62 protein-coding genes, 3 tRNA genes and 1 pseudogene (2 of these 66 running past the window's edge) are annotated in these 54,300 nt (G+C 64.0%); 27 read left to right on the top strand and 39 right to left on the bottom strand.

All coding sequences use genetic code 11. The features are described 5' to 3' along the window. Nucleotides 1-967, bottom strand: partial view of a single-stranded DNA binding protein gene (locus DU484_RS01460; protein ID WP_114584438.1) — the 5' portion only. 473 nt of this gene lie to the left of the window's left edge; 967 of the gene's 1,440 nt are visible here — the first part of the coding sequence; the start codon lies at nt 965-967; its stop codon lies beyond the left edge, outside the window. A gap of 129 nt (nt 968-1,096) precedes the next feature. Next, the gene (locus DU484_RS01455) at nt 1,097-1,543 is read right to left on the bottom strand and encodes a hypothetical protein (RefSeq protein ID WP_157969478.1); all 447 of its coding nucleotides are present in this window, start codon (nt 1,541-1,543) and stop codon (nt 1,097-1,099) included. Nucleotides 1,544-1,666: 123 nt separating this feature from the next. On the opposite strand from DU484_RS01455, the gene DU484_RS01450 reads away from it, so the two are divergent. Beyond that, a tRNA-Arg gene (locus tag DU484_RS01450) sits at nt 1,667-1,739 on the top strand. A gap of 462 nt (nt 1,740-2,201) precedes the next feature. Here the strand turns inward: DU484_RS01450 and DU484_RS20790 are convergent. Together DU484_RS20790 and DU484_RS01445 are read right to left on the bottom strand one after the other, a co-directional pair. After that, nucleotides 2,202-2,324 (bottom strand): DUF7563 family protein, encoded by a 123-nt coding sequence (locus DU484_RS20790; protein ID WP_449405117.1) that lies wholly within the window; start codon nt 2,322-2,324, stop codon nt 2,202-2,204. Between the two features lie 103 nt (nt 2,325-2,427). Further along, on the bottom strand, nt 2,428-2,853 hold the full coding sequence (locus tag DU484_RS01445; RefSeq protein ID WP_114584436.1) for a hypothetical protein: 426 nt from the start codon (nt 2,851-2,853) through the stop codon (nt 2,428-2,430). A gap of 75 nt (nt 2,854-2,928) precedes the next feature. On the opposite strand from DU484_RS01445, the gene DU484_RS01440 reads away from it, so the two are divergent. Then, complete coding sequence (locus DU484_RS01440; protein ID WP_114584435.1) at nt 2,929-3,546, top strand: DUF309 domain-containing protein; 618 nt, start codon at nt 2,929-2,931, stop codon at nt 3,544-3,546. A 415-nt stretch (nt 3,547-3,961) separates the two neighbouring features. On the opposite strand, the pseudogene DU484_RS20670 reads toward DU484_RS01440, so the two are convergent. Next, nucleotides 3,962-4,212, bottom strand: a pseudogene (locus DU484_RS20670) (NAD(P)-dependent oxidoreductase); the annotation flags it as partial. 43 nt (nt 4,213-4,255) lie between these two features. On the opposite strand from DU484_RS20670, the gene DU484_RS01435 reads away from it, so the two are divergent. Both DU484_RS01435 and DU484_RS19345 read left to right on the top strand, forming a co-directional pair. After that, nucleotides 4,256-5,299, top strand: coding sequence for a tyrosine-type recombinase/integrase (locus tag DU484_RS01435; protein ID WP_187347738.1), 1,044 nt, complete (start codon nt 4,256-4,258; stop codon nt 5,297-5,299). A gap of 127 nt (nt 5,300-5,426) precedes the next feature. Continuing rightward, nucleotides 5,427-5,822 carry a hypothetical protein gene (locus tag DU484_RS19345; protein ID WP_157969476.1) on the top strand — a complete coding sequence of 132 codons (396 nt, stop codon included), beginning with the start codon at nt 5,427-5,429 and terminating at the stop codon, nt 5,820-5,822. 330 nt (nt 5,823-6,152) lie between these two features. On the opposite strand, the gene DU484_RS19340 is transcribed toward DU484_RS19345, so the two are convergent. Beyond that, nucleotides 6,153-6,518 (bottom strand): hypothetical protein, encoded by a 366-nt coding sequence (locus DU484_RS19340; RefSeq protein WP_187347737.1) that lies wholly within the window; start codon nt 6,516-6,518, stop codon nt 6,153-6,155. A 577-nt stretch (nt 6,519-7,095) separates the two neighbouring features. Here DU484_RS19340 and DU484_RS19335 point away from each other — a divergent pair. Next, a complete protein-coding gene (locus DU484_RS19335; protein WP_157969474.1) occupies nt 7,096-7,797 on the top strand; it encodes a hypothetical protein in 702 nt (233 codons plus the stop codon). A 234-nt stretch (nt 7,798-8,031) separates the two neighbouring features. On the opposite strand, the gene DU484_RS01425 is transcribed toward DU484_RS19335, so the two are convergent. Further along, nucleotides 8,032-8,736 carry a 2'-5' RNA ligase family protein gene (locus tag DU484_RS01425; RefSeq protein ID WP_114604902.1) on the bottom strand — a complete coding sequence of 235 codons (705 nt, stop codon included), beginning with the start codon at nt 8,734-8,736 and terminating at the stop codon, nt 8,032-8,034. A 36-nt stretch (nt 8,737-8,772) separates the two neighbouring features. Continuing rightward, a complete protein-coding gene (locus DU484_RS01420; protein WP_114604901.1) occupies nt 8,773-9,441 on the bottom strand; it encodes a hypothetical protein in 669 nt (222 codons plus the stop codon). 457 nt (nt 9,442-9,898) lie between these two features. Here DU484_RS01420 and DU484_RS01415 point away from each other — a divergent pair, with 457 nt between their 5' ends. Continuing rightward, nucleotides 9,899-11,095, top strand: coding sequence for a pentapeptide repeat-containing protein (locus tag DU484_RS01415; protein ID WP_157969473.1), 1,197 nt, complete (start codon nt 9,899-9,901; stop codon nt 11,093-11,095). 50 nt (nt 11,096-11,145) lie between these two features. Here DU484_RS01415 and DU484_RS20665 read toward each other — a convergent pair whose 3' ends face one another. Beyond that, nucleotides 11,146-11,337 (bottom strand): C2H2-type zinc finger protein, encoded by a 192-nt coding sequence (locus DU484_RS20665; protein WP_394338766.1) that lies wholly within the window; start codon nt 11,335-11,337, stop codon nt 11,146-11,148. An 80-nt stretch (nt 11,338-11,417) separates the two neighbouring features. Beyond that, on the bottom strand, nt 11,418-11,816 hold the full coding sequence (locus tag DU484_RS20660) for an HNH endonuclease (RefSeq protein WP_114604898.1): 399 nt from the start codon (nt 11,814-11,816) through the stop codon (nt 11,418-11,420). Between the two features lie 22 nt (nt 11,817-11,838). Here DU484_RS20660 and DU484_RS19330 point away from each other — a divergent pair, with 22 nt between their 5' ends. After that, complete coding sequence (locus DU484_RS19330) at nt 11,839-12,813, top strand: hypothetical protein (protein WP_157969472.1); 975 nt, start codon at nt 11,839-11,841, stop codon at nt 12,811-12,813. A 158-nt stretch (nt 12,814-12,971) separates the two neighbouring features. Here DU484_RS19330 and DU484_RS01400 read toward each other — a convergent pair whose 3' ends face one another. Both DU484_RS01400 and DU484_RS01395 read right to left on the bottom strand, forming a co-directional pair. Next, the gene (locus tag DU484_RS01400) at nt 12,972-14,066 is read right to left on the bottom strand and encodes a hypothetical protein (RefSeq protein ID WP_157969471.1); all 1,095 of its coding nucleotides are present in this window, start codon (nt 14,064-14,066) and stop codon (nt 12,972-12,974) included. Beyond that, nucleotides 14,063-14,659, bottom strand: coding sequence for a hypothetical protein (locus tag DU484_RS01395; RefSeq protein WP_114604896.1), 597 nt, complete (start codon nt 14,657-14,659; stop codon nt 14,063-14,065). The genes DU484_RS01400 and DU484_RS01395 overlap by 4 nt, the downstream gene beginning before the upstream one ends. 1,190 nt (nt 14,660-15,849) lie before the next feature. Here DU484_RS01395 and DU484_RS19325 point away from each other — a divergent pair. Both DU484_RS19325 and DU484_RS20655 read left to right on the top strand, forming a co-directional pair. After that, entirely contained in the window at nt 15,850-16,431 is a 582-nt protein-coding gene (locus DU484_RS19325) for a hypothetical protein (protein ID WP_157969470.1), read from the top strand. Beyond that, nucleotides 16,432-16,800, top strand: coding sequence for a DUF2085 domain-containing protein (locus tag DU484_RS20655; RefSeq protein ID WP_114604895.1), 369 nt, complete (start codon nt 16,432-16,434; stop codon nt 16,798-16,800). It begins immediately after the preceding gene. Nucleotides 16,801-16,983: 183 nt separating this feature from the next. Here DU484_RS20655 and azf read toward each other — a convergent pair whose 3' ends face one another. Then, complete coding sequence (azf, locus tag DU484_RS01385) at nt 16,984-17,772, bottom strand: NAD-dependent glucose-6-phosphate dehydrogenase Azf (RefSeq protein WP_114604894.1); 789 nt, start codon at nt 17,770-17,772, stop codon at nt 16,984-16,986. 88 nt (nt 17,773-17,860) lie between these two features. On the opposite strand from azf, the gene DU484_RS01380 reads away from it, so the two are divergent. After that, nucleotides 17,861-18,196, top strand: coding sequence for a dihydroneopterin aldolase family protein (locus tag DU484_RS01380; RefSeq protein WP_114604893.1), 336 nt, complete (start codon nt 17,861-17,863; stop codon nt 18,194-18,196). Between the two features lie 81 nt (nt 18,197-18,277). Then, nucleotides 18,278-18,685, top strand: coding sequence for a DUF5790 family protein (locus tag DU484_RS01375; protein ID WP_114584432.1), 408 nt, complete (start codon nt 18,278-18,280; stop codon nt 18,683-18,685). Nucleotide 18,686: 1 nt separating this feature from the next. Here the strand turns inward: DU484_RS01375 and DU484_RS01370 are convergent, their stop codons facing one another. Next, complete coding sequence (locus DU484_RS01370; protein WP_114584431.1) at nt 18,687-19,412, bottom strand: creatininase family protein; 726 nt, start codon at nt 19,410-19,412, stop codon at nt 18,687-18,689. A gap of 100 nt (nt 19,413-19,512) precedes the next feature. Between DU484_RS01370 and DU484_RS01365 the strand changes: the two genes are divergently transcribed. Next, nucleotides 19,513-21,420, top strand: coding sequence for a hybrid sensor histidine kinase/response regulator (locus DU484_RS01365; RefSeq protein WP_114584430.1), 1,908 nt, complete (start codon nt 19,513-19,515; stop codon nt 21,418-21,420). On the opposite strand, the gene DU484_RS01360 is transcribed toward DU484_RS01365, so the two are convergent. Then, nucleotides 21,417-23,354, bottom strand: a complete 1,938-nt coding sequence (locus tag DU484_RS01360; protein ID WP_114584429.1) for an ABC transporter ATP-binding protein — start codon at nt 23,352-23,354, stop codon at nt 21,417-21,419. The genes DU484_RS01365 and DU484_RS01360 overlap by 4 nt on opposite strands. A 105-nt stretch (nt 23,355-23,459) precedes the next feature. Here DU484_RS01360 and DU484_RS01355 point away from each other — a divergent pair, with 105 nt between their 5' ends. Next, the gene (locus DU484_RS01355; RefSeq protein WP_114584428.1) at nt 23,460-24,407 is read left to right on the top strand and encodes a methyl-accepting chemotaxis protein; all 948 of its coding nucleotides are present in this window, start codon (nt 23,460-23,462) and stop codon (nt 24,405-24,407) included. Here DU484_RS01355 and DU484_RS01350 read toward each other — a convergent pair. Beyond that, nucleotides 24,402-24,665 (bottom strand): DUF7538 family protein, encoded by a 264-nt coding sequence (locus DU484_RS01350; protein ID WP_114584427.1) that lies wholly within the window; start codon nt 24,663-24,665, stop codon nt 24,402-24,404. The genes DU484_RS01355 and DU484_RS01350 overlap by 6 nt on opposite strands. Further along, nucleotides 24,662-25,216: a DUF192 domain-containing protein gene (locus DU484_RS01345; protein WP_262342818.1), complete on the bottom strand. Its 555-nt coding sequence runs from the start codon at nt 25,214-25,216 to the stop codon at nt 24,662-24,664. Before DU484_RS01345 ends, DU484_RS01350 begins: the two co-directional genes overlap by 4 nt. A 91-nt stretch (nt 25,217-25,307) precedes the next feature. Here DU484_RS01345 and DU484_RS01340 point away from each other — a divergent pair. After that, nucleotides 25,308-25,381, top strand: a tRNA-Val gene (locus DU484_RS01340). Between the two features lie 159 nt (nt 25,382-25,540). Here DU484_RS01340 and DU484_RS01335 read toward each other — a convergent pair. Both DU484_RS01335 and DU484_RS01330 read right to left on the bottom strand, forming a co-directional pair. Continuing rightward, nucleotides 25,541-25,885 (bottom strand): hypothetical protein, encoded by a 345-nt coding sequence (locus DU484_RS01335; protein ID WP_157969225.1) that lies wholly within the window; start codon nt 25,883-25,885, stop codon nt 25,541-25,543. 40 nt (nt 25,886-25,925) lie between these two features. Beyond that, a complete protein-coding gene (locus DU484_RS01330; protein WP_114604892.1) occupies nt 25,926-26,900 on the bottom strand; it encodes a hypothetical protein in 975 nt (324 codons plus the stop codon). Nucleotides 26,901-26,984: 84 nt separating this feature from the next. Here DU484_RS01330 and DU484_RS01325 point away from each other — a divergent pair, with 84 nt between their 5' ends. The 4 genes from DU484_RS01325 (at nt 26,985) to DU484_RS01310 (ending at nt 30,835) form a co-directional block, all read left to right on the top strand. Continuing rightward, nucleotides 26,985-28,385 (top strand): signal recognition particle protein Srp54, encoded by a 1,401-nt coding sequence (locus tag DU484_RS01325; RefSeq protein WP_114584424.1) that lies wholly within the window; start codon nt 26,985-26,987, stop codon nt 28,383-28,385. Between the two features lie 37 nt (nt 28,386-28,422). Continuing rightward, entirely contained in the window at nt 28,423-29,625 is a 1,203-nt protein-coding gene (locus DU484_RS01320; RefSeq protein WP_114584423.1) for an MFS transporter, read from the top strand. A gap of 70 nt (nt 29,626-29,695) precedes the next feature. After that, entirely contained in the window at nt 29,696-30,277 is a 582-nt protein-coding gene (locus DU484_RS01315) for a magnesium transporter (RefSeq protein ID WP_114584422.1), read from the top strand. After that, nucleotides 30,278-30,835, top strand: a complete 558-nt coding sequence (locus tag DU484_RS01310) for a magnesium transporter (protein WP_114584421.1) — start codon at nt 30,278-30,280, stop codon at nt 30,833-30,835. It abuts the gene before it with no gap. Here the strand turns inward: DU484_RS01310 and DU484_RS01305 are convergent. Next, nucleotides 30,832-31,206, bottom strand: a complete 375-nt coding sequence (locus DU484_RS01305; protein ID WP_114604891.1) for a secondary thiamine-phosphate synthase enzyme YjbQ — start codon at nt 31,204-31,206, stop codon at nt 30,832-30,834. The two genes, DU484_RS01310 and DU484_RS01305, sit on opposite strands and share 4 nt — an antisense overlap. Nucleotides 31,207-31,277: 71 nt before the next feature. Between DU484_RS01305 and DU484_RS01300 the strand changes: the two genes are divergently transcribed. Then, nucleotides 31,278-31,793, top strand: a complete 516-nt coding sequence (locus DU484_RS01300; protein WP_114604890.1) for a gamma carbonic anhydrase family protein — start codon at nt 31,278-31,280, stop codon at nt 31,791-31,793. Nucleotides 31,794-32,053: 260 nt separating this feature from the next. Here DU484_RS01300 and DU484_RS01295 read toward each other — a convergent pair whose 3' ends face one another. Both DU484_RS01295 and DU484_RS01290 read right to left on the bottom strand, forming a co-directional pair. Then, the gene (locus DU484_RS01295; RefSeq protein WP_114584418.1) at nt 32,054-32,473 is read right to left on the bottom strand and encodes an RNA-binding domain-containing protein; all 420 of its coding nucleotides are present in this window, start codon (nt 32,471-32,473) and stop codon (nt 32,054-32,056) included. After that, complete coding sequence (locus DU484_RS01290) at nt 32,470-33,015, bottom strand: AAA family ATPase (RefSeq protein ID WP_114604889.1); 546 nt, start codon at nt 33,013-33,015, stop codon at nt 32,470-32,472. Before DU484_RS01290 ends, DU484_RS01295 begins: the two co-directional genes overlap by 4 nt. A gap of 83 nt (nt 33,016-33,098) precedes the next feature. Between DU484_RS01290 and DU484_RS01285 the strand changes: the two genes are divergently transcribed. From DU484_RS01285 to DU484_RS01275, 3 genes are all read left to right on the top strand, one after another. After that, a complete protein-coding gene (locus DU484_RS01285) occupies nt 33,099-33,476 on the top strand; it encodes a YccF domain-containing protein (RefSeq protein WP_114604888.1) in 378 nt (125 codons plus the stop codon). 114 nt (nt 33,477-33,590) lie between these two features. After that, a tRNA-Arg gene (locus tag DU484_RS01280) sits at nt 33,591-33,694 on the top strand. Nucleotides 33,695-34,050: 356 nt separating this feature from the next. Beyond that, nucleotides 34,051-34,596 carry a hypothetical protein gene (locus DU484_RS01275; RefSeq protein ID WP_157969469.1) on the top strand — a complete coding sequence of 182 codons (546 nt, stop codon included), beginning with the start codon at nt 34,051-34,053 and terminating at the stop codon, nt 34,594-34,596. 20 nt (nt 34,597-34,616) lie between these two features. Here the strand turns inward: DU484_RS01275 and DU484_RS01270 are convergent, their stop codons facing one another. From DU484_RS01270 to rnz, 17 genes are all read right to left on the bottom strand, one after another. Beyond that, nucleotides 34,617-34,913: a type II toxin-antitoxin system RelE family toxin gene (locus tag DU484_RS01270; RefSeq protein WP_114604886.1), complete on the bottom strand. Its 297-nt coding sequence runs from the start codon at nt 34,911-34,913 to the stop codon at nt 34,617-34,619. Next, complete coding sequence (locus DU484_RS01265) at nt 34,903-35,100, bottom strand: hypothetical protein (protein WP_114604885.1); 198 nt, start codon at nt 35,098-35,100, stop codon at nt 34,903-34,905. The genes DU484_RS01270 and DU484_RS01265 overlap by 11 nt, the downstream gene beginning before the upstream one ends. A 166-nt stretch (nt 35,101-35,266) precedes the next feature. Next, on the bottom strand, nt 35,267-36,991 hold the full coding sequence (locus DU484_RS01260; RefSeq protein WP_114604884.1) for a BCCT family transporter: 1,725 nt from the start codon (nt 36,989-36,991) through the stop codon (nt 35,267-35,269). Between the two features lie 206 nt (nt 36,992-37,197). After that, on the bottom strand, nt 37,198-37,566 hold the full coding sequence (locus tag DU484_RS01255) for a DUF5518 domain-containing protein (protein WP_114604883.1): 369 nt from the start codon (nt 37,564-37,566) through the stop codon (nt 37,198-37,200). A gap of 74 nt (nt 37,567-37,640) precedes the next feature. Next, nucleotides 37,641-38,354, bottom strand: a complete 714-nt coding sequence (locus tag DU484_RS01250; RefSeq protein WP_114604882.1) for a hypothetical protein — start codon at nt 38,352-38,354, stop codon at nt 37,641-37,643. 56 nt (nt 38,355-38,410) lie between these two features. Next, nucleotides 38,411-39,418, bottom strand: a complete 1,008-nt coding sequence (locus tag DU484_RS01245; RefSeq protein WP_114604881.1) for a protoheme IX farnesyltransferase — start codon at nt 39,416-39,418, stop codon at nt 38,411-38,413. A gap of 6 nt (nt 39,419-39,424) precedes the next feature. Further along, nucleotides 39,425-41,140 (bottom strand): cytochrome c oxidase subunit I, encoded by a 1,716-nt coding sequence (locus DU484_RS01240; RefSeq protein ID WP_114604880.1) that lies wholly within the window; start codon nt 41,138-41,140, stop codon nt 39,425-39,427. Nucleotide 41,141: 1 nt separating this feature from the next. After that, entirely contained in the window at nt 41,142-42,104 is a 963-nt protein-coding gene (locus DU484_RS20220; RefSeq protein ID WP_262342817.1) for a halocyanin domain-containing protein, read from the bottom strand. Beyond that, nucleotides 42,104-42,262 carry a hypothetical protein gene (locus DU484_RS19840; protein ID WP_187347736.1) on the bottom strand — a complete coding sequence of 53 codons (159 nt, stop codon included), beginning with the start codon at nt 42,260-42,262 and terminating at the stop codon, nt 42,104-42,106. The genes DU484_RS20220 and DU484_RS19840 overlap by 1 nt, the downstream gene beginning before the upstream one ends. A gap of 73 nt (nt 42,263-42,335) precedes the next feature. Then, entirely contained in the window at nt 42,336-42,920 is a 585-nt protein-coding gene (locus DU484_RS01230; RefSeq protein WP_114584408.1) for a DUF7474 family protein, read from the bottom strand. 51 nt (nt 42,921-42,971) lie between these two features. Continuing rightward, nucleotides 42,972-43,262: a translation initiation factor eIF-1A gene (gene eif1A, locus DU484_RS01225; protein WP_114584407.1), complete on the bottom strand. Its 291-nt coding sequence runs from the start codon at nt 43,260-43,262 to the stop codon at nt 42,972-42,974. A gap of 68 nt (nt 43,263-43,330) precedes the next feature. Further along, nucleotides 43,331-44,332, bottom strand: coding sequence for a tyrosine--tRNA ligase (locus DU484_RS01220; RefSeq protein WP_114604879.1), 1,002 nt, complete (start codon nt 44,330-44,332; stop codon nt 43,331-43,333). 38 nt (nt 44,333-44,370) lie between these two features. Further along, complete coding sequence (locus tag DU484_RS01215; protein WP_114584405.1) at nt 44,371-44,964, bottom strand: DUF2391 family protein; 594 nt, start codon at nt 44,962-44,964, stop codon at nt 44,371-44,373. Nucleotides 44,965-45,026: 62 nt separating this feature from the next. Further along, on the bottom strand, nt 45,027-46,994 hold the full coding sequence (locus DU484_RS01210) for a DUF460 domain-containing protein (RefSeq protein WP_114584404.1): 1,968 nt from the start codon (nt 46,992-46,994) through the stop codon (nt 45,027-45,029). Nucleotides 46,995-47,039: 45 nt separating this feature from the next. Then, the gene (locus DU484_RS01205) at nt 47,040-47,414 is read right to left on the bottom strand and encodes a hypothetical protein (protein ID WP_114584403.1); all 375 of its coding nucleotides are present in this window, start codon (nt 47,412-47,414) and stop codon (nt 47,040-47,042) included. 16 nt (nt 47,415-47,430) lie between these two features. Further along, on the bottom strand, nt 47,431-47,985 hold the full coding sequence (locus DU484_RS01200) for a universal stress protein (protein WP_114584402.1): 555 nt from the start codon (nt 47,983-47,985) through the stop codon (nt 47,431-47,433). Nucleotides 47,986-48,174: 189 nt separating this feature from the next. Then, the gene (gene rnz, locus DU484_RS01195; protein ID WP_187347798.1) at nt 48,175-49,092 is read right to left on the bottom strand and encodes a ribonuclease Z; all 918 of its coding nucleotides are present in this window, start codon (nt 49,090-49,092) and stop codon (nt 48,175-48,177) included. Nucleotides 49,093-49,200: 108 nt separating this feature from the next. On the opposite strand from rnz, the gene DU484_RS01190 reads away from it, so the two are divergent. The 5 genes from DU484_RS01190 to DU484_RS01170 all read left to right on the top strand — a co-directional run. Next, complete coding sequence (locus DU484_RS01190; RefSeq protein ID WP_114584400.1) at nt 49,201-50,208, top strand: AAA family ATPase; 1,008 nt, start codon at nt 49,201-49,203, stop codon at nt 50,206-50,208. After that, nucleotides 50,205-50,804: a protein sorting system archaetidylserine decarboxylase gene (locus DU484_RS01185; RefSeq protein ID WP_262342816.1), complete on the top strand. Its 600-nt coding sequence runs from the start codon at nt 50,205-50,207 to the stop codon at nt 50,802-50,804. Before DU484_RS01190 ends, DU484_RS01185 begins: the two co-directional genes overlap by 4 nt. Nucleotides 50,805-50,875: 71 nt before the next feature. Beyond that, nucleotides 50,876-51,838, top strand: a complete 963-nt coding sequence (locus DU484_RS01180; RefSeq protein ID WP_114604878.1) for a TAXI family TRAP transporter solute-binding subunit — start codon at nt 50,876-50,878, stop codon at nt 51,836-51,838. 30 nt (nt 51,839-51,868) lie between these two features. Then, complete coding sequence (locus tag DU484_RS01175) at nt 51,869-52,360, top strand: DUF1850 domain-containing protein (protein WP_114604877.1); 492 nt, start codon at nt 51,869-51,871, stop codon at nt 52,358-52,360. Further along, a protein-coding gene (locus DU484_RS01170; RefSeq protein ID WP_114604876.1) for a TRAP transporter permease crosses the window boundary here: on the top strand, nt 52,357-54,300 show its 5' portion. 792 nt of this gene lie beyond the right edge of the window; 1,944 of the gene's 2,736 nt are visible here — the first part of the coding sequence; its start codon is at nt 52,357-52,359; its stop codon lies beyond the right edge, outside the window. Before DU484_RS01175 ends, DU484_RS01170 begins: the two co-directional genes overlap by 4 nt.

Below are 54,300 nucleotides of genomic sequence, written 5' to 3'. Positions count from 1 at the left end.
CCCGGATGTCGCCCGTCCCGTCTTTGATCCGGACGTTCCGCACCTGTCCCTCCGAGCCGTCGTCGCGGTCGAACGTTCGTTTGGGGTCCGTCTCGATGACGCCGCCCGCGATGTCGGCCGTCGCCCCGAGTTCTAGATCGTCGATGTCGGTCGTCTCGGGGTCGTACGCCACGTCGGCGTCGATTTCCTCGACCGCGCCCCGGGAGCCGACGTGGAGTTCGAGGTCGCCGTCGCGCTCCCGGACGTAGCCGTCGACGACTTCGACCGACGCGCCGGCGTCCAGTTCCTCGGCGCGGTCGGCCTTCTCGTCCCACAGCGTCACCCGGACGCGCCCCGTCTCGTCGCCGAGGGTCAGGTTCGACACCCGACCCTCCGAGCCGTCGTCGCGGTCGAAGGTGCGGACAGAATCCGTCGTCAGCACCAGCCCCTGCAGGTTCACGTCCGAGAGCCCGAGCGAGAGGTCGTCGACGCGGTAGGTGTCCTGTACCTGTACGTCCACCTCGGCGTCCTCGTCGACTTCGGCCTGATCGACGCTCACCTCGACGCCGCTGTACCCTTCCTGTGGCCGGCCCTTGATCCGGAGTACGTCGCCCACGTCGAGTTCGCCGTCGTCGACGGACTGAGCCATGCGGTCCCAGAAGGAGATACGGACCTGCCCCGTCTCGTCGGCCACCTCGACGTTGATGACGCGCCCCTCGTCGTCCTCGTCGTCGCCGTCGCGTTCGAACGTCCGCAGGTCGCCGACCCCGACCACCTTCGCGAGGAACTTCACCTCGTCCATCCCCGGGGCGATGTCGGCGACGCCGCTCACCTCCTCGTCTTCCAGCTCGTGGGCGATGAGCATGGCCGCCGTCTCCTCGTCGGCCAGCCCCCCCATCTGCTCCACCTTGTCGTGGACGGCGGCCTCGAACTCCTCGAACTCCACGTCCGTGTCGAGGTCCTCGTACACGTCCTCGATTACGCCCATAGTACCGTGCATCAGGTGAACGCTCCGGTTAAGCGTTGTCCTTGGCGAAACGATGCACCGCTGTCGGTCGATTTCTCTCGCCGTTGCTGGTTGCTCACACCCGTCGGTGTGGCGGCTTCGTATATGAACTCACGCCGCCGTATCGACGACCGTCTCCCGACCGCCCGGCGCGTCGTGGACCACTCGAACCGACGACACCGCGCCATCGAGCGTGATCGTCGCGGCGTACGCCCGGTAGACCAGCGCCTCCGTACACGCCACGTCCGGCGGCGCGTCGCGTTCGGTCGTGACGACCACCTCCAGCGCGCCGTCGACGACTGTCGCCGAATCGAGCGCCGCGACCGCACAGCCGTTCGGCCCGGTGACACAGCCGTCGATCCGCACCTCGCCGTCCGACTCGTCCACCGTCGCCGTCTCCGCGTTCGAGCACTCACCGGTGTCCTCGAACGACCGATCGGTCACGCGGGTTGGCTCGTCGTCGTCGTCGCCACCCCCGTTGTCGCCGCCACCGCCGGTGCCGACGCACCCGCTCAGCGCGAGCAGCGGCGCCGCCCGAAGCAACGTTCGCCGATTCATAATCGTCACGACGGCTGGTGGGATCATACGCCTTCGGTACTGTCAAACGCCCCTTTGACGTTTCGGCCGTCGTCGACGGCGTATCGTAACCGTCTTAAGCGACTCCGCGGTATGGATGAATGAGTCCTGATAGGGTAGTGGACTATCCTCTTGGCTTGCGGAGCCAGGGACCGGAGTTCAAATCTCCGTCAGGACGCTCACTTCGTTCGCGACCTGACGTGCCCCCACGCTCGCGTGGGGACTCCGTCAGGACGTTTCTGCCGACACCACGACGACGAGCGGTGCGAGATGCGAACGTAGTGAGCATCTCGAAATAGCGAACGGCGTAGCCGTGAGCAAGCGAGGCGTCCGTGTCGGCAGAAACGGAGACACGGAGATTTGAGCAGCGAACGAGCGAAGCGAAGTGAGTGAGTTCAAATCTCCGTCAGGACGCTCACTTCGTTCGCGACCTGACGTGCCCCCACGCTCGCGTCCGCTCGCGTGGGGACTCCGTCAGGACGTTTCTGCCGACACCACGACGACGAGCGGTGCGAGATGTGAACGTAGTGAACATCTCGGACTAGCGAACGGCATCGCCGCTCGCAACGATCACCGCTGGGTCGCGACGATTCGTTCGCCTCTTCCTCCCGCGCGAGCCGTTCGCTGCGGTCTCACACGCTCAACTCACCAACTCCGAACGTGGCGTGCAGTCGGGGCACCCGTGCACGCGGCCGCTGTCGTCGCCGAAGACGCGCACGAAGTCCTTGCTCACCGCACCGTCGCAGTTGTAACAGGTGTACATGATCCACTCGCTCCGACGACCGCACGCGTAGTGAGTATAGGTAGCATACACCACGGCTAGTGATCCTAACGGCGGCTTAGCGTACCGAAGGCTCGGCCATCCGTCACTCGGTTCGCGCCCGTTCCTTCCACGCCGCCTCCTGTCGTCGTTCGGCGACGTGACGCCGCCCGTCGGCCATCTCGTCGTGGACTCGGTCCCCGAACGCCACCACGTCCTCGAGGAACGTCTCTTGAAACTTCTCTAAGATGTCGTAGGACCACCGGCCAGCCCTCGTCCCCTCGCCGTCGCAGGGCGGCACCACGCCGCGGGGCAGGTGGTCGTCGCGGAGTCGGTCCGCGAGTTCCTCGCGGCCGGCCTCCCGGAGCAACTCCTCCGCGACGGCGAGGTGGTCCATCGCCCGCCCCGTGCTGTGATGGAAGGAGACGAGGTGGCCGTGCGCCCGGTGGAGGTTCTCGACGCCCAGTTCCACCTCGTGAAGCGCCTCCCGTTCCCGGTCGGTCAGGCCGTCGCTCTCGGTGCGTTCGTCCATGGTGTACGGTACCGTCCGACGCGATTTGTAGGTTGCGACGGCGCGGTTTTTGGGGCTCGGGGGCCAACGGATCGTATGGACGCGTCGCTCCGCGCCGGCGTCGCCATCTACAACGCCGGCCGGTACCACGCCGCCCACGACGCGTGGGAGGACCCGTGGCTCGCCCTCGACGACGACACCGACGACGAGCGGTTCCTCCACGGACTGATCCAGTTCACCGCCGCCGTCCACCACGCCCGCACCCGCAACTGGAGCGGGGCGACGGGTCTCGCCGGGAGCGCCGGCGACTACCTATCCGACCTCTCCTCCCCGTACCGGGGCGTCGCTCTCGACCCGATCCGGCGCGCGCTGTCGACGCTCGCCGCCGATCCCGAGGTGATCGAGCGCCGCCGGCCGCCGCCGCTTCGCTACGACGGCCGGGCGCTCGCGCTCGCCGACCTGCGGTTCGAGGCCGCCGCCGTGGCGGCGCGGGTCCTCGCCGGTGCGGACGGCTACGATCCGGCACCCATCGACCGCGCCGCCGACTTTGCCCGCGAGGAAATCGAGGGCGACGAGCGGACGCTCTTTACCACCCTCGTGATGGAGTTCGTGACCGCCGACGCCGAGCGCTCGCTCGTCTACCGACGGCTCGCCGACCACGTCGAGCGCCGCGAACGGGAGTACGCGGACGTCGACGGCCTGTTCGGGCCCTAGGACACCCGCGGGTCGTCCCGCGGCGCCTCCTGGCAGTCTTCGAGGTGTTCGGGCAGAATTTCGACTCGCTCCCCACAGAACGGACACGTTCGTCGCATGATAGCTTCCGTCCCGTTCTGATCGAGTGGTCGACTTAATCGCTCGCCCCCGATTTTCGATTCTGGTAACTTGCGGCCGGGAACTCGGCCGCCGAGCGCCACGACTCATACGGTTCAGTGTAAGTCATTACCGGTGGTTCGCCGGCCCGTCTCGGTGAACTACCGGTAAACAGTTACAACGATCCGTATCAGAACAGCGAGACGGCGTACGCGAGCGACGAGAACAGCATGAGGCCCGCGAGGACGAGCGCCATCAGTTGTTGTCGGTCCATACGGGGTTCTGGTCCGTCCGACGGGAGTAGTTTTCGTCTCCGCCGCTACGACTCCTCGATGGGATCACCGCCGAGCGTATACGCCGCCGAGTCGTCCTGCGGGTCGTACCCCAGCACTTCCTTCGCGCGGTCGATGGCGTAGTACTTGCGCTCGTTGTCGGAATCTCACGCCGACGAGACGGCGTTTCGGTAGTCGACTTCGCTTTCACGAAGCCGACGACGCCGTAGACGATTCGGCAGTTGCGGGGCGGGTGCCCCTCGGTGAGGTTGCCGATGCGGACACAGACCACGGCGAGGCCCTCGGCGTGGGTGTCGACATCCGTCGGTTCGGATCAATTCATGAGCCGAACCAACGAGACGCGACAGGCGAATACACAGACGCACCGACTGGAACCACTCGAACCGAGCGAAGCAAAGCGTCTCTACCTGAAATCACGGAGCGACGAACTTGCCGAGCGGTCCCTCGAACTACACGACAAACACGTCGGATCGTTCGTGGACTTCTGCGCTGAGGAAGAGATAACGAACATGAACGACGTGACAGCCCGCACCGTCCACGAGTACCAACTTTCGATCAAGGAGAACCTCGCACAGTCAACGCTCAGCATCTACCTGAGTACTGTGCGTCAGTTCGTGGTGTTTTGTGAGGGGATCGACGCCGTTGCCCCGAACACCGCCGAGCGCATCGTGCTTCCCGACCGTAATAGAAACGCACGGACGGAAACACTCGATTCCGACGACGCGACGGCGATCCTCTCGTACTTGCGGAAGTACCACTATGGAAGTCGTACCCACGCTCTCATGTCTCTCCTATGGCACACTGGGATTCGGACGGGGACGGCTCACGGACTCGACGTGAGTGACTTTGACGGCGAACGTGATCGACTTCGTGTCCGTCACCGCCCCGAGACAGACACCCCACTCAAGAACGGAGAGGCAGGGAAGCGGTTCATCGCTTTGTCACCAGAGGTGAGTGAAGTCGTTGACGACTACATCGGAGAGCACCGCCACAACGTCACCGACGACCACGAACGGGAGCCACTGTTCACGACGAGTCAGGGGCGGGCGACAAAGAACACGATCCGACGGAACATCTACGCCGTGACACGTCCCTGTGCGACGGGTCGGGACTGTCCACATGGCAAAGTCCCCGACGACTGTGAGGCGGCACAGCGGACGAATGAGGCGTGTAAGTGCCCGTCGACGGTGTCAGGGCATCCCATCCGTCGTGGGGCAATCACACACCACCTTCGTCAAGATGTCCCCGAGAAAATCGTCTCGGATCGGATGAACGTCTCGCAGGACGTGTTAGACCAACATTACGACCGTCGTACAGAGGATGAAAAGGCAGAGCAACGGCGGCAATTCATCCAGAATATCTAATCACCCCTGCGGACACCGATTCTTTCGACGCAACTTGCGGCTCACGCTACGAAAGAAGGTCCCTCGGAGACAGATCGTGTCTGTCATCGGCAGAATAGTTTAGCGGCTGTTGATCATTAATTCAGCTATGCCTAACGGTCACGGGCAACGTCAGAAGGACGAGGAAGAATTGATTAGCGCGGTTGAGCAGGAAGGTTGGAATCACTACAAAAACCCTGATGACTGGATCGTTGAGGCGGCACACTCCGACGGAATACACCAAGGAGTAGGTTTTGAAGCGCGGCAAAACACCTATCATGGAGACAATTACGTCTATTTGGTTGTCTCATCTGTTCATGGCAACCACGTTCACGTCTTCTCTCGGAAGAAGTCCGAATACTTTGAGACAACCCCTGAGGAGGGGACGTGTCCGAATTGCCAAGAATACGTCCGTCGACACGAGGACGACGATTACCTGACGTGCCACCGTTGCGGATGGCAATACAAGCCGCTCAAAGAACGGTTGTCGAATCTCTTGGGATGATAGAGTTCCCCGAAACGAAAGGAGAACATGAGCGGTCGGTGCGGGGTGCGGGTGCTCGGCTGTGCGTGCCTGCGGCTCGCACAGCCTGCGCGTCCCAACCACGCACGCCGACACGCTCACCACCGCAAACTCGGGGAGAGATAGAAGTTGGAAAAAGTACCACCGCTGGTGGGCTCTCTCGGACAGAGGGCTCCAAAAGTTAGTAGAAGTTAGAATCCCGCCCCAGTATCCGATGCACGAAGGAGAGATAGGAACACACTATCTCAACTCTCAAACGGCTGTGAGCTGAGTTTCAAGCGCCCGTACTGTTTGATTCAATTCAAACAGGAGCTACTCGGCGTATTGCTCCTCTATTTCTTTCAACTCGCTCGCTGGCTCTACGCTTAATTCAACAGATGTATTAGTATATTCAGCGAGCTCCTCTGCTGCTTTGAATCTCGCCTCGTTATAGTATTTAGATGGGCTTGCACCCTCTGTCATACTGATAGGCCCGCTTCCGTAACTGGGGAAGTCGGCATTTTCAGGTGGTCGAAAAAATTGGAATCGGTATCGTTCAGTGACGACACCCATCATGGTGACAGCTACATCAACCTCGTGGTTACCACGCTCGTTAGACGCCTCTTCTGGCTCGCTGATGCTCACGACCTCAATTTCCGTGACTTTTTCTCTAATATCGTCGGGTGAATGCGCAGCCATGCTGTGTCTGATTATTTGGTCGGAGAGAATATATAATTTCTCAGACAAGATATTAATATCCCCAACTCGAACAAAGAGGTGAGTACATCTTGCACTAATTGTTCGCCAAGAGAACCGCTTCAATGTCTCTGGATAGTATTGAATCGGCAATCGTCTGACCCCCACCGTCACGAATAGAGAACGAGGGGGAAGGTCCCCACAACGGGGGGAGGGGGTCCATCACGACAAACTGACACCGATTATCACACGGGGTGAATTACTTAAAATGGGTGACCACGGGCCACGTCTTTCCATAGGGACTAATGACCGACGGGGATTCGCATGTAGGGCTGTAATGAGGCGTTGAAGAAAGTGAGAGTCCAAACACAGTGGTGTTGAGGAAAGCACAACACGTCACGTAGTCTGTCCAGACACGTAATGGAAAATTTCGACAGACACCAATCAAGGTTCGACGTATAAGTAATTATAATTACATACTACCATCGCCATTGAAGGTGCGGATTATTTCTATATTCAGTTGCCAAACAAACCAATTTACTAACATTTAACGGGGGATAGCACATAGAATTACATGTGTATGACTAGCAATGCCACAGCTGAGACGCCGAATCCTGTCCGCGATCCAGATACTGGTGAAATTGATATTCTTGAAGATGCGTGGGAAGAAATGCAGGGTACTCCTCCAGAATATACGATTATCCCAGTACCTAAGAAATCAAATGTCGATCCTGGAGGCACAATTGAAATTGATCTGTATGTTAACGGATATGGGGGAGTTTCTCAGTCTAAGTTGCAAATAAATTATCCTTATCCAGATTTGATTACAAAAGAAGAAAGGAAGGGGGAACTAAATTACAGTATTTGGTTAGCAGAAGACTCTGAACCTCCTGCTATTTATAGTACACAAACTCCGCAAGAGGAACATCGTGTTGGAGAATGGGGAGCGACAGCTATTATTGAACCTGAATTATTCTCACCATTTCGTGACAAGGATTGTGCCTACCCTCTATTAACAAGCGAAGTCACCTTTGCTGAATGTCCATTTCTTCAAATAAAACTGTTCACCTCAGAAGATGTTGATTCTGGGAATTATCCGATACATTACACATTCACGTATGGAGACCAAGATGACGTTTCACAAGATCACAAAGAGACAGTCGTCCACATAAACAATGCCCGCGAACGTCGGGAACCATGGGTGACTAGGGGAGCGATAGTTATTGTCTTGATTGCTTTGGCCAGTCTTCTTATTCAAGCGTGGAACACACTTTGGGTGTAAATAGATTCAACTCTGTTCATCAGCGGCGGTATCAACAAAGACGATGGATCAAAGAAGAAGGGTAGAGTGCCTCTCTTATGCTATTTTATAGAAGGCAGTATTGGCTTCCGCAGCGGACGTTGTTTTGCTTTGAACCGACAGAGAATGAATAGAGGCTATGGAAACAGCTCCCATCTAAGGGATGCCACAACAAACCAATAGGCGGAACTTCTCGTCGTTGCCGACGGTCAGCGTTTACCACTCGCGCTTGAGACGGGCGGTCCATTTGGAGAACGCCCGCCCGACGACATTTGGAGTAGGTTCGAGGTCGTCGTGATCGTCGGAGGAACGGTGTTGATCAAGTGCTTGCTCAGTTTGCTGCCACGCCTCGGCAGTCGTCGCCGTGTCGGGATCGAGGACTGTCCCTCGGGGTATGTCGTACTCCCAGAGCATCGACCGTCGGTCAAGATTCGAGACTCGCGTTGCGTAGGCATCGAACTGTGGATTGTATTGCTCTCGAACGTACCGACGGATGTCGTTGAACTGCTCGCCTACATCGCGGAAAGCAACGGTAATGTGAAACTTGTAGAACCAGTCCTCGTCGTAACTCGGATATCCCTCGCAGATTGGACGGAGTTGGCGAGAGATTGACCGACGGAGGGACCGTAATTCAGGTGAGGGGATGATGTTCGCGTAAATGACCTTCGTGTCGGGGAAGGTTCCGAAGCCATCGATGCGGTACGGGACGGCGTCAAAGTCCTCGAACGTATCCAAGAGGCGGCGTTTGACTTCGGGACCGTCATCGGTGTCGTATGGACCAAACAGCGTGATATGTGGTACTGGACGGGGATCAACGGCTCCGCGGACACCAAACTCGTCGGCTACGTCGTAGATGATGTCCCGAAGCCGTTGCTTCAGGTGTCCGCCCGTACGGACTTCGATCAGGTACTGTTCACCCATGCGCGGTTGTCTATCAGTCGTGAATACGCAGGATTGCTACTCCCCGTATAATCCAATCTGCTGAAATTTGTTGTAGAGAGAGATTGTTGTCTCGGGGTTTGGATAGAATAGTACCCCGAGGATTAGTCCCACTACTGATCGTTCACCAATAGTGCTGATCTCCTCATGTGCGGCTCGGAAATCACCTTCACCCAGCGCGTGGAGTGCGTCCAATTCTGCCTTCGTTTCCTCCAAACGGTTCACAATAATGCCAGTAACCACGAGTATCGCAGAATAGGCGAACAATTTGGTTAACGCGCCCACAGAAACGCCCAACAGTACCAGCAAGCCACCATAGAGTCCATACGCGATACCCACAGCCATCGAGAAAATAATTCCCCACCAGAGACCCCTGATTACGGAATTTCGATCTCTGTGACTCAGTTCGTGCTGGACAACATGAGTCTCGGTTTGTCCCGAGACATCGGATAGCAGATGCTTGTTTAAAAGAATCGTCCCAAACGGTGTATGCTGACCGAATAGCATCGACTCATTAGAGAACATATATGCATCAACTTCGTCCCCTCCAACGGTTTCGTACGTTTCACGACTCTCAACAGGGCGTCGATATAACCATGCAAACAACCTTGTGGCCCGATCTTGAAACCACGATTCCAGTCTATAGAGTCGCTTGTAGATGCGGTTCCGAAGATTGTCTATCGACATATGTTAGATTCGTAGGATCAAATTAAAAACATTATGGCATGTCTGGTTCAAATTCTCGGCTTCGCGTATGCTAATGACGTAGATATGAGTGCCAGCCCGAGAAAGGGTTTACAGATTCACCCGTCGCGGTCGACGGTCAGCATCACTCCTTCTCTCTGAAGTCGCTCCCACATCTCGGCATAAATCCTCAAGGGTGGTTGCTGAACCTTCGCTCTGTACTCATCTTTTGACTGCACTTAGAGTATCGGCTCGAAAGCTCACGTGTAGTCTCCAGAACAAGTTTGTAGGGTCATGTGAATATACAATCAGCATGGGAACCCCACCGTCTGACCGATGTGGCTACACGTGGCCTGAAGATTACGAGGTCAGTGATTCCCCAGATCAACAAAGTTGCTGTTGGAGAGAGACTGCCTCAAATAAAGTTGATCGATGTATCTGGCACGCCGATCCAGACAAGGTGGAGAAGTCTGCTGAAGCACTCAAAAGTGCTTGTACTCCATCGGAAACGCGTGAGAAAACCTCCCCGTATGTCGAGTTACTTGACGGGGCAAATTTACAAGGAGTTGATATTAGCGATGATCTTTCTCTGGAGAATGTCGCAATGCGCCAGAGCCACGCATCGAATGTGAGTATTTCTGGTGGTGAGTTCCACGAAGCAGACTTTGGTGGAACAGATTTTGAGGGGGCAGAATTCACCAATGCTGATTTCAGTAGCGCGAATTTCAAGGAGACGATATTCATCAATGCCGATCTGAACAATGTGGATCTCGCTGCTGCGGATCTCACCAATTCAGACCTCAGTAATATACATTTCGACACTGTGAACCTCGGAACTGCAACTCTAACTAATGCGAATCTCACCAACGCAAAACTCACCAAGGTAAACCTCGGTACTGCGACGCTTGCCAACGCAGACCTCACTGATGCTGAATTTGACGCGTACCTTGGGACTGCGACTCTAACCGATGCAAACTTCGCCAATACAGATCTCAGTAATGTGAATCTCAATGGTGCGAACCTTTCTGAAACAGACCTCTCTAATCAAGATTTCTCTGGCACGAACCTCTCTGGTTCAAACCTTCGTAAGGCAAATCTTTCTAACGCAAATCTCGCTGGTTCGAACTTATCTAAGTCAGATCTACGGGAGGCCAATATTGAGGATATTTCGGTTGATGGTAGAACAACATGCAAGAGGTTGGACAAAGATAGTCGTGACCTGGATTCGACAGCACGCGCGTGCCACAACCTGAAGACTGTCTTTAGTGACCACGGATTAGTCGGGAAAGCTCGGAACATGTACGTTCAAGAGCGCCGTATCCGAAGTCTCGAAGCAAAAATGTCAGATGGGTGGTTTAATCGCAGATACCTCGGATCGCTTCCCTCGCGAATTTTTACTGGCTACGGTGTTCAAATTGGTAATTTGGTCGGATGGATGATACTCTTGTTTGTGATTTCAACGGGAGTGTATGTGAATGCAGGTGTTGAGAGCAGTTTCTCAGAGAACGTCTCTTATAGTGTATTGGCGTTCACGGTTGCCCCCCCGAGAGTCCCTTCAGGGACGACGACGCAAGTAGTGATGATGATTGAGACGTTCTTCGGAACGCTTTCAATCGTACTCATGGGCTACATTCTTGGGAATCGTGAGCGGTTTTGAACGGTGCCGATACCCCTCTCACAGCATCGTCGTGGGGAAGTGGTAAACGACTACTCGCCGTGGTGGACGATCAGAACCATTCCCTCACTCTGTAGTTGCTCCCACGTCTTGGGATGGACCTTCGATAGATGGTTACTGAGTCCGCGTTTCGTTTCTACTTCCCGACCACATTCGGGGCATCGATATCTGTCCTCCCGCTCGGCTAACGATTCGTCGTGAGCAAGCTTGTGGTGAATCCGCATCCCGCGTTCGTCCTCAAAGTCGTCACGCCCACACGTCGGACACCGAGTCTCATTGTGGAACTGCCCGAGAGTCTGCTGGCTCATGCGTCACCTCCGTCAGCGACAGCGTTCGACTTGTGGGGCGCATCTATGGACTGCAAGACTCGTTCGAAGTCCGCTTTCGGGATGCGCCAAACCTTCTCCTCGGCGTCGAACTGCGCTGTCGGCAGCTCCGAGAAGAATCGGAGATACGCTTTGAACGAGTCGCTACGCATTTGACCTGTGCTACTGAACTGGACTGTGGGAGCCGTCGCCTCGTCGTGAGCCGCATCGTGGCACTGGCGACAGAGGAGGGCAAGATTGGACAGCCTATCGGACCCACCTCGGCCACGCGGCACGATGTGATGCACGTCGAGGGTCGTGTCGGGACCCGAGGCACCACAGTTGACACACTGGCCTCGATCCCGCTCGATGACGGCTTCCCGCTTGTCTCGATTCATCGTTGTTTCTACCACGGACGGTATGGAAACCCTCGTTTACCCACAATCTGGCTGTTGTGAGGTCAACAGAGGCCATTCAGCCGTGGTATCGAGTCAACTATTCGTTACCTTTTTCCAAAAGTCTATCGAAGGTAGAGACGACGAAAATAGAAAAACATTGTATCTAAAAACTATGGTAACCAATAACAATGATTCGGCCGATGACTTTGATGCTGAGACTCCAATTTGGAAACTTGCCCCGTCAGAGCAGTTGATTGCTGCTAAGGTGATGCAAGCTAACGCAAGCCGAATGCAAATCAACGGTATTTCAGATGATGTAGTAGAGCCTGAGGATGTCGAGTGGGTTACTGCTGACAGGCAAAGGGGAATACTGACGACCCGTGATCGAAAGTACATCAGGGGTGGATTAGAACTTGACAAACAAGCAGAGAGAGACTTGAGATACAGGATCAGACAAAGAATAAAACAATCAATTTACGATATCGAGGGAATATCTCAACTTTATGACCAAGATGAGATAGATACCATATTCAAAAACTTGGGGCCGTCAAATGTACATTTAGCGAAGGAGATATGCTCTTTCGGTCTTCGCTGTTGTCAGGCGATATCGAATAATTCAGAGGGCTTGTCGGAATCTGATCTATTTGAAAAGATAATATCTTCTGCAATTAAATCAAGTTTCAGGTGGTCAAGTAGCGAGACAGTGGGTTCCGCATTAGTAAACATAGATTTTGAAATCATAGAGTTTAGCCAACCAGAACTCAAAGAAAGAATACTAAACGGCAAGGCAAGTCGTGCCGAATTTGACAAGTATAGAAATCACGGGTCTATTCGTACACTGATAGCTGAAGCTGAAGAACGTGGTTTAGAGGAGATCCGCGTGGATGACATGGGAATAAATGCTGTATATGAGCTGGACGAACTCAAAGAGCAACAGAGCGAACTGAGAGATTCGTCAATTTCACTCCAAAGTTTAATAGATGATTTTGAACAATAATGCCGAATGAGTATAAGATACGGTTAGAAAATCGTATAAATTGGAGGGTGATTGGTCACGTAAAATGTGTCCTCACGGTCCGATCCGCTTGATCACAGACTATCAGTAGTAGGTGATATGAGCGGATCATTATATTTTCTCCACAGAGGCTCTGTGATCTACATCTTGAACCCCCTGCTACTCGTCAACCAATTGTGCGGAGTCGCCCACGCTATTGCTCCACCTTCCAGTTTGATTGACTGGGGGTCGCCCGTCTTGCCGTCCTCGCAGAAGGGTGCAAGCGACCAGTGCGGGCGTTGATTCGCCACATACTGCATGGTCGCCGCCGTCATGGGAAACGCCTCACGACCTCGCTGGTCCAACACATAGAGCCACGTATCTTCGGATACCTCATCAGCTCTCGGCGGGTCATGAAGTACCATCCCCGCGTCTCGCTCTCCTGGTTCGACGGGATGATCCTCTGCAAACGCACCGTCTGTGTTCCGCACGTGAGAGTCGACAGCAGCTTGTGCTACCTCCACAGCTACCTCGTCGTCAGGGTCGTCGACGTAGACAAGGACGTGACGATGGGGTGTTGCCGCCGAGACAGTCGTTGCTGTGATCGCCACGTACTCCGAGTCGTAGTCTCGAAGGTGGTAGTCGAGAACATCGCGGACGTTGCCCCACGAGTCGTGGAGTCGATTGTCGAGTTTCACAGGTTCCAACCATCGTCCGCTCCGTCCGATGGGCGACAGGCGAAGCGAGAGAAAGATTTGAGTTACGTCCTCAAATTGCTGGAAGGTATCTCGCTCCGCACCGAGGAGCTTGCCATGCTTGACGCGAGTCCGTTCTAAGGCAGAGGTTCGGTCATCGGAGTTGTAGGAAGATACCTGATAGACCAAGTACGCTTCCCGTGCCCGCTTCAGCGTCATCGGTTGAGGAAGAGGGCACTCCTCTTGGGCGTAGAAATTTCTGAAAGAAGTTCTGTCGTCGTAGAGTGGATCGCAGGCGTCAGGACAGCTGCCGCACCCGCACTCTACCAACGGTTTGGGAAGATTCTGCACGTCGTAGCTCGGATGTGCGAGTCGGGTCTGACGGCGGGACTTATGATCGACTCGACCAGGATCAGCGGGTTCCGTCTCCTCTGTTGTGGAGTCGGAGAGAGACGGTTCGGATGTTTCCGATGATGGACCATAGTAAGCAGGCTTTGAGACCTGCTCTCTCGCCGCCTTTCGTGTAGCTTTCTTCGCATCGGCAAGACTGAGTTCGCTCACGTTTCGATCCCTCCATCATCGGTATCCGTGTCGGCATTATCATCGGATTCGTCGATCTCAAGTTCGGGATCAAATTCGTCGAATATGTGTTGAAGGACTGTCTCGGGATCGTCAGTCGCCGTCCCTTCGGCGTGTTGACGGACATGCTCGGATTTGGATAGAACAGTTAGGTTCTCGGGCACGTCGATGGCGTGAGGAGAGCCCAACAGGTGGTGGACATCGTTCCCCTTCTTGAACACGTCCTTGGCGTGGAAATCTTCTAAGGCGACGACTTGGTGGATATAAACGAGATAGTTGACCCCCTCGTCATCACGTTCGAGTAACATGATCTTCCCATCATCGTCGACAAACCGATAGATGGACTGGCGATCCTTTTCACGGTTTGAGGGGCGGGTGTCGATTCCAAATTTATTCATCCAGTATTTGACCGTCGGCTGCTTGATATCGAACTGATTAGCGATCTCATACTGGCTCTTACCCTCTTCATGGTAGAGTCGGCGTAGACGGTCTTCGTCCTTCCACGGCTCAACTCGGGGCTGTCCGTACTCTGCACTCTCAATGCCGCTATCGCGGCTGTCGTCGTTGGCTGACATACGTTGATAGTGTCAACCGACCCCGAGGTGCCACTCTCGGCCACCGTCTCTATCGACAGAGAGACGATGATCTTTTGATTTCGGAGCGCCAATGAGAAGATGACATCCAAGTTCCCAATTGGTGTCAACTTCTCGGTGAACGCCGTTCATAGCGGGGTTCACCGCGATCCTTCAACTCACAGAGACGCCTCGCTCCAGAGGCATCTACATCGGAGAGCATAGATGTCGGTCTTGGTACTATATTCGGCTCCCCGCCGTAAAAATTCTTTGAACATGATAATGACTGTATTTGTGGCTTTCAGCATATTCAGGGGCCTATATTCATCAAAATTTCCTGGATAAATCTTATAAAAGGTCTAAGATGTCACATCTGCATAAGAGTCGCCGCTAATCCCTCAGTTGTCCACATATTTTAAGTGCCTTGCCCCCGACATTTTAGATAACGAAGTGCGGGATCTCCGAGCTAATCGGACAAGCAAACCCCCTGGCACCAACGACGCTGAAACCGCGTCATCGGCACCGTCGAACCACCGAGCCATGTGACGTTGAAGCCAGCATACCTCAACGTGGCTATCCCACATATCGCATCATTCCCTGTGGGAGCGGTTCTTTCCCCGACGACTAAGGGAGGTGGATTAGACTGGGAACAGGGTGTCTCTGATATCCACGACTACACAGAAGGGAACTAACAACCCCCTTACGTGTGCCAATAAGGAGTTATACAACGTTTCTGGGTGAGGGTATATTCTTACAGCAACACAGTATTAGATAATGCTACTGTTGATATGGATTATTCATACCTTCTGAATCATATGCTGGTGAACTAAGCGGTGCGACAGGGGAAATAGGAACAGGAAGCTACAGATCCCAAGTGTAGCATTTTGGGTGCAACTGCCGCGTTGTACGACTTTCGGATGAAGCCATACAGCTTACCATTATTTATTGAAATACTGGTTAATCTTGGATAAGACTCCAGATTGGAAATCAATGATACATAATTTAGACAACATTATTGGGTGGTGGTTGCGTTTTATCCCTTACCTTTATTTCACAGACAAAATAGGTACACGACATGACCACTACCGAGTTTATATGGTTGATCGGGTCACCTATCTCTCTCCTATTGTTGGGGTTCCTCGGATGTTGCTGTCAACAACAACAACAACAGCAACAACAGATTGTGACTGGAAATGATGATGACGGCCCAAAGCGTGTTTGCCCTGATTGCGGGATGGAAAATCCACCCGAGGCAGATTACTGCGGAGACTGCGGATTTTCTTTCAAAACGGAGGGCAGCGACGGCGATGAGTGACTCCCCTGATAATCAGTTCACTTTTGATCAGGTTGACAAATCCAATGCGGCCGAAGTAAGAAGATATCATGAGGAAAAGATGGAGCGAGAGGCAGAAAACATTCCTGAGGGCCAGGAGCCACTATATTTAAGAGGCGATCCGACGCTTCGAGGCGCGGTTGTATTTGGCCTATTCATTCTGGGTACAATAATTGGTGTGGCTATGATGCCAGCCTCACCCGAGGCAGGGACTATTTTTGGCCTGATGACTGCAGGAGCAGCATGGCTCACGATAACAAGATCGGGGGTAGTGTTTAGACGGACCTTCCGTGACCACAACATGGATCTCGACACAAATAGCCAGCAACAACAGCAGAGTTCATCATCGAAACCCAAACAGATCTGTTCAAACTGCGGGTGGCGGAACCCACGCACCAACAACTACTGTCACGACTGCGGTACTGGGTTGGACTCGGAATAGATGGGCAACCTGCTCAACAAGATATTTCGCGCGTCTCAAGTCTTCCGCTCATACCCTCTTTGCCACTCTCGTCCTGACCGTTCATTCTGCTATCAGGGACGACACTTCGGACTTTGTGCGCGGTGTACGACGATGTATCTTGGCGGATTACTGGTAATGGCGGGGGTTCCTATCTGGAAACCTATTTCTCCCGTTGTGTTGGTTGCCGTCGGAGTGGTATTGCTTCTCCCAGGCGGGATCGATGGGACAACGCAAATGTTTGGGCATCGAGAAAGCACCAACAGATTGCGTGCAGTGACTGGTTTCCTATTGGGTGGTGGTGTCGTTATCTGCGTTTACGCTGGGATCTCTCTGTTATTGGCGGTATAGTCTGATCTGCGAGTCTGGATTGTCGGTAGTATTTTCAATCAAAGAGACATCATCTACAAACGAACCGACGGATGGCGACTACCCGCCGACACAGCGTGTATGGATACGAACGCGGGGGGTCACAGACACCCACAGATCACTGGTGTGTGACTCATTCAGTTATGCGCCACAAACAAGTGAAAACTACGCCCCGTCTTTCGGGTCGCCAGCCAGCGTATACTCCGCCGAGTCGTCCTGCGGGTCGTACCCCAGCACCTCCTTCGCGCGGTCGATGGCGTAGTACTTGCGCTCGTTGTCGGAGATACCGTAGACGATTTCGTAGTCGTAGTCGGCGCGGATACAGCGGTCGAAGAGGTGGGCGCAGTCGCGGTAGGAGAGCCACATCGCCTGTCCGCGCTCGTAGTTGCGGGGCGGGTGCCCCTCGGTGAGGTTGCCGATGCGGACACACACGACGGAGAGGTCCTCGGCGTCGTGGTAGTAGCGCCCGAGCGTCTCGCCCGCGGCCTTGCTCACCCCGTAGAGGTTGCCGGGGCGGGGCAGTTCCGTGCCGTCGAGGCGGTAGTCGTCGTCGGTGCGGTACATCTCGGGCGTGCGCGCGTCGGTTTCGTAGGCCGAGACAGCGTGGTTCGAGGAGGCGAAGGCGACTTTCTCGACGCCGGCCTCGACGGCCGTCTCGAACACCGTCTGCGTCCCGTCGATGTTGTTCTCGAGGACCGAGTTCCACGGTGCTTCGGGCCGCGGGTCGCCCGCGAGGTGGACGACGGCGCCGACCCCCGCCATCGCCTCGGCCATCTCCTCGTCGTCGGTCACGTCCGCGACGATCACGTCGTCCTCGTCGACGCCGGCCGGCAGCCGGTCGCTCGACAGCGGTTCCCGGTCGAGCAGTCGCCACTCGTGGGCGTCGCCGATCCCGTTCAGGATGGCTTGCCCGACGCGCCCGCCCGCGCCAGTCAGTAACACCGGGTCGTCCATTCGGGCGTCAAGAGGACGACCGAACTCAAGTAAGGACCGGTTCGGGGTGATGGACAGGGCTTACGCCCCGCCGGACCGACCGGACGGTATGGTCACCGACGCGCAGCAGGCCTGCTTCGAGGCCGGCATCAAGTTCGGCTCGCTCTATCACCAGTTCGCGGGCACCCCCGTCTCGCCCGACAGCGCTCCCAGCCTCGAACGCGCCATGGCCGAGGCCATCGAGAACCAGCCGTTCTGTGCGTCGGTGTCGGTCGACATCGACGCCGACGCCCTCGCCGAGGCCACCGACGACCACGGCTACGTCGAACTCACCGGCCGGTTCATGGAGGTGGAGATGCGGATCGAGTACGAGGGCGTCGTCGTCCGGACCGCGATGGAGATGGAGGACGGCTACCCGCTGATGCGGCTGGTCGGCGTCGAATAGCCGAATCACCCGGTCGAACCCCGCCGTTTCACTTTCACTTTCGGGCGTGCGTTTAACTCACACGCCGGCGAATCGGCGGATATGAGTCAGACGACGCTCGGCGACGACGAGCTCTTCGGCGAAGCGGCGGAAGAGATGCGCGCGGACGTGGAGGAGCATCTGGACCAGGCGCGCGCGGAACTCCCCGCCGCGGCCGACGTCTGGGAGACGGAGGCCGACAACGTCCTCGGCGTCCTGAACGGCCTCCGGTCGGCGCTCGACGCCGGCGACGCCGAGGAACACCTCCGGCAGGCGAAGAAGTGGTACACGATGGGCGAACGCGCCGACGCTTTCGAGGATGCCGCCGACCTCGCGGCCGCCATCGAGGACCTCGAATCCCTGATCGACGCCATCGGCGAGGCCCACGACGACGTGAGCGACCTCACCAACGCGATTCCGGAGCTCCGCGGGTCGCTTCAGGAGTTCGAAGACGAGGAGACGGAGGAGTAACCTACCCCGACACGTCGCGGTCGGCGACGGCCGTCAGGAGGCGGTCGAGCGCCTCGGCCGCCCGGTCCAGCAGTTCGTCGCCGAGTTCGGCGTCGCCCGTCCCCGGGTCGCCCACGACCCCGTTCTCGGTGAACTCCGCCGAGTCGTGCGCGAGGTTCGTGCTCGACACCCAGTCGCCCCAGCCGTCGCTCGCGCCTGCCCGGGCCTCGTCGATCCGGTCCTCCCGGACGAGTTCCGGGTGGGTCGCCCGCAGCAGTGCCGTCTCCAGCGGCCCGCCGTGGCCCATCTCCGAGCTACGGTCGCCGACCGCCTCGAACCACGTGAACGGGACGGCGTAGGCGTCGTCGTGGCGGGAAATCGTCGCCGTCACCTCCCCGAGCGCGGGGACGTTCCCCCCGTGGCCGTTGACGACGATCACCCGATCCATCCCGTGGTGGGCGAGACTGCCCACCACGTCGCGGACGTAGCTCCGGAACGTGTCGGGCGACACCCAGAGCGTCCCGTCGAAACGTCGGTGTTCCTCGGCGACGCCGACGGGAATCGTCGGGGCGAGGGCCACGGTCTCGTCGTGCCGGTCAGCGCCCGCTTCGGCGACCGTCTCGGCGTGGTAGGCGTCGGTGCCCAGCGGTGCGTGGGGGCCGTGTTGCTCGGTGCTCCCCACCGGCAACAGGGCGAGGTCGGCGTCGGCGTCGCGAACGTCCGTCCAGGTGGCGTCGCTGAGGTGCATACCGCATCCTCGGGGTCGGGGGCCTTCAACGCCCGGCCGTCCCCCCCTCGCCGATACGCTTAGGGTACATCGTGGTGACTGTTCTCATGGAGCGTACTGTATGTCGGACGACACCGCCGACGACCGCGACGGGCTCGAACCGATACGCGTCCTCCACGTCGACGACGACCCGGACTTCGTGGAGCTGGCGGCCACGTTTCTCGAACGCGCGGACGACCGGTTCGTCGTCGAGACGGCGACGAGCGTCGACGAGGGTCTCGACCGCCTCGCCGAGACGGACGTCGACTGTGTCGTCTCGGACTACGAGATACCCGACCGGGACGGCATCGAGTTCCTCGAACGCGTCCGTGCGGACCACGACACCCTCCCGTTCATCCTCTTTACCGGCAAAGGGTCGGAGTCGGTCGCCAGCGAGGCGATTTCGGCCGGCGTCACCGACTACCTTCGGAAGCGGACGGGCGCCGAACAGTACGACCTGCTCGCCAACCGGATCGAGAACGCCGTCGACGCCACCCGCTCCCGTCGCCTGCTGACCGAACGGACCCGGCGACTGGAGACGCTTATCAGCAACCTCCCCGGTGTCGTCTATCGTTGTCGCAACGAGTCCGGGTGGCCGATGGAGGCCGTCGCTGGCGAAGTCGAGCGACTCACGGGCTACACCGACGAACAGCTGGAGCGTGGCGACGTGTCGTGGGGCGAGGACGTCCTCCACCCCGAGGACCGCGAGGCGATATGGGACGCCGTCCAGGAGGGCCTCGTGGCCGACGACGCGTTCGAGGTCACCTATCGGATCGTCACCGCCGACGGGACCACGAAGTGGATGTGGGAGCGCGGTCGCGTGGTGACGTCCTCGAACGGGACGGACGTGCTGGAGGGATTCATCACCGACATCACGGATCGCGTGGAGCGGGAACGAGAGCTCGAACGTCGGACGGACGAACTCGAATCGAAGTACCGGCATCTGTTCGAGGAAGCGCCGATCATGGCGGTCGTCACGCGCGTGGAGGACGGCCGGCCGGTCGTCGACGACTGCAACCGACAGTTCGTCGAGACGCTCGGCTACGACCGCGACGACGTCGTCGACGCCGAACTCGCGTCGTTTTACACGCCCGAATCGCGGCGCAAGCTACTGGACGGCGGCTACGACCGCGCGCTGACTGGCGAGTTCATGCGCGAGAACCGGGGACTCGTGACCGCTGACGGGACGGTCATCGAGACGGTACTGCACGCCGTCCCCCGTCACGACGCCCACGACGAAATCGTCGGCACCCTCGCACTCTACGTCGACGTGGCCGAGCGGAAGGCGCTCGAACGACAGAAAGAGCGGCTGGAGGAGTTCGCCAGCATCGTCTCTCACGACCTGCGAAACCCCCTGAATATCGCGCAGAGCCGCACGCGCCTGGCGCGCGATGACTGCGACACCGAGCATCTCGAGCACGTGAGCCGCGCCCACGACCGTATGGCGTCGCTGATCGACGACCTGCTGATCCTCGCCCGGAGCGGCGAGGGCGTCGGCGAACTGGAGTCGGTCGATCTCGCGGCGCTCGCCGAGCGCTGTTGGGCGAACGTTCCGACCGCCGACGCGACACTCGTCGTGGAGACGGAGCGAGCGATCCGGGCGGACCGGAGCCGGCTGCGACAGCTCCTGCAGAACCTGTTTGCGAACAGCGTGGAACACGGTTCCACGGGCAGCGAGGGACGAAGTCCCTCGGGCAGTCGGCCGGCGGCTGACGACGCCGTCGAACACGGCGGCGCGGACGTGACGGTCACCGTCGGCGCTCTCGACGACGGGTTCTACGTCGCCGACGACGGTCACGGCATCCCCGAATCGATGCGCGAGACGGTGTTCGAGGCGGGGTACTCCACCGCCGAGGACGGCACCGGCTTCGGCCTCCGCATCGTCGAACGGGTGGCCGACGCCCACGGCTGGAGCGTCGACGTGACCGAGAGCGAGGGCGGCGGCGCTCGATTCGAGGTTCGCGGCGTCGAGTTCGTGGAGCGACCCTAGTCGTCGTTCGACTCGGAGCGAAGCTCCACGCCGTCGGTCCGGGCGCCCCGCCGCGTCGCCCGCTCGACGAACTCCTCGGGGAGGTCCTCGATTTCCCCCGCCTGCACCCCCCAGAGGCTGGCGTAGAGGCCGTCCGCGGCGAGGAGGTCCTCGTGGGTGCCGCGTTCGACCACCCGACCGTCGTCGAGGACGACGATCCGATCCGCGTCTTTCACCGTCGAGAGGCGGTGGGCGATGACGAACGTGGTGCGGTCGGCAGTGAGTCGATCCAGCGACCGCTGGATCAGCATCTCCGTCTCCGTGTCCACGTCGCTGGTCGCCTCGTCGAGGATCAGTAGCTCGGGGTCTTTCAGCATCGCCCGCGCGATGGCGAGGCGCTGGCGCTGGCCGCCCGAGAGCTTGACGCCGCGCTCGCCGACCATGGTGTCGTAGCCGTCGGGGAGGTTCGTGACGAACTCGTGGGCCTCGGCGGCCTTGGCCGCGGCGACGACGTCCTCGTCGCTCGCGTCGAAGGTTCCGTAGGTGATGTTCTCTCGGACCGTCCCGTAGAACAGGAACGTCTCCTGACTGACGTAACCGATGGCGCTCCGGAGGCTGGCGAGGGTCACGTCGCGCACGTCCCGGTCGTCCACCGTGACCGATCCCGAGTCCACGTCGTACATTCGGAGCAGGAGCTTCAACGCGGTGGATTTCCCCGCTCCCGTGGGGCCGACGAGCGCCAGCGTGTCGCCCCCTTCGGCGGTGAAGCTCACGTCCTCGAGGATGGGGTCGTCGTCGTAGCCGAAGGTCACGTCGTCGTACTCGACCCGGCCCGCGTCGACGACGAGTTCCTCGGCGTCCGGTCGCTCGTCGATGCCCGCGTCCTCGTCCATCAGGCCGAAGATGCGGGCGGCGGAGGCGTACGCCCGCTGGTACATGTTGATGATCTGCCCGAACTGCGCCATGGGCCAGATGAACCGCTGGCTGTAGAGGATGAAGGCGACGAACTCGCCGGGACGGAGCGTGCCGGTGAAGATCCACGGTCCCTCGCCGCGGAACACCCAGAGGCCGCCGATGGTGAACGTGAGCGCGAACCCGATGCCCGCGAGCACCCGGAGGCCGGGAAAAAAGCGGATGCGCGTCTCGATGGCGTCCCAGTTGGCGTCGAAGTAGTCGCCCGAAACGTCCTCCACCCGGTCGGCCTCGTAGCCCTCGGTGTTGCTCGTCTTGATGACCTGGATGCCGCCGAGGTTGTTCTCCAGTCGGGAGTTCACCTGTCCGACCGTCGACCGGACCTCGGCGTATTTGGGCTGGATCGTGTTCACGAACCGGTAGGTGAAGAAGGCGATGAGCGGGACGGGAAGCAGCGCCACGACGGCGAGTTGCGGGTTCATCCAGAGCAACAGTGCGGCGATGCCGACGACCATCACGCCCAGCCGGAACGCCGAGTTCAGTCCGTCGTTGAGGAAGCGTTCGAGGCGATTGACGTCGTTCGACAGCACCGACATCATCTCCCCCGTCTGCTTGTCGGCGAAGAAGGTCATGTTCAGGCGCTGCATCGCGTCGTACGTGTCGGTCCGGATGGCGTGTTGGACGTACTGTGCGAACCGGTTCCAGCCCCAGTTGCGGACCCAGTGGAGGCCGGCGCCGCCGAGAAACGAGAAGAGGACGATGCCGACGACTAGCCAGAACTGCGCCTCGGGGTCGGTCGGGAGCCACGCGGTCGGCACCAGCGGGAGGGCGAACGCGCTCTCGTCCAGGAAGATGGCGTCGACGGCGATGCCGAGGAGGAGCGGCGGCAACAGGTCGAGAAAGCGGGCGAGAACGCTGGCGGCGACGCCGACGGAGAAGGGGCCGGCCTGCTCGCGCCCGTACTCGGCGAACAGCCGTCGCATCGGGTTGGCCGTCCGCTCCCGCTGCTCCTCGAAGGGGTCGTCGTCCGCGGGGACGTCCATCGCCCCTTCTCGGGTCCGCGCGGACAAAAGGTTGACCCGCCGGAGATTATCATGTGGAATAACTTCACCGTCGTCCCTTTTGCCGTTCGGAGCCATCCGCTGGACATGTCGGACGCTGCCGAGACGCTCGATTCGGACGTCGGCGAGGAGTTGGACGGGGAGATCGAACAGAACATCGACCGGCAGGAGGGGTACGACCACGAGGCGGCGAGCGAGATTCAGACCTCCCTCGCGGAGCTTCAGGGCAGTTCCGAGGAGATCGCCGAGCGGACGCGGGAGATCACGGCTCACACGACCGAGCAGTACGAGCGCATGACGGAGGTGACGAGCGAGATCTCCAACCTGAGCGCCGCGGTCGAGGAGGTCGCGTCCTCGGCGGAGCAGGTGGCGGCGGCGAGCGAGCGGGCAGACGAGCTAACCGGCGACGGTCACGAGGCGGTCCAGCGTGTCGCGGCCGCCATGGAACAGATCGAGGAGTCGACGACGAACGTCGTCGAGGACGTGCGTGCCGTCGAGGCGGCGGTCGCCGAAATCGACGAGGTGGTCGAGATCATCAACGACATCGCGGACCAGACGAACCTGCTTGCCTTGAACGCCAACATCGAGGCGGCGCGAGCGGGTGAGGCGGGCGAGGGGTTCGCGGTCGTCGCGGACGAGGTCAAGAGCCTCGCCGAGGAGTCACAGGAACACGCCGCCGACATCGAGCGCCGGGTCGACGGTATCCAGTCCTCGACCAGCACCGCCGCCGAGAGCCTCGACGAGACGCAGGCTGCCGTCGGGGAGGGTGTCGACGCCGCCGACGAGGCCCTCGCCATCCTCGACGACATCGACTCCTCCGTTTCGGAGGTGAACGACGGCATCGACGAGGTGGCCGAGGCGACCGACGAGCAGGCCGCCGGCCACGAGGAAATCGCCAGCATGACCGAGAACGTCACCGACGACGCCGAACGCGTCGTCACGGAGACCGAAGAGATCGCCGACGAGATCGACGACCAGACCGAGGAGATCGAGGACATCGACCGCGCCATCGAGGAACTGGTCGCGGAGCTATAGCGACCGCGCCTCGACCGCCGGATCGATCCCCGCGGCGTCGAGGTCCATTCGCACGCGTTCCCGGAGCGGATCGGGCACCGTTTTCCGCCCCACGGGCACCGCCGTCTCCCCGTCCCCTTTCACTTTCCAGTAGAGCACGCAGTCGCTCGGCGCGTAGTATTCGACCGCGTACCGCTCGCCCTCGCCGCGGTAGTGGACCCGTGCCGCGAACCCCTCGGCGTGCCAGCCCTCGCGGTCGGCGAGCGAGTCGAGGCTCATCGATCTTCGATCCGTATCCGGTCGCCGACTTCGACGCCCGTCTCGTTCGTGTAGCCCATCGGGACTTCGAGGACGAACTTCGCCCGCCCCGTATACTGCGTCAGGTCGCCGTCCGACTCCACCGGCGCGTGGTGGATGGTCGTGATCGTGCCGTCCGCGTCGACGAACACCATATCGAGCGGGAAGGCCATATCGCGCATCACGAACGCGCGGTCGCTCTCGCCGTCGAACACGAACAGCATCCCTTGCCCGTCGTCGAGCGCGTCCGTGTCGCTCAGGCCGGTGTACTGTTTCGGCCACGTATCCGCGACCCAGGCGTCGACCGTCGCCAGTTCCGTCCCGTTCGCGTCGAGGAGGACGACGGTCGCCGTGTCGTAGTCGCTGCCGGGGGTCGAGACGGGCGCCGTCGTCGTCGTGGTACTCGGGGCGCCATCGTCGGCCGACGCGGACGGCGTCGGCGTCGCACTCGGCGCCGCCGGTTCCATCCCCGCACAGCCCGCACCGAGGACGAGGCAGGCGACGAGGAGGGCTCGGATCGCTCGACTGGACATCGTACACTGGACGAATCGCCCGCGCGAGGGTAAGGGTTTCGCGAGTCGAGACAGAAACCGTTATTCGGTCGGGGGACGGTGTTTCCGGTGCGGGCTCGTGGTCTAGTTGGTTATGACGCGGCCTTTACAAGGCCGAAGTCGGTGGTTCGAATCCGCCCGAGCCCACTCGGATTTTGTGACGAGCCGAACGGCGAGTCACAAATCCGTGACGTGAGGGCGGTTCGAGCCCAGAGGACGAGCGAAGCGAAGTCCTCGTGGTTCGAATCCGCCCGAGCCCTGTGCGAGCGTCAGCGAGCACGAAGTCGTAACCGCCCTTTCCACTCCCTACGCCGCACTCGCACTCGCCCGTACGTCCTCCGTTCCCTCCGGCACGTCCACGGAGAACGTCACGCGCTTTCGCTCGTCGGCGTCCATGTCGGTCGTCTGCGTCTCGTCGAGTAGGACCGTCCCCTCGCCGTCGAGGAGTTCGAGGGTCACGCTCACGGTTCCGGCGGCGCCGTCGTTCCGTACGGTGACGAAGATGTCGGTGTCGCCGATCAGGGCGTCGATACCCTCGTCGACTTCGGTGTCGACGACGGTCGGTTCGGGACCCGAGAGCGCGCTACATCCCGCGAGACCGGTGGCGAGCGTCACCCCGACTCCACCGACGACGGCACGTCTGGAAGGCATGGGCGAGCATCGGCCACGCGGGGGTAAGGGCCTTCTGGCTCTACAGCAGTCGAATCAGCGAGTTCTCCACCTCGCCGGCGACGGTGACGAACCGGCCCTCGCGGCGGAACTCCTCGACTGGCTGCCCGACGTGGCGGAGGCGAATCTCCTCCTCGATTGCCGCCCGATCGATCGTCGCGTCCGGCGGGAGGACGTACGTGCGCTCGGTCCACGTGCTCGCCCCGCGAACGTCGAGGCGACGGCCGGTGGCGACGGCCTTGCTCAGGGCGTACTCCTCCGCGGCGGGCTGGAGTTCGCGCCCCGTCACGTAGTCGGCGTCGCCGAAGTGGTCGACGAGGAGCGCGAGGCCCTCGTCCGCGTCGGTCCGAACCTCGCCGGCGGCGTGTTGCTCGACGCCCCGTTCGAGCGGCGCCGTCGCCGACGCCTCGGTGCGGACGCTGACGAGCACGTCCGGGTGGAGGCCGACGACGCGCAGTTGGCCCTCCTCGGTCCGCGTGAACCGCTGGAGGTCGTCGACGTAGCCGTCGGCGTCGAAGCCGGCGCCGTCGAGGGCGCTCCGGAGCGCCGCGGGATCGAACGAGCCGCCGGCGACGCGGTAGGACTCGTTGGCGACGCTGGAGTGGTTCACGGTCAGGACCGCGTCGAGGCTCGACACGGGCACTTCGAAGCCGAAGTAGGCCGCCGTCCGCTGTCGCCAGTAGGTGTTCAGCGACTCGGCGAACGACCCGGTGGCGTCGGCCCGCACCGCCGAGAGCGAGAGGTGCGTGAACTCGTAGGTGTACGGCGTGACGGGCGTCGGCGCGACGAGCCACGAGCGGTAGGGGGCGAGCGACCGGGCGCCGGGGGTGGGCGTCGGCTCGGGCGTGGCCGTCGCGGTGGCGGTGGCCGTCCGCGTCGCGGTGGGCGTCGGCGTCGCCGTTTCGGTGTCGCCCGCCGACGCCGACGATCCGCCGTCCGAACAGCCGGCGAGGCCGCTCACGCCGGCCAGTGCGAGGAGGTAGGCACGCCGCTGCATCGCCCGGCGTTGGGAAGGGAGTGACTTATACTCGTTCCTCGCGTGAACAAAGCCTTTACCGGCGCCAGCGCGTATCGGTGGATAATGGTACTCGACAATCTGGGGAGTTCCCTGCGCGGCACCCTCTCGAAGCTGCAGGGGAAGTCCCGCCTCGACGAGGACGACGTCTCGGAGGTCGTCAAGGAGATTCAGCGCTCCTTGCTCCAGGCCGACGTCGACGTCTCCCTCGTGATGGACCTCTCGGACGCCATCGAGACGCGTGCCCTGGAGGAGGAGCCGCCGGCCGGCACGAGCGCCCGCGATCACGTCCTCAAGATCGTCTACGAGGAACTGGTCGACCTGATCGGCGAGTCGACGGAGATTCCGCTGGAACCGCAGACGATCCTGCTCGCCGGCCTGCAGGGGTCGGGTAAGACCACCTCCGCCGCGAAGATGGCGTGGTGGTTCTCGAAGAAGGGGCTCCGCCCCGCCGTCATCCAGACCGACACCTTCCGCCCCGGCGCCTACGATCAGGCCGAGCAGATGGCCGACCGCGCCGAGGTCTCTTTCTACGGCGATCCCGACGCCGACGATCCGGTCCAGATCGCCCGCGACGGGCTGGAGGCGACCGCCGACGCCGACGTGCACATCGTCGACACCGCCGGCCGCCACGCCCTCGAAGACGACCTGATCGACGAAATCGAAGAGATCGATTCCGTCGTCGACCCCGACCGCTCGCTGCTCGTCCTCGACGCCGCCATCGGGCAGGGGGCGAAAGATCAGGCCCGCCAGTTCGACGACTCCATCGGCATCGACGGCGTCGTCATCACGAAACTCGACGGGACGGCGAAAGGTGGCGGTGCCCTGACCGCCGTCAACGAAACCGAGTCCTCCATCGCCTTCCTGGGTACCGGCGAGACGGTGCAGGACATCGAGCGCTTCGAGCCCAACGGCTTCATCTCCCGGCTGCTGGGGATGGGCGACCTCAAACAGCTCTCCGAACGGGTCGAGCGCGCCATGGCCGAGACGGGCGACGAGGACGACGATTGGGACCCACAGGATATCATGAAGGGGTCCTTCACGCTGAAGGACATGCAAAAGCAGATGGAGGCGATGAACAACATGGGGCCGCTGGATCAGGTGATGGACATGATCCCCGGCATGGGCGGCGGCCTGATGGATCAGTTGCCGGACGACGCCATGGACGTGACCCAGGACCGGATGCGCACGTTCGACGTGGCGATGGATTCGATGACCGAGGAGGAGTTGGAGAACCCCCGCGTCATCGGGCAGGAACGCGTCGAGCGCATCGCCCGCGGCGCCGGCGTCGACGCGGAGTCGATCCGCGAACTCCTCGAACAGCACAAGATGATGGAGCGGACCATCAAGCAGTTCCAGGGGATGGGCGACGGCGACATGCAGCGGATGATGAAGAAGATGCAACAGGGTGACGGCGGTGGCGGCGGGATGGGCGGCATGGGCGGCATGGGCGGTCCCTTCGGGTAGGCACATTTTTTTGTGGGAGACGGTCCCAAAGCCCCCCGTGTCGCTCGTCTCCCATCGCTGGGTCGCCCGTCTCCGCACCCTCGACGTCCTCGCGCTGACGGCGCTGCTCTGGTTTCTGGCGAAGTTCCTCCGTTACGCCTTTCCGCCCCTGTTCGGCACCTTCCAGTCGACGTACGGCGTCTCCAACACCGAACTCGGATTGCTGTTCTCGGCGCTCATGGGCGGGTACGCCGTCATGCAGTTCCCGTCCGGCGCTCTCGCGGATCGGGTCGGAACCGTCCGCGTCATCGTCGGCGGGGCCGTCGTCGCCTCCGCCGCCGCCCTCGCGCTTTTCCTCTCGACGTCGTACGCCCTCCTCGTCGTCGCCGTCGTCGGCATCGGCGTCGGCACCGGTGCACACAAGACCGTCGCCATCACCCTCCTGACGAGCGTCTACACCGAGCGATCCGGGCGCGCCCTCGGCCTGATGGACTTCGTGGGTGAATTCGGCGGCGTCCTCGCGCCCGCCGCCGTCGTCGCCGTCCTCGCCGCGGCGCTCCCTTGGGAGTCGCTCTTTCTCGCCGCCGCCGTCGGCGGCCTCTGTCTCGCGGGTGCGTTCGCGGTGCGAGTCCCCGCCCGCCTCCCCGACGGCGACGCCGACGCCGGTTTCGACGCCGACGACGGCTTTCGCTCGTATCTCACTGCGTTCGCGGCGCCGCGCTTCTCCGCGTTCGCCTTCGTCGCCGTCCTTCTCGGCCTCGCCATCAGCGGCATCACGGCCTTCCTCCCGCTCTTTCTGGAGACCCGAGCGGGTATCGACGCCAGCCTCGCCGGCCTGCTGTACAGCGCCTTTTTCGTCGTCTCGGCCGTCCAGCCCGTCACCGGTGACCTCGCCGACCGGCTGGGACACCTCCGCGTCATCGCCGTCCTCCTCGCGCTTGGCATCGCGGCGCTCGTCGTCCTCGTCGTCGCTGGCGTCGGCCCCCTGACCGTCGGCGCCGCGACGGTCGTCCTCGGCGTCGGTCTCCACGGTCCCCGCCCCGGCCGCGACGCGCACCTGATGAACCTCATCCCCGACGACGTGGCGGGCGGGACGCTCGGCGTCGTCCGCACCTCGATGGTGGGGATGAGCGCCGTCTCCCCGACCATCGTCGGCTACCTCTCCGACGTGGCCTCCTTCTCCGTCGCGTTCGGCGCGATGGCGGCGGTGTTGGCCCTCGCGATGCTCGTCGTCACCGCCCTCGCGCTCACGGAGCCGTGAGGCTCGACCGCTCGCGGTGATGTCCGTGCAGTCGCCCGACTTTTCATCCCGGCCCGCGTTGCCCCCGACGATGACCGTCCGCGAGGTTGCCGTCGAGGCGTACCGCGAGGCGCTTCCCGCCCTCGGCGCCAGCCTCGTCGGTGGCCTCCTCGCCGGCCTCGTCCTCGGCGGGATGCGTTCGGATCTCCGCGCCGTCGAGGGCCTCCTCGTCCTCGTCCCCGCCCTCCTCGCCACCCGCGGCAACGTCTACGGCTCGCTCGGAGCGCGGCTGGCGACCGGCCTCCACCAGGGCCTGATCGAACCGCGGATCCGCGCCGGCGACCGCCGCATCCGCGCGGCGGCGGCCGCGGCGCTCGCCAACGGCATCGTCGCCTCGGTGTTCGCCGCGACGGCCGCGGTCGCGATTCTGTCGGCGCTCGGCGCGCCCGTCGCGAGCCTCGGACGACTGGTCGGTATCGCCGTCGTCGCCGGCCTCCTCTCCGGCGTGACGCTCGTCGTCGTCGTCGTCACCGTGGTCTTCGCGGGCTACCGCCGCGGCTACAACCCCGACACGCTCGTCGGGCCGCTGGTCACCACCACCGGCGACGTCTTCGGCGTCCTCTTTCTCCTGATCGCGGTCCGAACCGTCGCGCTCGTCCTCGGAGGGGTCTGAGTGGCGACCGACTGGACCGTCCGCGCCATCACGCGGGCGATGCTCCCCATCCTCCTCCTTCTGACCCTCGTCGAACTCGGGAGCGGACTCGTCCTCGGGAGCTTCGAGGACACCCTGCTCCGCTACCCCTCCCTGCTCGTCCTCGTCCCCGTCACCATCGGCACCGCGGGGAACCTCGGGAGCGTCCTCGCGGCCCGCCTCTCGACCGCCTTCCACCTCGGGACGCTCTCCTTCGCCCCGGACGACGAGACGCTCGCTGGCAACGCCCTCGCCACCGTCGCGCTCGCCGCCACCGTCTTCCCCGTCGTCGGCCTCGGCGCGTGGAGCCTGAGTGCTCTCACCGGAGCGACCGCCCTCTCGCCGTGGACGGTGCTCGCCGTCTCGCTCACCAGCGGCCTCTCCCTTGCCGTCCTCGCCGTCCTCGTCACCGTCGTCGCCACCTACGCCGCCTACCGCCTCGAACTCGACCCCGACGACGTGGTGATCCCCGTCGTCACCAACACCTGCGACGTGCTCGGCGTCGTCCTCCTCTATCTCGCCGTCCTCGTGTTCGTCTAGCGCACCCGGACCGTCCGCTCGCGCGGCCCGTCACACTCCACCAGGAGAATCGACTGCCACCGGCCGAGCGAGAGGTCGCCGTCCACGACCGGTACCGTCTCCGACGGTCCCAGCAGGAGCGCCCGGAGGTGCGAGTCGGCGTTCCCGTCGAGTTGGTCGTGTTCCCACCCCTCGTCGGGGACCAGATCGGCGAGAAACGTCCGTATATCCTCCAGCAAGCGCGGTTCGGCCTCGTTGACGACGACGCCCGCGGTGGTGTGGTCGACGAAGACGGTCGCCGTGCCGTCCCGGCCGTCCGGGACCGCCGCGGAGACTCGGTCGGTCACGTCCACCACGTCGAGGCGGGCGTCCGTCGAGACGGTGAATGCCATACCCGTCCTCGCACGCCGAGGCGCAAAACGACCGGGGTAAGCTATTCGGTACCACGTGTCGTACGGCCGTCATGGTCGACAGCCGCGACTACGCGTTCGAGGGGGTTCGGCCGGAGGTTCACGACGACGCCCGCGTCAGCCGCGAGGCGACGCTCGTCGGCGACGTACGCGTCGGCGCCGACGCCAGCGTCTGGCCCGGGGTCGTCCTCCGGGGCGACGTGGCGCCGGTCGACGTCGGCACCGGATCACACGTGGGCGACAACGCCGTGTTGCACGCCGTGTCGCTCGGGGAGCGGGTGATGATCGGCCACGGCGCCGTCCTGAACGAGGCCACGGTCGACGACGGGGCACTGGTCGGGTTCAACACGACGGTCAACGCGGACGTCCACGTCGGCGAGCGCTGTATCGTCGCCTCCGGCACCGTCGTCCCCGAGGGGTACGACGTTCCGCCCGAGTCGTTCGTCCGCGGCGTGCCCGCGCGGGCGACGCCGCTCGCCGAGACGGACATCGACGCCGACGCTATCTTCGAGGACTACAGCACGGGCGGGTACACCGACCTCGCCTCGCGTCACGAGGAACTGTTCTGAGCGGCGGGTCGAATCGGCTTGCCGTCTTCAGTCGGCGGCGCGACGTGATCCACGACCGTGGCCACGTCGCGCCTCGCCGGTCACCCTTCGTCGTCGGGTCGAATCGGCTTGCCGTCTTCAGTCGGCGGCGCGACGTGATCCACGACCGTGGCCACGTCGCGCCTCGCCGGTCACCCTTCGTCGTCGGGTCGAATCGGCTTGCCGTCTTCAGTCGGCGGCGCGACGTGATCCACGACCGTGGCCACGTCGCGCCTCGCCGGTCACCCTTCGTCGTCGGGTCGAATCGGCTTGCCGTCTTCAGTCGGCGGCGCGACGTGATCCACGAACCCCTCCACGTCGGGTTCGTGGACCGTCACTTGCACCTCGATATCGCCGAGTTCGTCCGGGTTGCCCACCGCGAAGTTGATGACGCCCTCGAACGCCGCCTGCTTTTTCAGCGCGAACGCGAACCCATCCTCGTCGGCGCGGCCGAAGAACTCCTTGCGCGCAGTGTCGAGGATCTCCTGTTCGTGGAGCCGTTCGGCGAACGCGTCCATCGAGTGAGCCTCGGCGACGAGTCGCCCCGGCTCCTCCCGAAGCTCCGCGTTCGGGAACAGGTTCCGAACCGCGTCGGCGACGCGGTCGGTGACCTCCGTATCGCGGACGGGCGCGATCACCCGCACGTCGATCCGGTAGATCATGGCTCGGCCTCCAGCAGGTCACGAATCCGCGCCCGGAAGGCGTCGAGCGACCCCGTGTTGTCGACGGTCACGTCCGCGTCGTCCATCACCGCGTCCATGCCGAAGCCGCGTTCGCGCTCCTCCCGCGCTCTGAGCGCCTCGCGGTCCGCGTCGGAGGCGTCGCGCTCCCGGTCGGCCAGCCGTTCGACTCGCGTCTCGAACGGCGCTTCGACGTTCACGACGACGAAGTCGTCGCCGAAGGCGTCCTCGAAGCGCGCCACCTCGGCGGGCGAGCGCAGGCCGTCGACGAGAACCGTCTCCGACTCCTCCAGTGCGTCCCGGATCAGAGGCAACGAGCGCTCCGCGATGGCCGCCTCGCCCTCCTCTTCCCGGAGCGCCTGCGCCACCTCGCCGTGGTGCTCCGCCGGGTCCAGCCCCCGGTCGCGACACGCCTCGCGGATCACGTCGCCCATCGTGACGACCGGGACGCCGGCCTCGCGGGCGACGGCCGCCGCCTCGCCCTTGCCACTTCCCGGAAGCCCGACGGTACCGAATACCCTCATCGGTACCCGCTACCCGTCTCGCGGCCTTATACCCTCTGACCGCCCACCGCGCGACTTTTCCCCGCGCTCCGCCTCCCTTTCACATGGCCCAACGCTCGCTTCTCACCCGTGCCCTCTGGTTCGTCGTCGTCGGCTGGTGGGCGACCCCCGCCGTCGTCAACGCCGCGTGGTTCCTCTGTGCCACCGTCGTCGGCGCTCCCCTCGGCGTCAAACTGATCAACCTCGTTCCCACCGTTCTCACCCTGAAGGAACCCCGCTCGCTCGGCGACCCCGACGCCGCCGTCGGCCAGCGGTCGCTCGGGGTTCGCGCGCTCTATTTCGTCCTCGTCGGCTGGTGGCTCGGGTGGCTCTGGGCGAACGTCGCCGCCTTCCTCGCCGTCACCGTCGTCGGCCTCCCCATCGCGATTCCGATGTTCGACCGCCTGCCACTCGTCACGTCGCTGTATCGCTTCGACGGCTGAGGTTTCTACGGCCCGTCGTCCCTGTTCGTCCCCTGGTTCCGGCGAACCAGCGGAAACGACTTACGACGGGTCTTATCGAACGGTTTTTTGATGCGCCCGTCGTTCCGTCGGTGGGGGCACGTAGCTCAGTCCGGATAGAGCGTCGGACTTCTAGCCACACGCGACCCCGTGTGTGGGAAGTCATCCGACGGTCGTGGGTTCAAATCCCATCGTGCCCGCTATCTGCGAACGTCAGTGAGCAGTAGCGGCTGCTGGGATTTGAATCAGGGAGCGGCTTTGCCGCGACCGTGGTTCAAATCCCATCGTGCCCGCTCACTCCCTTCGGTCGTTCGCGGCCACGATGTAGTCCCGTTCGTTCGCTTCGCTCACTCACGGGACTCCCATCGTGCCCGCTATCCGCGAACGGTAGTGCGTCGTCGCGACTACTGGATGGGAGGCGGCGTCGTCGGCCGGGGTCACGTAGCCGGAATTCCATCCGCTTCGACTTCGCTCGGCCTCGTCGGGGACGATGCTGTCCGCCGATCGAAACACCGCCGTGCGTAGGCTTAATGCCCGCTCCCTTCTGGGGGCGACCATGGATACGGGGTCCGAAACGAACGACCGGACCACGACGGTTCGACGACTCGGCGGTGCGGGCTTCTTCCTGACCGTTGCCGGCGTGCTCCTGCTTTCGCTTCCTACTTTCCTCGTGGCGCTTCCCGGGGTCGTCTTCGCTGGCGCCGGACTCGTTTTGCTCGCGGCCGCGGCGTCCGTCCACCTGGCTGGGCGTCCGGCGCCGCCGGTGTCGCTCGGGTTCGCCGCCGTCATCTGGCTGGCTGGGACGATTTTCATCTTCGCCGGCACGAGACGCGGCCGCTCGCTGGTTCCGGTGGGCGCACTCGCCGTTGCCCTCTTGGGATACCCACTCGGTGTCTGTCTGCGCCGGCGGCGGTGGACGTGGGCCGCCGGCACCGTCGTCTTGGCTGCGGTCGCGACCGGTGTTACTACCCTCCTGCAAACTAGTCCGTTCCCGATGGGTGCTTCCGTCGGCGTGCTCGTCTTTGGTGGGTTGCCTGCGCTTCCGCTGTTCGCACTGGGCTGGCTGCTCGGTCGCAGGGAACAGGTGGCAAGCGACGCGTAGCTACCGGTACACAATCCGTCTCAGTCGAACCCGTAGCGCTTGTGCGCCTCGTCGATGTCCACGATCTCGATCACGCGGACTTCCTCGTTCGCTTCGAGTACGTCGTAGAACGCGGTGTGAGTTCGTCCGATATGCAGACGATAAAGCTCCTCGCCCTCGATCACCAGTTTCTCTTTGTCACCGGACCCCGAATCCGGTCTCGGATACGGATCGTCCGCTAATTTCCGGAGATTGTCCGTCACGATGCGCGTGCTCTTCTCGTCTAGCGCGGCGACGTACTCACGGGCGTCCTCCGCGAGGAGAACCTCATAACTCATCGAGCGACGTCAGTTCGTCAGTGTCTGCTTCACGGACTTCCGTCGCTCGTTCGGCGAGTCGTCGGCGCTGGTGTTCCCGGATCAGTTCCCCGAGCAGGTCGTCGTACGTCTCGCCCGCGCCCTTGAGCTCGTTCAGTTCCTTCCACCGCTCCTCCGTGACCGGGATTCGTTTGCTGGCGTTGGACATACGTGCTGATACCTCTGTTCAATCCTTACAACGCTTACAGCGAAAAGGTTTGGGTGGACGAACTGCGTTCGCTACCATCGGGGTTGCATATCGCCAGCGAACCGGATCCCAACGTGCCCGTTTTTCCCCTCGACGAACCACCGGTACTGACGGACAGTACCCCGCATCAGTCGATGCCGGCGGCCGAGTCACCCGTCGCCGCGTCGAGTCTCGCGTCCTCGGCACCGTCGGCCTCGATTCGCTCGAGCCACGCCGCGAACTCGGCGGAGGCCATGATCTCGTGTTCGCGGGCGAGCCCCAGATAGACGGTATAGCACATCAACAGGAGGACGGCCGCGAACGGGAGTCCGGTCGCGATGGAGGCGGCCTGGAGCGCGGTCAGGCCGCCACCGACCAGCAACACGGCGGCGACGACGCCCTCGGTCAGCGCCCAGAAGACGCGCTGGACGACCGAGCCGTCGTGTTTCCCTCCCGAGGTCAGGTGATCGATCACCAGCGATCCGGAGTCCGAGGAGGTGACGAAGAACGTGACGACCAACACGACGCCGAGGACCGACATCGGCACCGTCAGCGGGAAGACGGCGAACAGTTCGAACATCGCCGTCGCCACGTCGGCGTCGACGGCGTCGACGAGCGTCCCCGCCGTCTCCAACTCGACGAACAGCGCCGACCCACCGAAGACGGACATCCAGAAGAACGAAAACAGCGACGGCAGCAGGAGGACGCCGAGGACGAACTCGCGGACGGTGCGTCCCTTCGAGATGCGGGCGATGAACATGCCGACGAACGGCGACCACGATATCCACCAGCCCCAGTAGAATATCGTCCAGCCGCGTTGCCACCCCGACCCCCCGGCCGTCTCGGTCCAGAACGCCAGTTCCGGGAGGACGCCGACGTAGGCGCCGATGCTCGAGACGAAGGTTCCGAGGAGGTACAGCGTCGGTCCGACGACCACCATCAGGCCCAGAAGCAGGCCCATCAGGTAGAGGTTGGCTTCGCTGAGTCGACGGACGCCCCCGTCGAGTCCGGCGGCCACCGACAGCGTCGCGATGGCGGTGATGATGCCGATGAGGACGACCTGCACCCACGTCGCCTGCGGCACCGTCACGGGGAGAAACTGCCCCGACAGGACGGCGAGGCCGGCGTTGATCTGCTGGACGCCGATTCCCAGCGACGTCGAGAGGCCGAACAGCGTCGCCATGACGGAGAGCACGTCGATGACGTGTCCCGGCCACCCGTAGATGCGCTCGCCGAGCAGCGGCCAGAAGATCGACCGGAAGGTCAGCGGAAGGCCGCGGTTGAACGAGAAGAAGGCCAACCCGAGACCGACGAGCGCGTATATCGCCCACGGGTGGAGTCCCCAGTGAAAAAACGTCGTGGCCATCGCCGCGCTACCGGCCGCGGCCGTCCGGCTTTCCACCCCGCCGAAGAAGGGTGGTACCGTCCCGAAGTGGAATATCGGTTCGGCAACGCTGAAGAACATGAGACCGATGCCCATCCCGGCGCTGAACAGCATGGCCATCCACGAGAAGTCGCTGAACTCCGGTGTCGCCTCGACGCCGCCGAGGCGGATGGTGCCGAACTTCCCGAGCGCGAAATAGAGGATGACGACGATGAAGACGTTCGCCGAGAGGATGTAGAACCAGCCCGCCGTCGCGAAGATGCCCGTCTGAACCGCGTCGAAGACGGCCTCGGCTTGCGATCTGAAGACCAGCGTGAGCGTAACGAACAGCGCGATCACCAGACAGGCGACCGGAAACACCCGCGGATGGACGTCGAATTTCCACTTGCGGACGTTGGTGTCGCCGGGTTTGCGCTCGGTGTCGGGGTGGAAGAGTTCGACCTGGAGGCCCTCGCCGGACTCCCCGACAGCGTCGTCTTCCGGGTTCACCGGTCACGCCTCCGACGGTGGGCCGTCCGCCGCCCCGACGGTCGGTCGGCGCCGATCCGACCGACTGGGCGTGCGTGAGATCCGTCGGCCGCCGTCGTCCCGACCGGCCGGTATAACATGATAATTGTTAGCATTCAGCATGTATAACGGTTCGCCCGTCGGTCGAGCGACTCGCGTCGATTCGGGCGCGCCGCCGCCGTCCGGTTTCAGGCGCCGTCGACGAAGTACGCCCCCAGATACCCGCCCAGCGCGCTCAGACCGACGGTGTAGGCGATGGCGACGACACCGATCAGGAGGACGATGAAGAAGCCGCCGAGGCCGACGGCCATCCCGTTCATGCCGGGACCGCCGACGGTGAAGATGCCGAAGATGGCGAACGCGAGGAGGCCGAAGATCAGGAGCGGAATCGACGCGATCAGGCCGGAGAGCGCGCCGACCCTGACGCCGTCGCTCGTGTCGGCGTCGTTCAGGTAGGCGGCGACGCCCCCGCCCAGTACGGGTGAGAACGGCACGAACGAGAACACGACGGTCACGACGGCGCCGATTAGCGCGTGGAGAGTCGAGTCGGAGACCATGCGATCACGGAGTGTCGGACGGGGCAAATACTTTCGGCCCCTTCGACGACGTGGCGCCGAGCGTTCGCCCCCCGTCATCCCTCGGGCACCATCGACAGCGTCCGGGTGTATCGGCGGATGGTGTCGCCGTCGGCGTCCTTGAGGAGGACCTGGAACTGTTTCTCGCCCGTCACGCTCGTCAGTTGGCGCTCGCTGACGTCGAAGTCGAACGGCGGGTCCCGGTCGACGGTGACGCGTTCGCCGCCGCTCATCACGACGACGTGGTCGACCCCCTCGGATTCGGTCAGGTGACAGTGGACGACCGTCTCGCCGCTCGCCGCCGACTGCGTACAGAGCAGGTCGGGGTCGACGTCGGCACCCGCCCCCTCCAGCGACGACTGGAAGTCGAAGACGACGGGCGCCGTCGGCGCGGTGCCGAGGACGACGACGGCCACGAGAAACAGCGCGAGGCCGGCGGTGGGGAGGCGGCGCCCGATCCGCGTGGGCCCGTCGCTCCCCCGCCGCCAGCGAATCCCCAACGGGATGACGAGGAAGTGGTGGACGGGACCGTAGAGGATCAGGAGGAAGCCGTAGCTCATGGGGTAGTGGAGCCACGTCCACGTCGGCTGGTAGGAGAGCAAGAGGTTCGACGCGGACCACAGGAAGAAGCCGAGAAAGACCAGCGCGCCGCTCTTGAGGAACCGCCAACTCAGCGAGTTGGCGTAGTAGACGGACCGCATCGTCCGCCAGGCGTCGCGCAGACTGCCGGCCACCCACGCTCCCGGCGACTGAACGGTGTCCTCGTTCATCGGCCGTCCGTACGAACCGGACCCGGAGGGGCGTTGTGACGAACGTGTTCGGGTGGTTAGCCGGTCACCCGAAGCCGGAGTCGGTCGCAGGCCCGGGCCGCCCGACTCACCCAGAGCGGTGGGGGTGCGGCGCGGACGCTCCGGAGGCTGGGCCGGGCGGTCCAGCACCCGACGAACGCGGTGGCCGTCGCCACGGCGGCGACGGTTCCGGTGAGCAGCGCGTGCCCGGTCACCACGCCGTCGACGCCCCACGCGACGAACGCGACGGCGAGGAAGGCGTTCGAGGTGAAGAAGGCGCGGACCGCCTGCGGTTCGCCGCCGACGCGATGGACGGGTCGGTAGGCGAGGAGAAAGAGCGGCGCGCCGACGACGAGGCTCCCGGCGTAGGCGGCGCCCGCGTCCGGAAGGAGCAGGAGGGCGACGGCGACGGTGCCGACGGCGGACGCCCAGACGGCCCGGCGGGTGCGTTCGAGCGTCGTGACCGCGGGGAGCGTCGCCACGCCCGCCGCGGCGAATTCGTCGCGGTAGACGACAGCCAGCGCCCACGCGTGGGCGGGCGTCCAGACGAACACGAGCGCCGCCATGACGACGGCGGGGGCCGCGAGCGGTCGGACGGCGGTCCACCCGGCGAGAACGGGGAACGACCCCGCGGAGCCACCGAGGACGACGCCGAGCCAGTGGCGCCGCTTCAACAGGACGGTGTAGAGGCCGACGTACGCGGCGACGCCGAGCCACATGTACGCCACCGAGACGGTCGGGAGCGCCGCGAGGCCGACGGCCGTCGCGGCGGCGAGCAGCGAGACGCCGAACGCGAGCGCCGTTCGTGGCGCGAGCGCACCCCGAGCCAGCGGCCGGTCGGCCGTCCGGCCCATCACGGGGTCGATGTCGCGGTCGTAGTAGCAGTTACAGGCCGCGGCGCCGCCGGCCATTCCCAGTCCCGCGAGGACGAACGCGGCGAGGTCGAGGAGTGGGAGTCCGCCCGCCGCGAACGTCGCGCCCGTGCCCGTCAAACACAGGAGCGCGGCGATCCGGGGTTTCGTCAGCGACAGGAGTTCGCGGAGCACGCGCGGTCACCCGACCTGCCAGAGCTGGCTGAGCAGGTACCAGTTGAGCGCCCACATCACGACGAACACCCCGAGGAAGATGGAGGTGAGGATGAAGGTGCCGCGCATGCTCAGGAGGTGGTGAGCGGTGTCGTCGTGGTCCCCGCCGTCCGCGACGGCCGTGGGCCGTTCGACCGGGAGCGACCCCTCGTACCGGTCGCCGCCGAGCAGGGAGCCGACGGCGACGACGACGAACAGCGCGCCCCCGAGGATCGAGACGAGGGCCATCACGCCGAAGATGACGAACAGCGGCCGGGCGGCCGCGAAGCTGAACTCGGTGCCCGGGATGTCCATCACGGATGGATGCCGGCGCGGGATGCCGTAGAGGATGCCGAGATACATCATCATCAGCGACGTGATGCCCATGGCGCCGCCGTAGAGGTAGGGCTGGATCGTCGCGACCGGGCGCGCGATCCACTCGCGGCCGAACACCAGGCGGAGGACGTAGTAGCCGAGCCCCATGAACGCCAGCGTGGTGCCGGTGGCGACGGTGGCGTGGAAGTGGCCGACGGTCGCCAGCGTGTTGTGCCACGTCATGTTGAGCTGCATCTGCCCCATCATGACACCGGTGATGCCGCCGAGGAAGCCAAAGAGGATGATCGACAGAATCGTCGCCGAGAAGCCGGGGTCCTTCCACGGCGCCGACCAGAGCCACCCGAAGGTGCCGCCGCCCTCGCCGCGCTTCCGCCGGCCGACTTCGAGTCCGGCCGGGATGGCGAAGGCGTGGATCATGCTTGCGATGACGGCGCCGTAGGCGGCGTAGGAGGTGTTCCAGACCCGCCACGCGGCGGAGACGCCGGGATCGGACATCAGGTGGTGGGCCGCGCCCATGTTGATGAAGAAGAGATAGAGGACAAAGGCCGACCGGGACACCTTCTCGCTCGCGACTTCGGCGCCGCCGACGACGTGGGTCATGAAGTACCACACCGAGATCATCGCCAGCAGGTTGATCTGCTGGCTGCCGTGGCCGACGATCCAGTACATCTGTCGGTACCACGCGGCGTCGATGTGGGCGAGGACGCCGACCCGCCAGAGGAGCGTCGGGACGTAGGTGATGAGGCCGCCGACGATGGCCTCCGCGGCGACGATGGAGGTGATGAAGGCGCCGAAGGCGACGAGCGGCAGGGTGCCGTCCGGGTTCGCCCGCTTCTCGTGCCAGATGGTGGCGAGGAAGGGCAGCGCGGCCACCAGGGCCCCGGTCAGGAAGGCGACCACGCCGAGGTAGAACCACGGCGAGGAGGGGAGGGGGGCGTAGGAGGTCAGAAGCGGCGCCTGATTCGGCTGTTTCGTCAGCCAGATGGCGACGTTGATCAGCACCGCACCGCCGAGCATCAGCACGTACCCCGCCTTCGCCACCCGCGGGAGCGACAGCCGCCGGCCGAGGATGTACGGCCCGCCCACGTAGAGGACGGCGATTTCCATGAAGATCATCCAGAAGATCAGCAGGTTCCACGCGTGGATGGAGAGGAAGGTGTAGAAGTCCGCGGGCGCCAGCAGGCCGACGAGTTCCCACCGGGTCAAGGCGACGAAGATGGCGAAGACCCCGCCGATCAACAGCGCGACGATGGCCGTCAGGCCGAACAGTTTCACCATGTCCTCGGCGGACCGGTGGATCCGCAACCCGGTCACCGAGCAGTTCCGATACCCCTCGTCGTCGTAGCTGAACGTTCCGAGTCCGAACATCTCAGACCACCTCCACGACGCCTTTCATGCCCAGCGCGAGATGCGGCTGGCAGTAGTACTCGTAGACTCCCTCGCTCTCGAAGGTGTGCTGGAAACTGAACCCGTCGTTCTCGATGGGCTCGTGACCGCTCCAGTCGGTCGGTGCCGACTCGACGAGGACGTTGTGGGTCGGCGACGCCCACTCGAAGGTGACCGTCGTCCCCGGCGAGACGCGGACGACGGCGGGATCGTAGACGTACTCGCCGTCGGGGCCGACGGTCACCGTCACCTCGTCGGCGCCGGTTTCGTCGACCGCCGATCCCTCCCAGTTGCTCGTCGCGCCGCCGCGGGCGTCCCCGGTGAGCCAGCCGTCGTAGGCGGCGTCGGCGGCGCCACCGTCGCCCGATTCGCCGCTCGATCCACCGCCCCCGCTCACCTCCGGCACCGACTCCCGAACCTCGAACGTCGCGTGCATGGTCCGGTGGCCGGTGCCACAGAACTCGTTGCAGACGACGTGGTAGGTGCCGGGGTCGTCGAACTCCATCGGCACCTTCCACTCGTAGCCCGGGAGCATCTGGAGCGAGAGCTGTTTGCTCAGCGTGTCCTCCTGCCGGACCGAGAAGCCGTGTTGCACGTCGTAGGAGCCGAGGTGGAAGACGTACTCCCGCCCCGTCTCCAGCACGGCGGGCAGGCCGTCGAAGGCGTAGCGCATCGCCCCGACGTACACGTCGTCGCCCGGGGGGACGAGTGACCCGTCGAGTTCGCCCGCCTGCGCTTTGTACGCCCCGACCTTCTCCCGGTAGTCGGCGGTGGAGAGTTTCAGCGTCTCACCCACCTGATTCTGCTCGCCGAACTGCATCCACCCGGCCATCCAGCCGAACAGCGTCACCGCCCACGCGCCCGACAGGCCGAGCCAGATGGTCTCGCGCCGGTTCACCTTCTCGTTCCACCAGTCGCCCTCCGGTGACTCTATTGGTGATTTCATTATCCTGGCTTGACGCTCATCAGGTCGATCAGCCCCCAGACGATGTACGAGAGCGTGAAGTACAGCAACGCGGCGCCCGCGAGGAGCCACGGGCTCTCCAACAGCTGTTGGGGCCACGGTTCCGCTGCTCGCTCGCTCGACTCACCCGACTCTGACATACGGGACAGTGCGTGTAGCGAGCGAGTATGTCTACGCGCGAACGTGTTCGGGGACGTTCCCGCGGCCGTAAAATCAGCGCGCGCGTTCGATGACCCGCTTCGCCGCCGTCGCCTTCTCCTTCCAGCCGTAGCCCGCCTCGTAGACGTGGCGTTTCTTCTCGACCAAGGCCTCCGGAGTGGCCTCCTCGAAGCCGCCACGGTCCCACGCACCGCTCTCGCGGAGCCACTCGACGACGTTCTCTTTCGTCTCCGGCCACGAGAGCCCGACCATCTCGTACCACGCGATCATGGCGAAGACGGCGTTGTCGTGACAGCCGGGGACGCTCCCGCGTTCGTACACCGTCTTGATCGGGTCACGAGTGGGAACGGACACCGCCTCGCGGTACTCCTCCGCGGGGAGGAGGCGGAGGCGGTCGTTGGCGTCGTCGACGCGGCCGTCGCGGCGAAGCCGTTCCAGCGCCGCCTGCCGAAGCGGCCCCCACTCCTCGACGGCCTCGGGCACCGCGGCCGCGTCGACGACGCCGCCCGAGAGAACCGACACGACGTCGACGTAGGCGGCCTCCACCTCGGCCCACGGCGTCCCCTCGAACCGGCAGTCGGCGTCGTGGAGGCTGTTGGTCGTCCGGCAGTCGGGACAGGGGTAGTCGAACGTCGGCACTGGTGTCGGGTTGACCGGCGCGAACTTAGGTCGTACGGTTGCGAGAATCCGCTACTCGATGTGGCCTTCGCGCCGCAACTGATCGGCCTCCGACTTCTCGTAGCGCCACGAGATGTCGGCCTTCTCGTCCTGCCAGTCCCACGGTTCGACGAGCACCACGTCGTCCTCGCGGATCCAGATGCGCTTCTGCATCCGGCCGGGGATGCGAGCGGTGCGCTCTTTCCCGTCCGCACAGCGTACCTTCACCCGGTTCGCACCGAGCATGTTCGTTACGACGGCGAACACCTCGTCGTCGTCGGGCATTCGAAGGTCCCTACGCCCGCCGTTTTCGTCCTCGCTCATGGGCGTAAATTCGTCAGCGTGAGGTTTAAAACCGCCGACGTGTCGCCGATGGCGGCGCAGTCGACCGATTACGAGTCCGTCTCGGCCGCCTCCAACTTCGCCCGTCCCGGCGCGATGAGGTCGTCGAGATACGTCGCGAGCGCGCCCTTCGCATCCGCGGGATGCAACTCGCCCGACTCCAGATCCGCCGCCAGCGACTCGTAGTCGTCGTAGGTTAGGTCGCCGCCGTACTCGTCGGGCCGGTCGACGACCACCGTCTCGAACCGCGGGAAGACGTGGTACTCGAAGATCTGGAGGACGGGGTTCTCGCGCTCCTCCCCGTCGTCGGTGGGGTCGGGATCACGGGTCGGCGGGCAGTACGCGCCGTTTACCTTCTCCTCGATATCTTCGGTCGAGTCCTCCATCGAGATTGAGACCCCCTCGCTCGCGGACATCTTCCCGATTCCCGTCTGGAGGTCGGCGATCAGCGGCGTGTGCAGACAGGTCGGCGCTTCCTCACCGATCTTGGGGAGGGTGTCGCGGGCGAGCATGTGGACCTTCCGCTGTTCCATGCCCCCGACCGCGAGGTCGACGTCGAGGTAGACGATGTCGAGCGCCTGCATCAGCGGGTAGACCGCCTGCGAGACGGTGACCGTGTCGCCGCTCTTGATCTCGGCCATCGCCCGCTGGGCACGGGAGATGCTCGTCTCCAGTTCCAGTGCGTGCAGGTCGAGGACGTACTCGCGGTCGAACTGGAATTCGGAGCCGTAGACGAACTCGGTCTTGTCCCCGTCGAGACCGTACGCGAGGAACTGCGCCTTCATGCGCTCGGCCGTCTCGCGAATCTCCTCGAAGGTCCCCTTGTCGTTGAGGTAGGCGTGGACGTCCGCGAGCAGGACCGTCACCTCGAAGCCGGCGTCCTGTAAGTCCATCAGCTTCGTCGCGGTGAGCATGTGACCGATGTGGAGCACGCCCGACGGCTCGTAGCCGACGTACGCGCGCTTCCCGTCCGGGTCGTCGGCCAGCGCTCGCCCCTCCTCCTCGGTGACCACCTCGGTCGCGTTCCGGGTGATCCGCTCGTAGACGTCCATGCACACTGAAAACGGGAGCGTCGAAATATGACTTCTGCTTACGATCCGGGCAGGAGGTCGCCGAGCGCCGCGCCGATGCTCATGGGGACGAACGCGACGACGGCGTTGGCGAGCGCGAGCCACGGCGTCTCCCAATCGACCCGCCCCCACACCGTCAGCAGACAGACGGCGGTCAGAAAGGAGACGCCGATTACGCCGACCAGCCGACGCGGGATCACCCCGAAGATCGGCTTGTGAACCCGCACGTCCTGAATGTCCGCGACGTAGATGATGCCGACGACCATGCCGACGGCGAAACAGAACGTGACGCCGAGCGCGCCGGGGTGACCGGCGAGGAAGACGGCCACCTCCTGTGTCCCGCCCTCGACGGCCATCGGAATCCCGAACAGGAGCGCCCCGAGCAACGCCTCCGCGAGGTCCCCCCGGTCGAAGCCACGGATGACGCGCCCGAACGGGCTGGCGGCGGCGCTGGCTTCCATCGCGACCCGCATCGTCTCCCGAACCTGCTCGCGGGCGGCGTCACTCACGACGAGCGCTTCCAGTTCTTCGAGTTCGTCGAAGAGGTCGCCCATGTCGGCCGACCCGTCGCCGTCCGTCTCGACCGCGTCGTCGTCGGGAGCCCCCGCACTCATGTCTCGACTCTCGCCGTCGGCGAAGGTAAAGCCACACGTCGCCGCTGGGCTCGCGGTCCCGCTCAGTCGCCGCTCTCGGCCCGGTGCTCGCTGATGATCTGATCCACCATCTCCGATTTCTGCTCGCGGGAGCGCTCCTCGGCGCGGCGCTCCCAGTCCTCGATGGCGGCCGCCACCTCGCTCTCGCGGGCGACGGCGAGTTCGTCCACCTCCTGGATCGTCACGTCGCCGGCGGGCGCGACGGGCACGCCGGCCTCGAACAGGGTCTCGTCGGCGATGTCCGAGAGGTTGCCGTCCCGGAGGACGACCCGCGGGTCGGTCTCGACGAGTCGCTGCGCCGTCGACCGGCCCGCGCCGCTCGCGTCTCGGAGGTAGAGCACGTCGCCCGCCGCCAGCCCGTAGGCCTCGTCGGCAGCGTCGATGGCGTCCCGCGTGAACTGTTCGATCACCTTCACCGGCACGAGATCACGCCCCTTCGAGACGTCCGCGAAGTCCGAGTGATCGAGCTTCCAGAGCGTCTTCAGCCGCTCCAGCTTCGACTCCAACTCCTCCGCGCGCTCACGTTCCTGATCGCGCTCGCGCTCCAGCCGCTCGGTCTCCCGCTGGAGCCGATTCACTTCGCGGCGCTCGCGGGCCTCGCGGCGCTCCTCGCGGCGGGCCTCGGACAGTTCCTCCTCGTACTCCGCGATGCGTTCGTCCCGTTCGTCTACCTTCCCTTCGAGTTCGTCGACCTGTGATTCCAGCCGGTCGACCTGCCGTTCGAGCCGTTTGATCCGGCGCTCCTCGGGCGAGAGCTCGCGGGGTTCGTGGGTCGACTCCTCCGTCTCGCCTTCGTCGTCGTCGCGCAGGTCACGGAGGACGGCCTCGACGGAGGCGTCGCCGGAGACGACGCGGTCGATCACCTCGCCGCGGTCGAACCCCGCCGGCACCTTCCGCGTGATGCGCTCGAACTGGTCCTCGAAGGCGTCGAAGGCGAAGAGTGCGGCCGCCATCGCGTCGCGTTCGTGGTCGTTGTCGTAGGTGTGCTCGCGGGTGCGGTGGAGTTTCTCGTCGACTGGCAGATCCGTCTCCGGCTCCCAAGCCGCGGCGTCGAAGCTCCGGCGGAACTTCTCGACCGTCTCGGGCATCGGTTCGACGTCCGCGGCGACGACGACGGGCCGTCCGCGGTCGACCAGCCACTCGATGACCCCCGCCGTGTCCGCGGTGCGGGTGGAGAACACGTCGAGCACCTCGCCGTCGAGGGAGACGACGGCCGCCGCCGTCGTCGTCCCGGGGTCGATGCCGACGAGGACGCGGTCCCGGCGTTTCACCAGCGGTTCGAACTCGATGCCGTCGCGGCGCTCGCGCTCGATTTCGATGCGGGTGTCGCCGGCGCGCTCGCGGGAGACGGGGAGGTCGTCGGGCGACGCCTCGACGGTGAAGGTGGCGTTGGCGTAGCCGCCGTACTTCTCCGTCACCTCGCGCTCGTACTCCAGATTCGCCTCGTCGAGTGCGGATTCGACCTCGCGGGCGCGGGCCTTGACGTTGCCGTGGATGCGTCGAGTGTAGCGGTCCTGACTCCAGCCGCCCTTCCCCGTCGAGCGGCCGCGCGACACCTTCACCGTCGTCGTGTCGGTGAAGGCCGTCACCTCGTGGCCGACGTTCGCGGCGGCGAGGCGGGCCGCGGCCTCCGCCTCTTTCATCGGCTTCTTCCCGTAGGGGACGCCGTGGCGGGAGGCGACCCGCGAGAGGGGTTCCGGCCGCTCGGCGCCGGTCACCTGTACGAGTCGGGTGCTATCGGGGAGCCACCGCAGGAAGCGAACGAGGTCGTCGCGGTCCGTGGCAAGTTCGTAGACGTTGTCCGTGGCGAGCAGCGCCGGCTCCTCGCGCTCCACGAGGCGTCGGAGCTTGCGAAAGGACACCACGTCCCGGTCGAGGTTCTCGCCGTCGTAGGCGACCACCGCGTAGGAGGGGGCGTCCCCGCGCACGTCGCCGCTCTGTACGTCGACGCCGAACACCAGCGCGTCGAGCGCACTCGTCCGGGCGTTCACACCGGCCGTTGGCGGCCACGAAATAAATACTCCACGGCGAGGGGGTTAGAGGAGCAAAACGAGTATCGCGGTCACGCCGGCCGCGAGGCCGACACAGACGACGCTGATCCGCAGGGCGTACCGCTGATCGCCCCGGCGGTTCGTCGGGTCGGTCACGCGACCCCGCCCGCTGCCCTCGGCGCGGAAGTCGTAGCGGCCGAGGAGGGCGAGGCTGACACAGAACGATTCGTAGGCTTGCACTCCGAACTCGAAGGCGAGCGCGAGGGGGCCGAAGACGCCGATCAGTACCAGTCGCGGGACGGCGCCGACGAGGTACGAGCCGACGATGCCGACCGCGACGACCGCCGAGGCGACGGCGTACGCGAGACGGCGGCGGCGTACGCGAGACGGCGGCGGCGCCCACGCCGACCGATATTGCACTGGGCGGGACGGTAGCTCACGATTCGGCGTCGGTCTCGGACGAATCGACGTGTTCGTTCGGCGTATCGGGGTAGTAGAAATCCGATTTGGGATCGCGGTGAGGCGACGCGTTCCTGAGTCGAGCAATTCGGGCCGGCGCGCGGTCACGGACGATGACCACGTCGTAGTCCTCCGCCGCCGCAATCGTTCCGCCGACACTACTCACCTTCGTGACGAGGTGGCCGGCGTTGTCGCTTCCGACGAACACCATGGACACGTCGTCGTACTCGGCGCGTTGCCGGACGCGCGTCGCGATGGTGCCGGGAGACGCGTGCTTCCCGACGGTCACGTGCCGGAAGTTGGCGCTCGGACACAGGTCGGTGACCTGCGTGTGCAGCGTCGCCACCACCGACCGCATCTCGAACGGTTCGTCCGGGTCGAGCCAGTCACGTTCGCGGGCGTACTTGGCGTTCCCCTTGGGGACGACACTCACGGCCAACACGTTCTCGTCGAGCACGTTCGCGAATTCGGTGGCGCGGACGAGTGCTGCCTCGGCGAGCGGCGATCCATCGAACGGGACGAGGAAGGTCATACCCTCCGTCGAACCGCCCCAATTAACTAATTAACGAATATACATTAAAAATTGGCAGTTCTGCCAGTCGTTCGAGAGAGGACACGGCCGCCGCCAGACTGTAGATCACGGCCTAGAGCGTCGTACCCGCAGCCGACTCGTCTCGTCGGCTACGTCTCGATCGTATTTGAGATTTGAGAATTCGGCCGATCACTCGGGATACGGCACGTCCACCGTCTGGCCGTCGCTCGCGACGAAACAGTCGCCGTCGAAGACCGCTCGCGCCTCGCGTTCGAGGCGTTCCCAGCCGCCGGCGTACCGCGAGGAGAGGTGGGTGAGCGCGAGGCGGGAAACGCCGGCGCGGGCGGCCACTTCCCCCGCCTCGCGGGCGGTCGAGTGTCCCGTGTGTCGCGCCCGGTCACGTTCGTCGTCCGCGAACGTCGCGTCGTGGATCAGGAGGTCCGCGTCCGCGGCGGCGTCGACCACCGCGTCGACGGGGCGGGTGTCGCCGGTGTAGACCAGCCGCCGGCCGGGCCGGGGGTCGCCCACCACTTGCTCCGGCTCGATCACCCGGCCGTCGTCGAGTTCGACCGCCTCGCCCTCGTGGAGGCGGCCGAACTTCGGGCCGACGGGGACGCCGAGTTCCTCGGCGTGCGCCCGGTCGAAGCGGCCGGGTCGGTCGTCCTCGACGAGGGCGAAGCCCATCGACCGCGTGCGGTGATCCGTCTCGACGGTCCGCACCTCGAAGTCGTCGTCGGCGTACGCGACGGAGCCAGGGGACACCTCGTGGATGCGGACGGGGAAGCCGGGCTGGTGGCCGCCGGCGTGGACGAGCTGTCGAACGTTCTCGCGCGACCGCGGCGGGACGTGAATCGCCAGCGCGTCCGACCGGTCGTTGAAATCGAGCGACTGGATCAGGCCGGGGATGCCGAGGATGTGGTCGCCGTGGAGATGTGTGACGAAGATGTGGGAGATATCGAAGCCGGTCCCGAAGCGCATCATCTGGCGCTGGGTGCCCTCGCCGCAGTCGAACAGGAGGCGTTCGCCCTCGCGGTTGACGAGGACGGCACTCGGCGCCCGCTGGGTCGTCGGGACGGCCCCGCTGGTGCCGAGAAACGTCACGCGCATCGACATACCTCGGTGTGCGAGCGGGGGCGATAAACGCGTGTCGGTCGACGGGTCGAGCACGCGAGCGAGAGAGCAAGCTTTGTACCCGACGCCCGACTAGAGCCGCCAATGGACGCGCCGCTGTGGACGGAGACGCACGCTCCCGGCCTCGACGACCTGCCGCAGGCGTCGGTCCGGGACCGTCTCGACCGGGCGGTCGACGAACCGATGAACCTCGTCGTGCAGGGGCCGCCCGGGTCGGGCAAGACCGCTGCCGTCCGGGCCCTCGCGGAGCGGGCCCACGAGGACGAGAACGACCTCGTCGAACTCAACGTCGCCGACTTCTTCGACCGGACGAAAAAGGAGATTCGGCAGGACCCCCGGTTCGAGCAGTTCCTCACTGGGCGCTCGCGTATGGCGAAACGCGACATGATCAACCGCGTGCTGAAGGAGTCCGCGAGCTACGCCCCGGTCTCCGGCGACTACAAGACCATCGTCCTCGACAACGCCGAGGCGATCCGCGAGGACTTCCAGCAGGCGCTCCGCCGGGTGATGGAGCGTCACCACCGCACCACGCAGTTCGTGATCGTCACCCGCCAGCCGTCGACGCTCATCGCCCCCGTCCGGTCGCGGTGTTTCCCGGTGCCCGTCCGGGCGCCGACGGCCGACGAAATCGAGGGCGTCCTCGCGCCCATCCTCGACGCCGAGGGCGTCGACTACGACGACGACGGCCTGGAGTTCGTCGCCGGCTACGCCGACGGCGACCTCCGGAAGGCCATCCTCGGCGCCCAGACGACCGCCGTCGAAACCGGCGAAGTGACGATGACGACGGTCCACGAGACGCTGAGCGACGTGGGCTACGGCGACGAGTTCGCGTCGATCCTCGATTCGGCCGAAGCGGGCGAAGTGGCCGACGCCCGCAAGACCGTCGGTACCCTGCTGGACGACGAGGGGTACGACGGCCAGTCGCTCCTGGCCGACCTGCTGGACGCGGCACGCAAGCGCTACGACGGCGAGACGCTCGCCCGACTCCACCGCCTCGCGGGCGAGGTGGACCACGACCTGGTGACCGGGACGGACGACCGCCTCCATCTCACGCACCTGCTGGCGACGTGGGCACAGGGGGCGGACGCGTGATCCGCCCCTCCTTCTCGCTCGCCCCCGGCGCCCGCCGGTTCGCGCTCCCGCCCCTTCTGGCCGCGCTCCCGCTCGCCGTCGTGGCGCCCCCGCTCGGCGCCCTCGCGCTGGCGCTCGGCGGGTTCGTGATCTGGTTCTTCCGCGACCCCGAGCGCAGCCCGCCCCCCAACGGCGTCGTCGCCCCCGCCGACGGCCACGTCTCCGTCGTCCGCGAGGAGGAGGGGCGGATCCGGGTCGGCGTGTTCATGAACGTCACCGACGTCCACGTCCTCCGGGCACCGATGGACGGGTCGGTCGAGACGGTCACCCACCGCCCGGGCGCGCATCGCCCGGCCTTCACCAAGGAGTCCGAGCGCAACGAGCGGGTGGACGTGGCCCTCGACACCCACGACGTGTCGATGATCGCCGGCTGGTTCGCGCGGCGCATCTACCCCTATCTCTCCGGCGGCGACGCGGTGACCCGCGGCGACCGGATCGGCCACATCGCCTTCGGGAGTCGCGCCGACGTACTCTTGCCGGCCGCGTACGACCGCGCCGACCTCCTCGTCGAGGAGGGCGACAGCGTCCGCGCCGGCGAGACGGTCGTGGCGTTGTGACGTGTGTGAGCACCTCATACGGGAGATATGTGGACAACGTTAAATGCGCAGACGACTCTAGTATCAGCAGTATGTCAGACGATTCCACTCGACGACGATTCCTTCGTGCAGCCGGAGTAACTGGCGTCGCCGCGCTCGCCGGATGTAGCGGTGGCGACGGTGGCGACGGCGGGAGCGGCGACACCCGCCTCTCGTGGCACGCCGGCGGCACCGGCGGGACGTACTTCCCGCTCTCCAACGAGTTCAAGTCGGTCGTCGAGGCGAACACGGACTTCACGCTGAACGTCCAGTCGACGGGCGCCAGCGTCGAGAACGTGGGGAATCTCTCCAGCGGCGACGCCGACTTCGCCCTGATCCAGAACGACATCGCGTCCTTCGCGAAAAACGGGACGGGCATCGAGGCGTTCCAGGACAACGCCGTCGACTCCCTGATGGGCGTCGCGACGCTCTACCCCGAAACGATCACCATCGTCACGCTCCAGAACACGGGCATCGAGACGATTTCCGACCTCTCGGGCGCGACGATCAACACCGGTGACCTCGGCTCGGGCACGCAGGTCAACGCCCTCCAGATTCTGGAGGCCGTCGGCATCACGGAGTTCAACGAGCAGAACGCCTCGTTCTCGCAGGCCGCCGACCAGCTTCGGAACGGCGACATCGATGCCGCGTTCGTCGTCGGCGGCTGGCCCGTCGGCGCCATCGAGGACCTCGCGACGACCAACGACGTCAACATCGTCCCCATCGAGGGCGAGAACCGACAGGCGGTCAAGGACGCCGCCTCCTGGTTCGCGGACGACACCATCCCGGCTGGCACGTACACCGGCGTCGACAGCGCCGTCGAGACGGTGGCCGTGCAGGCGATGATCGCCACCCGCTCCGGCGTGGCCGAGTCGACCGTCGAGACGGTCACGGCGGCCATCTTCGACAACGTCGACGAACTCACGATCAAGACCGACTTCATCAGTCGGGACTCGGCCCAGGACGGCATGTCCATCGAACTCCACCCCGGCGCAGCCGCGTACTTCGACGCGTAACGCCGGTCCTGCGAACCGTTTTCGACCGCCATGAAGCGCCGATACGTCGCCGCCGTCGCGTTCGTCGTCCTCGTCGCGGCCCTCGGGAGCGCCGCGGCTGTCCCCGACCGACGGGTGCTCGTCGTCAGCGACGCGGAGACGGGCGAGACGTACCTCGAAACACCCGTCGACAACGGCACTGTCGTCGCTCTCGAATACACCCACAGCGTCGAGAAGACCCGCGTCTACGAGGCCTACACCATCCGTGGCGACCGACTGGAGATGACCCACATGGAGTTCGAATCGTACGGCTGGGGGCTGCCGAGCCGCGCGAACGTCACCCGGAAGAACGGGACCTTTATCTACGATCCACCGGGGAGTTACGAGCGATTGACCGTCGCTCCCGGACGGATCGCCGGCCACCGACTTCACGTCGGCGACGAGACGCACGATCTGGTCGCGCTCTCGAACGGCCGGTCGGTGACGCTCTCGATCCACCGCCGGTCCGCGTTCGCGTTGCCACTTCACGGAGTCGATAGATGACCGACGAAGACGACACCTCACCCGACGAGACGATAGACGAACCGGACCCGGAGGAGACCGAGGCGCTCATCCAGGAGATCGAGCGCAAACGCTCGCTGACTGGCTGGGCGGTCGTCGCCGTCGCGGCCATCGGCATCGCCTTCTCCTTCTTCCAGATGTGGCTCGCCGCGAAGGGCTTCGTCCTCTCGCTCACCGTTCCCGGACTCGGCGAGGTGGACTTCGTCGCGCTCCAGTTGCTCCAGATCAACGCCATCCACGTCGCGTTCGGTCTCGTGCTCACCTTCCTGCTCTACCCGTCGAGCACCGGCAACGGGCCGATATCGTCGCGCTGTGTCGCGCTCGGCGCGGCGCTCGACGCCCGCCTCGGCCCCGACCACCCGCTCTCGCGGGTCGTCCACGTCGTCGGCGGCGCGCTCCGGTGGGTCTTCGTCGACCCCGATATGGATCGCGTGACGCCCTTCGACCTGACGTTGATCCCCGTCGCGGTGCTCTCCGCGGCCTACTTCATCACCGACTTCGACGAAATCCAGCGCATGCGCGCGCTCGGACTGGAGGCCGGCCGCCCCATTCAGGGCGTGTTCACCTTCCTCGAACCGGTCGCCGGCCTGTTCGGCCCCGTCGCCGACACCTCCTACGCGATGGTGCTCGGCGTCCTCGGCGTCCTCCTCGTGTTGGAGGCGACCCGCCGGGCGATCAGCCTCTATCTCATGCTCATCGTCGCCGCCTTCGTCGTCTACGCCCGCTTCGGCGTCCTCATCCCGCAGAACGCCGCCTACGTGGGCGTGCTCTCTATCCCCGAACTCTCGTGGCCCTCGATCATCCAGAACCTCTGGTACAACACGGAGAACGGCGTCTTCGGCATCCCCGTCACCGTCTCCGTCCAGTTCATCTACATCTTCATCCTCTTCGGCGCCTTCCTCGAGATGTCCGGCGCCGGGCAGTGGTTCATCGACCTCGCGTACGCGGCGACGGGCACCCGCCGCGGCGGCCCGGCCAAGGCCTCCATCCTCGCCTCCGGCTTCATGGGGACCATCTCCGGCTCCTCCATCGCCAACACGGTGACGACGGGTGCCTTCACCATCCCGCTCATGAAGAAGTCGGGCTACCGTCCCGAGTTCGCGGGCGGCGTCGAGGCGTCCGCCTCCTCCGGGGGACAGATCCTGCCACCGGTCATGGGCGCCGCCGCCTTCCTGATCGTCCAGTACACCGCGACGCCCTTCGCGGACGTCATCGTCGCCGCCGCCATCCCCGCCATCGTCTTCTTCTTCGGCGTCTGGGTGATGGTCCACTTCGAGGCCTCGAAACTCGGCATCGGCGGCCTCGACCCCGCCGACCTCGTCGACATCCGGTCGCATCTCAAGTCGGGGTGGTTCTACCTCGTTCCCATCGGCCTCCTGCTCTACTACCTCATCGTCGAGCGGCTGTCGGTCGCGCGGTCGGCGTGGTTCACGCTCGTCGCCATCGGCGCCCTGATCGCGCTCGTCGCGGCCTACAGCGACGAGACGCGGGGCCGACTCGGCGCGCTCTTCACCGGCCTGTTCGCCGCGACGCTCGGCGCCCAGTACGTCGCCGGCACCGGCATCCTGGGAGCGCTCCTCGGCACCGGCACCGGCGGCCAGTCGCTGGCGGCCGCGTTCGCGGCGACGATCGGTCAACTCGGCGCCATCAGCATCGTCGCGGGCGTGCTCACGCTCCTCACCCATCCGTTCGTCGAGGCACCACTCTTGGAGTTCGACGACGCGGTGGACCGGGCCGCCCGGACCAACGCCGACGTCCTCGGCCGACCGCGACTCGCGGACAACGGCCTCCACCGGCTGGTCGTCTTCCTCGGGAAGTCCATGGAGGGCGGCGCGCGGACGGCCGTGCCGGTCGTCATCGCCGTCGCCGCCGCGGGCATCATCCCGGGCGTCATCAGCGTCACCGGCCTCGGGCCGAACCTG

Source organism: Haloplanus rubicundus, assembly GCF_003342675.1.
Taxonomy (GTDB): domain Archaea; phylum Halobacteriota; class Halobacteria; order Halobacteriales; family Haloferacaceae; genus Haloplanus; species Haloplanus rubicundus.
This window is presented reverse-complemented; position numbering and strand designations above follow the sequence as displayed.

What these genes read in the sequence shown, in the direction of transcription:
- DU484_RS01365 (WP_114584430.1), top strand. Translation starts at nt 19,513, where the DNA reads ATGTCGGACGACACCGCCGACGACCGCGACGGGCTCGAACCGATACGC.
- DU484_RS20790 (WP_449405117.1), bottom strand. Translation starts at nt 2,324, where the DNA reads ATGTACACCTGTTACAACTGCGACGGTGCGGTGAGCAAGGACTTCGTG.
- DU484_RS01275 (WP_157969469.1), top strand. Translation starts at nt 34,051, where the DNA reads ATGGATACGGGGTCCGAAACGAACGACCGGACCACGACGGTTCGACGA.
- DU484_RS19345 (WP_157969476.1), top strand. Translation starts at nt 5,427, where the DNA reads ATGCCTAACGGTCACGGGCAACGTCAGAAGGACGAGGAAGAATTGATT.
- DU484_RS01335 (WP_157969225.1), bottom strand. Translation starts at nt 25,885, where the DNA reads ATGCCTTCCAGACGTGCCGTCGTCGGTGGAGTCGGGGTGACGCTCGCC.
- DU484_RS01440 (WP_114584435.1), top strand. Translation starts at nt 2,929, where the DNA reads ATGGACGCGTCGCTCCGCGCCGGCGTCGCCATCTACAACGCCGGCCGG.
- DU484_RS19340 (WP_187347737.1), bottom strand. Translation starts at nt 6,518, where the DNA reads ATGGCTGCGCATTCACCCGACGATATTAGAGAAAAAGTCACGGAAATT.
- DU484_RS20655 (WP_114604895.1), top strand. Translation starts at nt 16,432, where the DNA reads ATGGGCAACCTGCTCAACAAGATATTTCGCGCGTCTCAAGTCTTCCGC.
- DU484_RS01380 (WP_114604893.1), top strand. Translation starts at nt 17,861, where the DNA reads ATGGTCACCGACGCGCAGCAGGCCTGCTTCGAGGCCGGCATCAAGTTC.
- eif1A (WP_114584407.1), bottom strand. Translation starts at nt 43,262, where the DNA reads ATGAGCGAGGACGAAAACGGCGGGCGTAGGGACCTTCGAATGCCCGAC.
- DU484_RS20660 (WP_114604898.1), bottom strand. Translation starts at nt 11,816, where the DNA reads ATGAATCGAGACAAGCGGGAAGCCGTCATCGAGCGGGATCGAGGCCAG.
- DU484_RS01305 (WP_114604891.1), bottom strand. Translation starts at nt 31,206, where the DNA reads ATGGCATTCACCGTCTCGACGGACGCCCGCCTCGACGTGGTGGACGTG.
- DU484_RS01355 (WP_114584428.1), top strand. Translation starts at nt 23,460, where the DNA reads ATGTCGGACGCTGCCGAGACGCTCGATTCGGACGTCGGCGAGGAGTTG.
- DU484_RS01240 (WP_114604880.1), bottom strand. Translation starts at nt 41,140, where the DNA reads ATGTTCGGACTCGGAACGTTCAGCTACGACGACGAGGGGTATCGGAAC.
- DU484_RS01455 (WP_157969478.1), bottom strand. Translation starts at nt 1,543, where the DNA reads ATGAATCGGCGAACGTTGCTTCGGGCGGCGCCGCTGCTCGCGCTGAGC.
- DU484_RS01360 (WP_114584429.1), bottom strand. Translation starts at nt 23,354, where the DNA reads ATGGACGTCCCCGCGGACGACGACCCCTTCGAGGAGCAGCGGGAGCGG.
- DU484_RS01290 (WP_114604889.1), bottom strand. Translation starts at nt 33,015, where the DNA reads ATGAGGGTATTCGGTACCGTCGGGCTTCCGGGAAGTGGCAAGGGCGAG.
- DU484_RS01315 (WP_114584422.1), top strand. Translation starts at nt 29,696, where the DNA reads ATGACCGTCCGCGAGGTTGCCGTCGAGGCGTACCGCGAGGCGCTTCCC.
- DU484_RS01345 (WP_262342818.1), bottom strand. Translation starts at nt 25,216, where the DNA reads ATGTCCAGTCGAGCGATCCGAGCCCTCCTCGTCGCCTGCCTCGTCCTC.
- DU484_RS01190 (WP_114584400.1), top strand. Translation starts at nt 49,201, where the DNA reads ATGGACGCGCCGCTGTGGACGGAGACGCACGCTCCCGGCCTCGACGAC.
- DU484_RS01330 (WP_114604892.1), bottom strand. Translation starts at nt 26,900, where the DNA reads ATGCAGCGGCGTGCCTACCTCCTCGCACTGGCCGGCGTGAGCGGCCTC.
- azf (WP_114604894.1), bottom strand. Translation starts at nt 17,772, where the DNA reads ATGGACGACCCGGTGTTACTGACTGGCGCGGGCGGGCGCGTCGGGCAA.
- DU484_RS01295 (WP_114584418.1), bottom strand. Translation starts at nt 32,473, where the DNA reads ATGATCTACCGGATCGACGTGCGGGTGATCGCGCCCGTCCGCGATACG.
- rnz (WP_187347798.1), bottom strand. Translation starts at nt 49,092, where the DNA reads ATGCGCGTGACGTTTCTCGGCACCAGCGGGGCCGTCCCGACGACCCAG.
- DU484_RS01375 (WP_114584432.1), top strand. Translation starts at nt 18,278, where the DNA reads ATGAGTCAGACGACGCTCGGCGACGACGAGCTCTTCGGCGAAGCGGCG.
- DU484_RS01420 (WP_114604901.1), bottom strand. Translation starts at nt 9,441, where the DNA reads ATGTCGATAGACAATCTTCGGAACCGCATCTACAAGCGACTCTATAGA.
- DU484_RS01325 (WP_114584424.1), top strand. Translation starts at nt 26,985, where the DNA reads ATGGTACTCGACAATCTGGGGAGTTCCCTGCGCGGCACCCTCTCGAAG.
- DU484_RS01370 (WP_114584431.1), bottom strand. Translation starts at nt 19,412, where the DNA reads ATGCACCTCAGCGACGCCACCTGGACGGACGTTCGCGACGCCGACGCC.
- DU484_RS01350 (WP_114584427.1), bottom strand. Translation starts at nt 24,665, where the DNA reads ATGAGCCTCGACTCGCTCGCCGACCGCGAGGGCTGGCACGCCGAGGGG.
- DU484_RS01250 (WP_114604882.1), bottom strand. Translation starts at nt 38,354, where the DNA reads ATGAACGAGGACACCGTTCAGTCGCCGGGAGCGTGGGTGGCCGGCAGT.
- DU484_RS01200 (WP_114584402.1), bottom strand. Translation starts at nt 47,985, where the DNA reads ATGACCTTCCTCGTCCCGTTCGATGGATCGCCGCTCGCCGAGGCAGCA.
- DU484_RS19325 (WP_157969470.1), top strand. Translation starts at nt 15,850, where the DNA reads ATGATGATGACGGCCCAAAGCGTGTTTGCCCTGATTGCGGGATGGAAA.
- DU484_RS01285 (WP_114604888.1), top strand. Translation starts at nt 33,099, where the DNA reads ATGGCCCAACGCTCGCTTCTCACCCGTGCCCTCTGGTTCGTCGTCGTC.
- DU484_RS01255 (WP_114604883.1), bottom strand. Translation starts at nt 37,566, where the DNA reads ATGGTCTCCGACTCGACTCTCCACGCGCTAATCGGCGCCGTCGTGACC.
- DU484_RS19335 (WP_157969474.1), top strand. Translation starts at nt 7,096, where the DNA reads ATGACTAGCAATGCCACAGCTGAGACGCCGAATCCTGTCCGCGATCCA.
- DU484_RS01175 (WP_114604877.1), top strand. Translation starts at nt 51,869, where the DNA reads ATGAAGCGCCGATACGTCGCCGCCGTCGCGTTCGTCGTCCTCGTCGCG.
- DU484_RS01270 (WP_114604886.1), bottom strand. Translation starts at nt 34,913, where the DNA reads ATGAGTTATGAGGTTCTCCTCGCGGAGGACGCCCGTGAGTACGTCGCC.
- DU484_RS01300 (WP_114604890.1), top strand. Translation starts at nt 31,278, where the DNA reads ATGGTCGACAGCCGCGACTACGCGTTCGAGGGGGTTCGGCCGGAGGTT.
- DU484_RS19840 (WP_187347736.1), bottom strand. Translation starts at nt 42,262, where the DNA reads ATGTCAGAGTCGGGTGAGTCGAGCGAGCGAGCAGCGGAACCGTGGCCC.
- DU484_RS01215 (WP_114584405.1), bottom strand. Translation starts at nt 44,964, where the DNA reads ATGAGTGCGGGGGCTCCCGACGACGACGCGGTCGAGACGGACGGCGAC.
- DU484_RS01395 (WP_114604896.1), bottom strand. Translation starts at nt 14,659, where the DNA reads ATGTCAGCCAACGACGACAGCCGCGATAGCGGCATTGAGAGTGCAGAG.
- DU484_RS19330 (WP_157969472.1), top strand. Translation starts at nt 11,839, where the DNA reads ATGGAAACCCTCGTTTACCCACAATCTGGCTGTTGTGAGGTCAACAGA.
- DU484_RS20665 (WP_394338766.1), bottom strand. Translation starts at nt 11,337, where the DNA reads ATGCGGATTCACCACAAGCTTGCTCACGACGAATCGTTAGCCGAGCGG.
- DU484_RS01220 (WP_114604879.1), bottom strand. Translation starts at nt 44,332, where the DNA reads ATGGACGTCTACGAGCGGATCACCCGGAACGCGACCGAGGTGGTCACC.
- DU484_RS01435 (WP_187347738.1), top strand. Translation starts at nt 4,256, where the DNA reads ATGAGCCGAACCAACGAGACGCGACAGGCGAATACACAGACGCACCGA.
- DU484_RS01445 (WP_114584436.1), bottom strand. Translation starts at nt 2,853, where the DNA reads ATGGACGAACGCACCGAGAGCGACGGCCTGACCGACCGGGAACGGGAG.
- DU484_RS01180 (WP_114604878.1), top strand. Translation starts at nt 50,876, where the DNA reads ATGTCAGACGATTCCACTCGACGACGATTCCTTCGTGCAGCCGGAGTA.
- DU484_RS01265 (WP_114604885.1), bottom strand. Translation starts at nt 35,100, where the DNA reads ATGTCCAACGCCAGCAAACGAATCCCGGTCACGGAGGAGCGGTGGAAG.
- DU484_RS01425 (WP_114604902.1), bottom strand. Translation starts at nt 8,736, where the DNA reads ATGGGTGAACAGTACCTGATCGAAGTCCGTACGGGCGGACACCTGAAG.
- DU484_RS20220 (WP_262342817.1), bottom strand. Translation starts at nt 42,104, where the DNA reads ATGAAATCACCAATAGAGTCACCGGAGGGCGACTGGTGGAACGAGAAG.